This window comes from Banduia mediterranea, from assembly GCF_031846245.1.
Taxonomy (GTDB): Bacteria; Pseudomonadota; Gammaproteobacteria; order Nevskiales; family Nevskiaceae; genus Banduia; species Banduia mediterranea.
Window position 1 is genome coordinate 1 of the sequence record NZ_JAVRIC010000023.1, and the last position, 57,424, is coordinate 57,424.

The window sequence follows — 57,424 nt, forward strand, 5'->3', positions numbered from 1 at the left end:
GGCGTCGTATTCGGCACCCGCATGGCCGAGGGCGAGCAGCTCTTCGAGCATGATCGTGACTTTCTGCCCGTTCGGTGTTGCCATCGAGTAGAGCTGCAGCGGGTGCTTTCCGACCGGCAATGGCTTGTCGTGGGTCGGGCCGGCGACCGGCCGGTTGATGCTGGCGAAGCGGCCACCGCTGGGCTTGTTCCAGGTCCAGACCTTCGGTGGCGTGTATTCGGGGGAATCGCTCATGCTCGGGTCTCCGCTGTGGATGTGTTAACGCGTTGTGGGGATAGTTCGACGGGAACAGAGCGCGACGCGTCTGTTCGTCGAAATCGTTGTTGAATTCATGGTCCTCGCCGACCCGCCGGCCGCGCTCGCCCGAAAGGCGGGTGTATGTTGCTCGCCCTTGCGAGTGTCGACGGGCACGGCTTCGTAAGCCAGCCCGGTTCCCTCCAGCGGCAGCGCGAGCTTGGCGGGATTGGGCGTCGGGTGGAAATAGAAACGAATCATGCAAGTCTTCCTTCGGCTTTGCATTCACGACAGGCCGGTGCGATGAGGTAGGTGCCACCGACGGACGGGGGAGCCGACGCAGCGGGCACTGCTTCGCTACCCGGTTTATCTTATAGAACGGTCGATCTGGCGCTGCTCGACGCGGTGGAAACCTGATGGGAGGGTGCCCATTCGGTCAATGAGTTCCGTCAGCCGCGACGGGCCATGAGCCGGATTCCCGAGACGGGCTTCTGACATTCTTTCGGCGACGTGCTGAATTGTGTGCCGCAACTGCGACGAATTCGGCACGCAAGCGAGAGAGAACTATAATCGTTCGCATTACTGTCTAACGCCGGAATCCGACCATGTTCAAAAAGATGGGCCTCGTGTGCTGGGCCTTGGCCCTGATTTCCCTGTCTGCGCCTGCATTTGCGGCGCTGAGCGACGAAATTCGCACCACCTGGCGTTTGATCGACTATATGGCCGTGGACTACGCCGGGGCGGTTGAAAACGGTGAAGTGGTCAGCGAATTCGAATACGAGGAGATGCTGGAATTCGCGGGCACCATCCGGCAGCGCATTGCCTCGCTGCCGGCGGAGCCCGATCCGACCGAACTGCTGCGGGGCGCCGATGAACTGCTGCGGTTGGTCAATGCCAAGGCCTCCGCGGCGGATGTCCGTGCGGCCGCCCATGGTCTGGGCTCGGCATTGCTCGCCTTGCACCCGGTGCCGACGGCGCCGCAACAGGTTCCGGACATCGCACACGGCGCAGTGCTCTATCAGCAGCAGTGCGCGAGCTGTCATGGCGCTCAGGGACAGGGTGACGGCCCGGCCGGTGCCAACATGGAACCTGCTCCGATCGATTTCACCGACATGGAGCGGGCCCGCCAGCGTTCGGTGTTCGCGCTGTACCAGGTGATCCATCAAGGGCTCGAAGGCACGCCGATGATCAGTTTCGGCCATCTGCCGGAAGCCGATCAGTGGGCGCTCGCGTTCTACGTGTCCGGTCTGGCGTTTCCGGCGGATCGGGCTGCGCAAGGGCGTGCGGCCTGGGAACAGACGGTCGGCCTGCGCGCGCAGATTCCTGATCTGGATGCGCTGGTGCAGACCTCGCCGGCGGCGATCGCCGAGCATAGCGACACCGAGACAGCGGACGCGGTCATGGCGTATCTGCGGCACGAACCAGCCGCGGTACAGGCGGCGGACGCCGGACGACTGGAACTTGCGCGCAGCCAGCTGGCGGCGAGCGTGGAAGCCTATCGCGCCGGCGAGCAGGACGCGGCGAAGCGCCTTGCGCTGTCCGCCTACCTCGACGGCTTCGAACCGATCGAACCGATGCTGGCCAGCAAGGGCGATATTCTCGGACGTGTGGAAGGAGCGATGAATGCTTATCGCGCATCGATCGCCCGCGCCGCGCCGCCGGAAGTCGTGGCCAGCGCGGCGTCCGATATCGAATCCCTGTTCGACGAGGTCGATTCAGTGCTCGATGCTCCCGGCGGGAGCTTCTGGTCGGTGATGATCGGCGCGTTGACCATATTGCTGCGCGAAGGTCTGGAAGCCCTGCTGGTGGTGGTGGCGATGGTGGCGTTCCTGCGCAAGGCGAATCGCCAGGATGTGATGCCGTACATTCACATGGGCTGGATCGGCGCCTTGCTGGCCGGCTTTGCCACCTGGCTCGTGGCGACCCGGCTGATCTCCATCAGCGGAGCCAGTCGCGAACTGACTGAAGGCTTCGGCAGTCTGTTCGCTGCAGTGGTGCTGTTGACGGTCGGACTGTGGATGCACCACAAGAGCCTGGCCGGCCGCTGGCAACAATACATCCGGGAGAAGCTGTCGCACGCGCTGACCAAGCGGTCTGCCTGGGCGCTGGCGGCGCTTGCGTTCGTGGTGGTCTACCGCGAGGTGTTCGAAACCATTCTGTTCTACGCAGCGCTGTGGAGCGAAGGCGGCGGCAGACCGGTGCTGGCGGGGCTGCTGGTCGGCAGCGTGCTGCTGGCGGTACTCGCCTGGGTGATGTTGCGCGCCAGCACGCAGCTGCCGATCGGACGTTTCTTCAGCGCCAGCTCCGCGCTGATCGCGATTCTGGCCTTCGTGCTGGCAGGCAAGGGCGTTGCGGGTCTGCAGGAGGCCGGGCTGATGTCGGTGACGCCGGTGGCCGGCCCGCGGATGGTTTGGCTGGGGCTGTTTCCGACGCTGGAAAGCTATGTTGCCCAGCTGATCGTCGTGATCGTGATCTTCGGGGGCATCGCCTACAACCGGATCGGGGCTCGCGGGATCGAGAGCCCGGCCTGATGGAGGGGCTTGAAGATTTTCGCGGGAGGCTGGCGTAATAACCGCGCGCTGTTCCGGATCAAGCCTTGGACTTGTCCGGAATGAGGTTCGCTCGACAAGCGGCTAGCCGAAGCGTCCCGTAATGTAATCCTCGGTACGCGTCTGGCGCGGTGCCCGGAACATCTGGTCGGTGGTGCCGAACTCGACCAGTTCGCCGAGATACATGAAGGCGGAGTAGTCGGAGGTGCGCGCCGCCTGCTGCATGTTGTGGGTGACGATGGCGATGGTGTAATCGGCCTTGAGCTGGTAGATCAGCTCTTCGATCTTGGCGGTGGAAATGGGGTCCAGCGCCGAGGTGGGTTCGTCGAGCAGCAGTACCTGCGGACGCACCGCGATCGAGCGCGCGATGCACAGGCGCTGCTGCTGGCCGCCGGACAGGCCCAGGCCGGAGTTGTGCAGCTTGTCCTTGACTTCGTCCCACAGCGCGGTGCGGCGCAGCGCGTCTTCGACGCGTTCGTTCATCTGCGCGCGGCCGAGCTTTTCGTAGAGCCGGATGCCGAAGGCGATGTTGTCGTAGATCGACATCGGGAACGGTGTGGGCTTCTGGAACACCATGCCGATGCGCGCGCGCAGCAGGTTGAGATCCTGTCCCGGGCCGATGATGTTGTCGCCGTCGAGCAGCACCTCGCCCTCCGCGCGCTGGCCGCCGTAGAGGTCGTACATGCGGTTGAGCACACGTAGCAGCGTGGACTTGCCGCAGCCCGACGGACCGATGAAGGCGGTGACGCAGCGCTCGTAGAGCGGAAGCGAAATATCCTTCAGCGCATGATGTGTACCGTAGTAGAAATTGAGGTTGCGAACGCTGACCTTTTCCTTCAGCGGCTCCGCGGTCTCGGTATTCGGCGCTTCGGGCATATAAGTCTCGCGGAGGTCTGCGGCGTTGCGGGTCGGAGATTCCATGGTCTTCATGAGCCCTGACTCTTGGACGATGACAGCACGCGCGCCACGATGTTGAGCGCGAGTACCGTGAGTGTAATCAGAAGCGCGCCGGCCCAGGCCAGACGCTGCCAGTCTTCATACGGCGACAGCGCGAACTGGAAAATCACGACGGGCAGGTTGGCCATCGGTTCGTTCATGTTCGTGCTCCAGAACTGATTGTTCAAGGAGGTGAACAGCAGCGGGGCGGTTTCGCCGCTGATGCGGCCGATGGCCAGCAGCACGCCGGTGAGCAGGCCGGCTCGTGCTGCGCGGTAGCAGATCTGGCGAATGACGACGTTGCGTGGCGCGCCCAGCGCAGAGGCGGCCTCGCGCAGGCTGTCCGGCACCAGTCGCAGCATGTCTTCGGTGGTGCGCACCACGATCGGCAAGACCAGGATCGATAACGCGGCGCAGCCGGCCCAGGCCGAGAAGTGGCCCATCGGTTCGACCATGACCACGTACACGAACAGGCCGACAACGATCGAGGGAGCCGACAACAGCACGTCGTTGATGAAGCGCACCACCGCGGCAAGACGGGTTCCGCGACCATATTCGGCCAGGTAGGTGCCGGCGAGAATACCGATCGGCGTGCCGACCACGGTAGCCACGATGGTCTGTACCAGGCTGCCGAAGATGGCGTTGATCAGGCCGCCGGCACTGCCGGGCGGCGGGGTGTTTTCGGTGAAGACCTGCAGCGACAGTCCGCCGGCGCCTTTCATCACCAGCACCACCAGAATCCAGCCAAGCGCAATCAGGCCGAGGCCGGCGGCGCCGCATGAAAAGCTCATCGCGATCAGGTGGCTGCGACGACGCCGACGGAACAGCGCCATCGACGGTCCAGCGGTTTGGGCATCCATCTCAGGCTCCACTGCGGCGTTCCATGCGCAGCAGCATCAGGCGCGCGGCGGCAAGGACGATGAAAGTGATCAGGAACAGAATCAGGCCGAGCGCGATCAGCGACGAGGTGTAGAGATCGCCCACCGCTTCGGTGAACTCATTGGCGATCGTCGCCGAGATCGTGGTGCCCGGTGCCAGCAGCGAACTGCTGATGCGATGCGCATTGCCGATGACGAAGGTCACCGCCATGGTTTCGCCGAGTGCGCGCCCCAGGCCGAGCATGATGCCGCCGACGACCCCGACGCGCGTGTAGGGCAGCACGATGTGGCGCACCACCTCCCAGGTGGTGCAGCCCAGTCCGTAGGCGGACTCCTTGAGCATCGGGGGCACGGTTTCGAACACGTCGCGCGTGATCGAGGTGATGAACGGCAGCACCATGATCGACAGGATCAGGCCGGCCGTCAGCATGCCGATCCCGTACGGGGGACCGGAAAACAGGGACGACATCAGCGGCACGTGCTCGAAGGTGCTGATCAGCGCCGGTTGTACGTAATGCTGCAGCAGCGGGGCCAGCACGAACAGACCCCAGATGCCGTAGATGATGCTGGGAATGCCCGCGAGCAGTTCGATGGCGATGCCGATCGGACGCTTCATGGATTTCGGGCACAGCTCGGTGATGAAAATGGCGATGCCGATACTGATAGGGACGCCGATCACCATCGCGATCAGGGACGAAATCACGGTGCCGTAAATCGGGGCAGCGGCGCCGAAATCTTCCTTGACCGGATTCCAGGATTCGGTGTGCAGGAATGAAAAGCCGAATTGGTCGAGTGCTGGGAGGGAACCGTGGATCAGCGTGATGATGACGCCGCTGAGCATGATCAGTACGCCGATGGCCGCCGTACGGGTAATCGCGTGCAGTACGGTATCTCGCATCCGGTTGCGCGAGAGCGCACTGTCGCTGATCGGATTGTCGATGGTGGCTTCGGCGTTCATTCGATCAGTTGCTTTGAAAAGGAAATTCGTCGGGGCCGTATGGCCCCGACGCAGTTCACAAGCTTGCGAGGCCGTATCAGTTCGTCCAGAGCGCCTTGCCGCTGCTGTCCTTGATGCTCTCGGCCCAGGTTTTCTTGACCATGTTTACGACAGCATCCGGCATCGGCACGTAATGGAGCTCATCGGCCATCTCGTCGCCCGAAGCATAGGCCCAATCGAAGAAGTCCAGAGCGGTCTTGAGCGCGGCCGGATCCTTCGGCTCCTTATACACCAGGATGAAGGTGGCCGCGGTCATCGGCCAGCTGTCGGCGCCCGGTTGATTGGCAAGGATCAGATAGTAGCCCGGAGCCCGGGCCCAGTCCGCATTGGCGGCGGCGGCCTGGAAGTTCTCGGCGTTCGGTTCGACGACCACGCCATCGGCGTTCTTCATCTTGGTGTACGCCATGTCGTTCTGCAGCGCGTAGGCGTATTCCACATAGCCGATCGCGCCATTGGTCTGGGTGACCATGTTGGCGACGCCTTCGTTGCCCTTGGCACCGATGCCGACCGGCCACTGAACGGCCGAATCCGCGCCGATCTCTTCTTCCCAGGCGGGATTGACCGCGGACAGGTAGTACGTGAAGTTGAAGGTGGTGCCCGAACCGTCGGAGCGGTGCACGATGGCGATCGCCGTGTCGGGCAGTTCCACGTCGGGATTCAGTGCCACGATCTCAGGGGCGTTCCACTTCCCCACTTTGCCGCTGAAAATATCGGCCAGTGTGGGGCCGTCCAGCGTCAGATCGCCTCCTTCGATACCGTCGATATGAACCACCGGCACCACACCGCCCATCACCATCGGAAACTGGATCAGTCCGGCTTCGTCGAGTTCTTCGGGTTTGAGCGGCTTGTCGGACGCGCCGAAGGTGACGGTATTGGCCTTGATCTGCTTGATGCCGCCCCCGGAACCGATTGACTGATAGTTCAGGCCGATGTCGGTCTTGGTCTTGTAGGCGTCGGCCCACTTGGCGTAGATCGGGTAGGGGAAGGTTGCGCCCGCACCGGAAATCGCGGATCTGCTGGACGGCGCGCTCGCCATCTCGCCCGGCGAGACGTCGGGGTTCGAATCGGAGCAGGCGACCATGCCGCCTGCGATGACCAGGCTGAGCCAGACCACGGATTTTCGCATGAAAGTCACCACATTCTCCTGAGGATGACGGGAAAGTCGGCGCAGCCTAGCCTCCGCACATGACAATTTCGTTGCGGTCGTGTTGCGGACTATGACAGTACGGCCTGTCAAGCGCTTCAACGCTACATTCATACATTTCCTTGTCCGTGGTGGGCCTGTGCCTGATCAACCGTTCGTCGGCATGGGGATGAATTGACGTGATTGTCATCAAATTGAAATCTAATTGTCACAGAAGTGCCACTTGCGCTTCTCACACTGCGCGCCATCGCTGACCGGTTTCCTTACCCCGACACGAGAACCATGGCCGTGACGCGCCGCTTCCCACTAAAAAAATTGGAGGTTTCGGTGAAGAAGCACTTCGGATATGCAGCCACGATGGCGGTGGTCATGGCTGTTGCGGCGCCGGTCGCCCGTGCCGACACCGCGAGCAGCGGCGGCGGCTTGAAGATCAGTTCCTCCGACGGTGAGTTCGAGGGTACCCTCGGCGGCCGCCTGCACTATGACTACGCGTCGTTCAGCGACGATCAGATCGAAGACGCCTCGACCGATGGCTTCTATCTGCGGCGTGCCTATCTGTCGCTGGCCGGCAAGCTCTACGGCTTCGAATACAAGCTCGAAACCGATCTTTCGTCGGACGACCCGGCCGGTAAGGACATGTGGATTGGCCATGAGCTGTTCGGCGGTTTCGTCAAGCTGGGTCACATGCAGCCGGCCTACGGTATGGAGGAGCGCACCAGCTCCAATGATGTGCTGTTCGCCGAGCGTCCGTTCATTTCCAACAACACCCTGTTCAGCGGCCGCGAATACCAGAACGGAATTTCCTACGAATACGCCGGCGCCGGCTTCACCGCGATGGTGGTGTACTACAACGTCAATACCGACGCCGCCAAGAACGCCTCCAGCGCGGCCGACGGCAACGGGGAATCGGTGCGTCTGAGCTATGCGCCGATCTCGGGCGATCGCAGCACGCTGCACGTCGGGCTGTCGTACGACATCGCCGACTACGACGACATCGAGGTCAATCCCTCGCCGACCGCTTCGGCACGCTATGTCGGCCGTAACGGGCCGCGGCTCGCGCTGGTCGGCGAAGGCTATGACAAGCAGCAGACCAGCACGTTGGAACTCGCCGGCAGCTACGGTTCGTTCTTTGTGCAGGGCGAGTACAGTCTCGCCAGCTATGAGACCGACGGCGCCGCGGATCAGGACCTGACCGCCTACTACGTGCAGGCCAGCTGGTTCGCAACCGGGGAAACCAAGCCGTACAAGCGTGACAAGGGCGTGTTCTCGAATCCGAAGGCGTTCGGCGCGCTGGAATTCAAGCTGCGCTACGACTTCATCAAGAACGATGACGCGGTCGGAGAACCCGAGGCGACCACGGTCTCGGCGGGTGTGAACTACTACTTCAATCCGAAGGTCCGCTTCATGCTCGACTACAACATCGGCAGCGCGGAGGCGGGCGCAGATGTCGACGACGACCCCAGTTCTGTCGTTGCGCGTGCGCAGCTCGTTTTCTGAGTTCTCGCCTTACGGTTTTGCGCGGTCCGGTTGCCACGCCGGGCCGCGCCTTTTCGCGTTTCCGGACCGTGTTGTCGCGGTTCGACACCCCGCAGGTTGAACAGAGGGCAGGCAATGGACAAGTCCGACTACAGGCAGCATATCTCCAGCCAGTTCAACGCCGAACTGGAAGACGTCCGCTCGCGCGTGCTGGAAATGGGCGGGCGTGTCGAAACGCAGATTCTCGACGCCACACGGGCGCTGGTGTCGCTGGACGGCATACTCGCATCGCAGGTGGAGGCCGCCGATCAGGAGATCAACCGTATCGAGCTGCGGATCGACGAGGATTGCAGCCAGATTCTGGTGCGTCGTCAGCCGACCGCCGGAGACCTGCGTCTGGTCTACGCCGTGATCAAGACCATCACCGATCTGGAGCGGATCGGCGACGAGGCCGCCAAGATCGCGCGCATGGCGATCAGCCTGGCGGCCAAGGAGCGGACCCGCGAGCACATGCTGCAGGTCCAGCACCTGTCCAATCAGGTTCGCACCATGGTTCACGATGCGCTCGACGCCTTCGCGCGCATGGACGCCGAGGCGGCGGTGGCGGTCGCGCGGCAGGACATCGTGGTGGATCGCGAGTACGAGTCGCTGATGCGTCAGCTGATGACCTACATGATGGAAGACGTGCGGACCGTCGGCCCGGTCATCGACATCATCTTCTGCATTCGCGCGATGGAGCGCATCGGCGACCACGCCAAGAACATCGCCGAATACGTGGTTTATCTGGTCAAGGGCAAGGACGTGCGCCACATTGGCATCGACGCCATGGAACGTCAGGTGTTGGCTCGCCCGCCGGACCCGGCGGAGTAGGGCTCAGGCGTCGCGCCAGTGCGCGGCGCCGAGGAAGATCAAGCGAATCTGCTGAACGAAATTGTCGATCAGCTCGGATTCGCGCCGTGCCTGCTCGGGCGGCAGGTCCAGAAAATCCACGGCCGCCGTGAGCATCGTCGTCACCACCAGGCTGCAGATCAAGCGCAGGCTGTCGCTGGACAGATCGGCGAACAGCCCGAGCCCGCGCAGGTCCTGCGCGATTTCGTGCGTGAAATGGTCGATCTCGCTGCGAATCGCGGCGCGAATCGCGAGCGAGCCGCCGCTGCGTTCCCCGGCGATGAACAGGAATTGCAGGCGGTGCCCGTCCACATAGTCGCGATAGGTCTCCACCGAGCGGCGAATCATGTCCTTGGCCGGCAGGTCCGCGCGGCGCGCTTCGCGCAACAGCCGCCGCAGGGTCAGACCGCCCTCTTCGACCAGCGCCAGCCCGAGTTCGTCCAGGTCCGTGAAGTGCCGGTAGAACGAAGTCGGCACCACGCCGGCCTCGCGCGTGATCTCGCGCAGCCCGAGGCTGGTAAAGCTGCGTCCCTGCGCCATCAGTCTCAAGGCTGCGTCCAGCAGGGCGGCACGCGTGCGCTGTTTGCGCTCGACACGGCTTCCGCTATCTCCGTGCCGTGTTCTGCGCATGAATGTACTCGCCATGAATTTGAAAGAGATGGAATTATAAGTTCATGAATATATTGAAGTCCATAAGTTAATCCAGGAGAATTTCGCTATGGCGTCTTGACGACCTGAAAAATTTCAGTGAACGTATGTGCACTGAAATGACGGGACCACCCATGCGTCCGCTGCTTCCGGAGATGCTTCCGGCCGAAATCAAGAGAACCCTGCGCAGCCCCTGGCTGCACCCGCTGAACGATCTGCAGGCGGTCGACGAATTGCTCGAACGCGTCAATCCGATGTGGGCGCTGGGACGGATTCGCGCACGGGTGATCGAGGTGCGCAGCGAAACGCCGGATACCAAGACCTTCGTCCTCAAGCCGAATGCCCGCTGGGCCGGGCATGTCGCCGGCCAGCATTGCCTGATCGAGATGGAGACCGAGGGGGTCCGTCAGCGCCGCGCCTTCAGCCTGTCCAGCGCCGACTCCAGGCATTGCAGCTTCACGGTGCGTCGTCAGCCCGGCGACGGCGTCACCGCCCGCATGCATGCGCGGATTCGTGTCGGCAGCGTGCTGACGCTGTCCAGTGCCCGGGGCGGCTTCGTGCTACCGGCGCAACGACCCGAACGCCTGCTGATGCTCGGCATCGGCAGCGGCGTGACGCCGCTGATGGCGATGCTGGAACAACTGCACGCCGAAGGCTATTCCGGAGATATCGTCTTCGTGCACGGCTCGCGGACGGCCGGCGATGCGATCTTCGCGGCGCGCCTGAGCGCACTGGCGGCGCACTGGCCGGCGCTGAAGTGCCTGAGCCACTTCAGCGCGACGCACGGCCATGCCACGTTTGAGTCGATTGCGGCACGGGTGCCCGACTACGCGCAGCGCCACACCCTGATGTGCGGGCCGGGCGGTTTCATGCAGTGCCTGATCGAGGGCTACGCCGAACGGGGTCTGAGCGCGCAATTGCAGTACGAGCGTTTTGGCTTGCCGCCGCGGCGCGCGACAGCGCCGGGAGAGGCGCTGCAAGTTCGTTGCGGCCCGTCCGAGCGGCTGTTCGAGGCCGGGCCTCAGCAGAGTCTGCTCGAAGCCGCCGAGGCCGGCGGGCTGTCGCCCAAGCATGGCTGTCGCATCGGAATCTGCCGCAGCTGCCAGTGCCGCAAGAAGAGCGGCAGCGTCGAAAACCTGCTCAGCGGCGCACGATCCGACGCGCCGGACGAATTGATCCAACTTTGCATCAGCGCGGCCCGCTCCGATCTGGAACTGGACCTCTGAGGCCGCGCAGGAGAAACCGATGACCCCGAAAAGCCGCCCGAAATATCCTGTACTCACACAACGGCAGACCGCCGAACTGCAAGCCGAACTCGACGCGATCCGCGATGAAGTCATGACCGGTCTCGGCGAGGCCGATGCCGAGCACATCCGCCGCATGGTGCGCATTGCACGCCTCAGCGCGATCACCGGCCGCGGCCTGCTGATGTTCGGCTTCACCCCGATCTCCTGGACCCTGGGCGTGGCTGCGCTGTCCACCGCCAAGATCCTGGAAAACATGGAGATCGGCCACAACGTCATGCACGGCCAGTACGACTGGATGAACGACCCGGCCTTCGATTCCCAGACCTATGATTGGGACAACGTCTGCGCTGGCGAGGACTGGCGCCATTCGCACAATGTGATGCACCACAATTACACCAACATCGTCGGCAAGGACGTGGACGTGGGCTACGGCATCCTGCGTGTCACCGATGCGCAGCGCTGGCACCCGAAGTATCTGCTCAACCCGGTCAACAACCTGGCCCTGGCGCTGCTGTTCCAGTGGGGCGTGGGCATTCACGAGATGCAGATGGGCACCAATCTCCGCACGCGGAAAGGTCGCCATTCCATACGCGCAAACAGCGGCCCGTTCCTGAAGAAGATGCGCAAGCAACTGGTCAAGGACTACGTGCTGTTCCCGGCGCTGGCGCTGTGGAACGCGCCACGCGTGCTGCTGGGCAACCTCGCCGCCAACGGCATCCGCAACGTCTGGTCCTACGCGATCATTTTTTGCGGCCACTTTCCGGACGGTACACGGATGTACACCGAAGCCGAGACCGAGAATGAAACGCGCGGCGATTGGTACCTGCGCCAGATGCAGGGTTCGGCCAACATCGAGGGCGGGCGCCTGATGCACATCATGAGCGGCCACCTCAGCCACCAGATCGAGCACCACCTGTTTCCGGACATGCCGGCGCCGCGTTACGCCCAGATTTCGCCGAAGGTGCGGGCGGTCTGCGAGAAGTACGGCCTGCCGTACAACAGCGGCTCCTTCGCGCGGCAGTACGGCAGCGTGTTGCGCACGATCTTCAAGCGCGCCCTGCCGGAGTCCGGACGTACGTCGAAGGCGGTTGCGGCCCGAGTTTAGGTGCGTCTAGGGTAGTAAAGGCGTTTCTCCCTCTCCCTCTGGAAGAGGACCGGGGTGAGGGCGAACGCCGCATGTCGCCTCGGCACACAGATGGGCGCGCGCCCTCATCCCCAAGCCTTCTCCCAAGGGGAGAAGGGAGCCAATACGTTCGCAATACCTTCTTCCGGGCCGTCAACAGCCCCTGGGAAATCCGATGAAAAGACTCGAACGCCTGGAATGGCTCAAGGACACGATCCAGGATGCCATCGACCGTGGTGCGACTTCGGTTGAGCAAGTCCACCAGTACATCGCCGAGCTGCCGTTCGAGGCCCTGGAGAAATCCGGCCTGATGGAGCATGACCGATTTGCGCTGCGTGACCGTCAGCGCCGTACCATCGGCATGGTCTACAACGCGATCCGCACGATCAATGCCCAGGTCGGCGCGCTGATCTCGGATCAGTTCGAGAACCTCGACGAAGCGAAAACGGCCGCGCAACGCATGTCGCGCGACCGTTCCGATACTGCCGAGTAAGCCGTCTCAGGCGGCGCGGTCGAACACCATCGCTTCGTCCCGGTAGTCCACCTTGACCGTGTCTCCGCTGACGAACTGCCCGTCCAGAATCGCGCGCGCCAGCGGGTTCTCAACCAAGGTCTGCGTCGCCCGCTTGAGCGGTCGCGCGCCGTAGACCGGATCGAAGCCGGCGGCGGCGATGTGGTCGAGTGCAGCATCGGCGAACTGCAGGCCGATGCCGCGTTCTCCCAGCCGCTTCTTCAGGCCTTCGGTCTGGATCGCGGCAATCGAACGGATCTGCGCGCTGCCCAGCGCATGGAACACCACCGATTCATCGATGCGGTTGATGAACTCGGGCCGGAAGTGCTGGCGTACCACCGTCATCACCGCCGCCTTCATGTCCTCGTAGTTGGTGTCGCTGCCCAGGTCCTGAATCAGGTTGGAGCCGAGGTTCGAGGTCATCACGATCACGGTGTTGCGGAAATCCACGGTGCGGCCCTGGCCGTCGGTGAGGCGGCCGTCGTCCAGCACCTGCAAGAGGATGTTGAATACCTCCGGGTGCGCCTTTTCGACCTCGTCGAGCAGGATCACCGCATACGGCCGGCGGCGCACGGCCTCGGTGAGATAGCCGCCTTCCTCGTAGCCGACGTAGCCCGGAGGCGCGCCGATCAGGCGCGCCACGCTGTGCCGTTCCATGAACTCGGACATGTCGATGCGCACCATCGCGTCCTCGCTGTCGAACAGGAAGTTCGCCAGCGTCTTGCACAGCTCGGTCTTGCCGACGCCGGTGGGGCCGAGGAACAGGAACGAGCCGATCGGCCGGTTCGGGTCCGACAGGCCGGCACGCGAGCGGCGGATGGCATCGGATACGGCGCTGATCGCCTCATTCTGGCCGACCACGCGGGCGTGCAGGACCTCTTCCATGCGCAGCAGTTTTTCGCGCTCGCCTTCGAGCAGCTTGGACACGGGTACCCCGGTCCAGCGCGACACGACCTCGGCGATTTCGTCGTCGCCGACCTTGTTGCGCAGCAGTTCGAAGTGCTGGGTATCGCTGTCGGCAGTCTGTTGCAGACGCCGTTCCAATTCCGGGATGCGGCCGTATTGCAGCTCGGAGGCGCGCGCCAGATCGCCGGCGCGGCGGGCCGCCTCGGCTTCCTGGCGGGCGCGCTCCAATTCTTCCTTGACGCCGGCAGAACCCTGCACCTGCGCCTTTTCGGCCTTCCACTTCTCGTCGAGGTCTGAGTGCTCGCGTTCGAGCCGGGCGATGTCCTCGTCGAGCTGCGCCAGAGCGCGCTTCGCCGATTCGTCCTCACCCTTCTTCAGCGCCTCGCGTTCGATCTTGAGCTGGATCAGGCGGCGGTCGAGCTTGTCGATGACTTCCGGCTTGGAGTCGATCTCGATCCGAATGCGCGAAGCGGCTTCGTCGACCAGATCGATCGCCTTGTCCGGCAACTGGCGGTTGCTGATGTAGCGGTCCGACAGCCGCGCAGCCGCGATGATCGCGGCGTCCGTGATTTCCACGCGATGGTGGACCTCATAGCGTTCCTTGAGGCCGCGCAGGATGGCGATGGTGTCCTCCACGCTGGGCTCGCCGACGTAGACCTGCTGGAAGCGGCGTTCCAGCGCCGCGTCCTTTTCCACGTACTTGCGGTATTCGTCCAGGGTGGTGGCGCCCACGCAATGCAGCTCGCCGCGCGCCAGCGCCGGCTTGAGCATGTTGCCGGCATCCATCGAGCCTTCGCCCTTGCCGGCGCCGACCATGGTGTGCAGCTCGTCGATGAACAGGATGACCTGGCCTTCCTGCTTGGCGAGATCCTTGAGCACGCCCTTGAGGCGTTCCTCGAACTCGCCGCGGAACTTGGCGCCGGCGATCAGCGCCGCCATGTCCAGCGACAGCACGCGCTTGTCCTTGAGTCCTTCCGGAACCTCGCCATTGACGATGCGCTGCGCCAGGCCCTCGACGATCGCGGTCTTGCCCACGCCGGGTTCGCCGATCAGCACCGGATTGTTCTTGGTGCGGCGCGACAGCACCTGGATCACGCGGCGGATTTCGTCGTCGCGGCCGATCACCGGGTCGAGCTTGCCGCTGCTGGCGCGCTGCGTGAGGTCGATGGTGTACTTTTCCAGAGACTGCCGCTGCTCCTCGGCATTCTGCGAATCGACCTGGGCGCCGCCACGCACCTGATCGATGGTCTGCTCGATCAGCGGTTTGCGGCCGCCGGTTGCGCGCAGGACTTCGCCCAGCGTGCCCTTGTCGTCCACCGCTGCGAGCACAAACAGTTCGCTGGAGATGAACTGGTCCTTGCGCTGCTGGGCCAGTTTGTCGGTGAGGTTCAGAACACGATTCAGCTCCGGCGAGACCGAGATTTCTCCGGTGGCATTCCCCAGCCGCGGCAGCCTCTCCAGCGCCTGCGACAGCCGGTTGCGCAACTGGTCGGTGTTGACGCCGGCCTGCATCAGCAGCGGCTGCATGCCGCCGCCGTCCTGATCGAGCAGGGCCTGCATCACGTGCAGCGGCTCGATTGCCGGGTGATCGCGGCCCAGCGCAAGGGACTGCGCATCGGCCAGCGCCTGTTGGAAACGGGTTGTCAGTTTGTCCATGCGCATGGCGCGCACACTCCTGAAAGTTGACTCTGGTGTCAGATATGTGTGGGCGCCGCGCTCGCATTCAAGCGCGGCGAACCGACATCACAGATTCAGGGGCGCCCGGTCGGTCCAACGGTCCAACGGTCCAAAGGAGTGTACCGCGCAGCTCAGGGCCTCAGCGGCGCTTGCGCGGCTTGTCGTCAAGATCGCCGAAGTCCTCGAACTCATCCTCGATCAGCTTGCGCAGTGCGCGTTCCTCGCGGTAGCGCTCAACGTCGCGCCAGTCCCGCGACGCGCCGCTGGCCGCGGGCGTTTCGTCTTCGGGTTCGACTTCCGCGGCATCGTCCTCCCAGCCTTCGGCGGCGGTGTCGTCGTCTTCGAACTCGGTGTAGTTTGATTGGGTGGATGGCGACTGCTTCTTACCCGCCATGTACGTGACCTCGCTGCAGTAACTCGTGACAAGGAAGACTGCCTTTTGCCTTTGGACTGCTTTTGCGCGCCTATTTAGCAGGCTTTTCGTCGCTGTGGAAGAGGCTGGGCGAGGGTTTTCATCGATGTCGATGATGAATCCGCGAAGGATGACATTTTCATGTACCAACGAAGCCTGAATTTCGAAACTTCCGCACGCGGCTGGCGCGACATCGGTGGTGCCGTGAACGAACTGATCGGCGACAGCGGAATGAGGTACGGGCTGTGCCATGTTTTTCTTCGGCACACCAGCGCCACGCTGCTGATGACCGAGAATGCCGACCCGGATGTGCGGCGTGACCTTGAACGCTGGATGGTTCGCGCGGTACCGGACGGCGATCCGCTGTTTGCCCACGATGCCGAAGGTGACGACGACATGCCGGCGCATGTGCGCAATGCACTGGTGGGCTGCGAGCGTACGATTCCGTTCGCCGATGGCCGCCTGCTGCTCGGAACCTGGCAGGGGCTCTATCTCTGGGAGGCGCGCAGCACGGCGCATCATCGCCGCGTGGTGGTGACGCTCAGCGGCGAATAGCGCCCGCGCTATACTCGGACCATGACCGGACTCGTTCGAGCCATCGCGTTGATCGCCTGTGTACTGGCGCCGGGCGTCCATGCTCAGGCGCAGCCGCCCGCGCATGCCGCGCTGATCGAGATCGACGGTCCGGTCGGCCCGGCCACCAGCGGCTATTTCGACAAAGCCAGTGCACAGGCCATCGAAGACGGTGCCAGCCTGATCCTGCTGCGCATCGACACACCGGGCGGGCTCGACGGTGCGATGCGCGACATCATCAAGAACATTCTGGCCTCGCCGGTGCCGGTGGTCAGCTATGTCGCCCCCGGCGGTGCACGTGCCGCCAGCGCCGGCACCTATATCCTCTACGCCAGCCACGTCGCCGCGATGGCGCCGGCGACCAACCTCGGCGCGGCCACGCCGGTGCCGGCGATGGGCGGCGGTTTTGGAGACGAGGGCGAGCAACCGGCCGGCGCGCCCGCAAAACCGGGTGAGGAATCGCCGCAAACCGACGAACCTGCCGATGCGGACGCGGCGCCGGCCAAACCGAAGTCGGCGATGGAAAAGAAAGTCGTCAACGACGCCGTGGCCTATATCCGCAGCCTGGCCGAGCAGCGCGGGCGCAATGCGGATTGGGCGGAAGAAGCGGTACGCGAAGGCGTGAGCCTGTCGTCCAGCGCGGCGCTGGAGCGCGGCGTGGTCGACCTGATCGCCGACAACATCGACGATCTGCTGGCGAAGATCGACGGCCGCGAAATCGAAACCGCGAGCGGACCGGTTCAGATTCACAGTCGCGAGCTGATCGTGCGCACGTATGCGCCGGACTGGCGTTTCGAATTTCTGGGCGTGCTGACCAATCCCACCGTGGCCTACATCCTGATGATGATCGGCATCTACGGGCTGCTGCTGGAGGGCTACCATCCAGGCGCCATCGTGCCCGGTGTGCTCGGCGCGATCAGCCTGTTGCTGGCCTTGTTCGCCTTTCAGATCCTGCCGGTAAGCTATGCCGGCCTCGGGCTGTTGCTGCTCGGCGTGGTGCTGATGGTGGCCGAGGCGCTGGCGCCGAGTTTCGGCGTGCTCGGTTTCGGCGGTATCGCTGCCTTCGTGATCGGATCGGTGTTTCTCATGGATACGGACGTGCCCGGCTACCAGGTCAATCTCGGCGTGATCATCGCGCTGGCGCTGGCCGCCGCTGGCGTTCTGGTCCTGACCCTGTACCTGCTGTGGCGCGCTCGACGATCCCCAGTGCAGACCGGTGATCCGCTGTTGATCGGTCATACCGTCGAAGTGTTGCAGTTCGACAATGGGCGCGGTTGGGGCCGGGTCAACGGCGAGCGTTGGCAACTGAATTCGGATCGCGGGCTCGTCTGCGGCGCGCAGGCGCGTATTGTGTCCGTGCATGGCCTGACGCTGACGGTCGAACCGCTCGAAACGTCCAGCCCCGGCTGACACCGTCGATCAACGAGGAGCAAGCATGTTTCCAAGCGTCATAACCCTAGTCATCCTGATCGTCGCGATCCTGTTCTCCGCGTTCAAGATCCTCAACGAATACGAACGCGGTGTGGTGCTCACGCTGGGCCGCTACACCGGCACCAAGGGACCGGGCCTGATCATCATCATTCCGCTGGTGCAGAAGATGGTGAAGGTGGATCTGCGCACCATCGTCATGGACGTGCCCAGCCAGGACGTGATTTCGCGCGACAACGTCTCGGTCAAGGTCAATGCGGTGGTCTATTTCCGCGTGGTCGACTCCGCCAACGCCGTACTGCAGGTCGAGCAATTCTACGACGCCACCAGCCAGGTCGCTCAGACCACGCTGCGTTCGGTGCTGGGCCAGCACGATCTCGACGACATGCTGACCGAGCGCGACAAGCTCAACCAGGACATTCAGGCGATTCTCGATCAGGCGACCGATGCCTGGGGCGTCAAGGTCACCAACGTCGAGATCAAGCACGTGGACATTGATGAATCGATGATCCGCGCGATCGCGCGCCAGGCCGAAGCCGAGCGTTCGCGCCGTGCCAAGGTGATTCATGCCGAGGGTGAAATGCAGGCGGCCGAGAAGCTGCGCGAAGCCGCCGCGTTGCTGTCGCAGGAACCCCAGGCGCTGCAGCTGCGCTACATGCAGACCCTGATCGACATCGCTGGCGAGAAGAACAGCACCATCGTATTCCCCTTGCCGATGGACTTGATCACGCCGTTCCTCGATACCGTCAAGCGCGTGGCCGACAAGGGCAACGATCAGCCGAAATAGCCACTGAGCAAGGCTTGCTGGCGAGCGCGCACCCAGTCCGCGCGCGTGTCCACGTCCCAACTGATTCGGGTCTGCACGAGGCTCAGCCCGCCCTGGCGCAGGCGCTGCGCGGTCTGGCGGCCCTCGCGTCCGGAACTCCAGGCGATGCCGTGCAGGCTGGGCAGAGTCCGGCGCGCGCCCAGCAGCACATAGCCGCCGTCCTCGGCTGGCTGCATCACGGTGTCGGTGTGCTCCAGGGCTTCGAACGCGGTGGTGAGATCGCCGCAGCGCAGGTCCGCGCAATCGGTGCCGATCACGACGGCGCGCCGGTACCCCTGAACCAGCGCCTGGTTCAGCGCCGCGCACAGACGGCGCCCCAGATCGCCCTGGGCCTGTCGGCCGAGCCTGATCGGAAACTGTCGGCGGCAGCGCAAAAAGAACCCGTGTGCGGGCGAAGGCGTGCAAGCGAGCACGACCTGGGTTTGAGATACCGCAGTGGCGCAGCGCAGGCTGTGCAATACCAACTGACGATGAACGGACGTGGCTCGCAGGTCGCCGATGTGGCGCGCGAGCCGCGTCTTGCAACGGCCCGGCTGCGGTGCCTTGCTGAGTACGACGATGCAGTTGCGCGCTTGCGGTGCCGCTGTCATCGGCGGCGTCGGCGCCATGCCGTAGCAGCCAGCAGCGGCAGCAGGCTTGCCAAACCGAGGCTGCCGCCATCGTCGCTGTCGGGTTCGATGGCTTCATCCACGCCCGATGTCGCGATCAGATCGGTCGAGATTCGATAGTCCAGCGGCACATCGGTCTGCGCGAAGTTGACCACCACGATGTGGTACGTGCCGACCTGCGGGTTGTCGATCACCACTTTTTCGTTGCCGTCGGCCTCACCGCTGATATAGGTGTCCGGATCGTCGCAATCAGCGGTGCTGCTGCTGGTGCAGAAGAAGCCGGGGTCCTCTTCGGGATTGATGCCCAGGGAAATCAGGTACTGCGGCGGAGCCTCGTACTTCACCAGCAGATCGATGTCCTGCTCTGTGGCGGTACTGATCACCAGCGAGACGGTGCCGCTGGGCACGTCGGTGACATCCACATGCCAAGCATGAAAGTCATCGTAGAGATCGGCGTCTCGTCCGGCGAACGCGGTCTGTATCGTTTCGGATAGGGGCAGTGCGCTGATTTCATTGATAAAGCCGCGTTGAACCGAATAAAGGCCCGCATTCGCCTGTAGCGAGAACTGTCCGCTGACATAACGGTGGCCGGAGACGCCGCTGGGCACGATGACATCGAAACTCACGGTTGCGGTTTCGTTCTGCGCCAGTGTGCCGATGGACTGTGTGCGGCCGAGCACCGTCAGATCGTCGGTGTCGAAGCGCGCCGTGACCGCGACTGCGGTCTGCCAGAGGTTTTCCAGCGTGACATCGATGCGCGCGGTCTCTCCGGGATCAAGCGCGCCGTTGCCCGCACTGTCGATGACCACGGAACGGACCACCAACACCGGTTGCGCGTTGACGTCCAGCGCGGCGGCCGCGTCGATGCGGCCGGCCGAGGTCCGCAGACCGGCGCCGTCACCGGCTTCGCCACTGGCGATCAGGCGCGCCTTGATTTCCGGGTAGCTCGCGGCCGGATATTCGGACTTGATCAGCGTCGCGATGCCGGCCGCATACGGCGAGGAAAACGAAGTGCCGGAAACGCCGCAGTTCCCGCCTGCGTTGCCGCAATTGGCGCCGTCGGCGTAGTCTCCGCCGGGCTGCGTGGTCACGATTTGCAGGCCTGGTGCGGCCACGTCGACGGTGGTGGGGCCGTACTCGCTGAAGCTGGCGATCCCGTCCTGACGGTTGGTCGCCGCCACGGTCAGGATATTGGGCTCGTCGTAGTTCGCCGGAAAATTGATCACGGATCGATCAATGTTAGCGTCGGTATTGCCGGCGGACGTGACAAACAACACCCCGGCGTCGCCGAGTTGCTTCAACAGATTGCGTTCGGCACTGGTCGCGGTCGGGCCGCCATAGCTGGCATTGACGATCTGCGCACCGTGATCCAGGGCGTACTGCATCGCCGTCAGGATCGCCGCGCTGTCGAGTTGCGTTGCCGTTACACCGTCTTCGGTGACCCGCTTTCCCACCTTCAACGGCATCAGGCTCACCGACCAGACCGCACCCGCGACGCCGATGCCATTGTTGCCGATCGCGCCGAGACTGCCGCTGACGTAAGTGCCGTGAAACTGGTCGTCGGCGTCATCGTCCGGGCGCGGATTGCTGTCGTTATTGGCGGCATCGCGGCCGGCGATGAAATTGGCCGCGAGGTCGGGGTGATCGAGGTCGAAGGCGTCGTCGATGATCGCCACGATCACCGAAGGGTCTCCGGTACGGCGGAAACTGCCGTCGCCATCCAGGTCCCAGGCCGCCAGCATGTTGAGGTCGCCATCGACCGTTCCGGGTGGTCCGCCAGAGACGAAATTACCCTGGCCGGTATTGAGGAAGCCCCATTGGCGATCGAACAGCGGATCGTTCGGATTGATGCGGATATAGCGCAGGGCATTGGGTTCCGCAGACACGATGGCGGGATCGTCACGCAGCGTGCGGATCGCCTGGTCGGCGGTCATGAATGTCGGCACGGTGACGACGGCTGCCCGACCGTTCATCAGGCTGCGCGTGGCGCTGAGTCCGAGCCGCTTCAAGGGCGCGGTGGACTGCGCTGGGTCGCGGAACTGAAGGATCAGCTCGCCGGTGCGGCTGCTGGCCAGCGGATGTGCCGGCCTCGCGGCAGATGCGGTGCCGCAGATCGCCAACAGCACAACGCTAAGGCAGCAGAAAGATGTGCGCATCGGAAGGTCCTGTTTCAAAGCCTGATCGTATGCCAGGAACAGCTTGCGTGCGTATGACGCTACAGCTGGAGTTTGACAACGGACGTCGCTACACTACGCGCCCTCGTGTGGGGCGGTAGCTCAGCTGGGAGAGCGTCGCGTTCGCAATGCGAAGGTCGGGAGTTCGATCCTCCTCCGCTCCACCAAGAAATCAAGGGCTTGCAGAGATGCAGGCCCTTTTGTTTGGGTCGGGATAACATCGGGCTAACATTTGGCGGTAGACGCCCGAGACCCGAGGCGGCGCGAGTCAGACGTCGCAGCGGGGGGGGCATTCGAGCGCTTCCGCGCTCAGGCGATATCGGCGGCGTGTCAGCCCGGACGCCGTCCCGGTGCCCGGTTAGGATTAAGATCCTTGATCCACTCCCGGAGCGTCTTCTCGGTGGGCGGCTTGCTTTCGCAGGCGATCCGCTGCATCCAGTCGCTTCGGTACAGATCGGGAACGGTCGCGGTCGGGTCTCTCTCTCCCACAGGATCTGGGCGACCACCCGGCAGCGCTGCTTGCGGCTGTCTCTGGCCTGGCGGGCGCGCGATTGCTGCTCTTCAGGCTGAGGGATCAGTCCCTGCGACTGCTCGAAGACCGCCAGGGCGTCGGTCGACACGAAGGCCGAGTTGCAGAATGCCGCGCTTGCGATCTCCATCAGGTCCTGGCCGACCGTCCTCGTGCTCGCGGCCTCGAACTCGATCAGCCAGTTCGCGGGAGACGCGCGCTCCCGCTCGCACAGTTCGCGGAGCGAATCGGGCATGTCATGTCCGCCGACGACGAATTCGTAAACGCGCTCGACGTGCGTCAGGGGCCAGGTCAACAACCCATTGAGACGCAGGGTGCCGCCGGCCAGGAGGCTGGTGTGCGCGGGTCCGACCGCCGTGAGGGGATGGTGGGCGTGCGCCGGGGCGCCCTGGACGAGGCGGGCCGGCCCCATCAGCAGGAAGGACTGGGGCAGGCGCCGGGTGAGTACGAGCTGCTGGACATCCTGATGGTCCATTCCCCATCGGTCGGCCAGCTGCTCAAATGTCCAGAAGTCCCTGGTCAGGTTCGGCATTCGATGCCTCCCTGCGCCGGTCAAGCGCCACGTGCCACTGGACTGCGCCACGCAAAACCATTGCCAGTGGCGCCGCCGCCGGTCCGGTCGTCCGGATGGACTTTTCGGTCAGGCCTACGCCAGATTCGAGAGCAGAATCGCGATGGCGCCGACGAGCATCTCGTCCTGGACCCCGACGATGGCGAAGCGAATCACCCGCCATCGGCTGGTGGCACCATCGGCCGACACGAAGGTCTCGATCGATTCCACCGGTTCGGTACCTTTCATCGCCGCGGCTTCCGCCTTGTGCGCCTGCAGGGCAGTATGGGTCGGCAGGACCTCGAAGTCCGTCCGCCAAAGCAACTCGTCCGCCGGACGGCCCAGCAGTCCGCAGAGCCGTTCGCTGACGTAGCAGTACTCGCCGGCGGCGTTCTTGATCCAGGCGATGAGCGGGGAGCGGTCGACCAGACCGTTGAGCCGTCGCCAAAGGTTCTCGAAATGATCCGCCGCCGCGCGGAGCTTCTGGTTTTCCGCGCGCAGGCGCTCCAAATCATCCGTCGGAATGACTGGGGAATGCGTCATGGCTCGCCCGCCTGTTCTGCTGACCGTCCATTTCGATCCGCAATCTAAATGCCCGTTTCCTTATGGGCAACTCCGCCCGTCGCTAATCCGCCCGTGGTTGCATGGGTCTGTGCGCCCTAACGTCCGGGGATGCCTCAGAAAATCACCAGGTCCAGGGCGGAGAAGTCCGCGACGAAGCGACGCAAGGACAAGCCGCCGGAACTCAGGCTGATCGGCCAGCGTTTGCGGGAGGTACGGTTTGCCCAGGGCTTCTCGTCACAGGATGCATTCGCCTACAGCTGTGGCATCGACCGCGCCTATTACAGCGCATTGGAGCGTGGCGAGCGCGACGTCGGGATTCTGAAGCTCATCCAGATCGCAAGGGGGCTGGGTGTTGAAGTCGGTGCGCTGATTCCCTCCATCGAGGCACTTTCTGCCCCAGATGCGGGCGCTGATAAACCCGAGGCTGGCAAGTCAGCGATTCGCTGAGCGGCGGGCTTGGTTTGGTCGAGCGTCAGATGTATTTCTTGAAGTGCCCCACGGCCAGCCGAAGGGCGATGGCCGCCACCACGGCGAAGCCGGCAATCGCGATGCGGCCATCCATCGCTACGGGCGGAACCAGATAGGCGAAACACAGGGCCAGCGCTGCCACAGCAATCGCGCGCTTCGCCCGATGGAAGACGAAACCGGACTCCCGTCCGGCGCCGGTCCGGCGCCAGTACCAAGTCACGAGACCATCAGCGGCGGCGCCGATCACGACCAACCCGATGAACGGCGCGCTCAAGGCCAGCACACCGAGCCGCAGGCTGAACAGTTGCAGGCCGGCAGCAGAAGTCCTCAGCAGTGTATCGGCTGCGAGAACGAGTCGCGCCATCAGCGCGCGTGGTCTCCGCGATGTACTGGCGTCGCTGGCGCCTTCGACCAAGTAATCCAATCCGGTCCATTCGAAGAACGCGGCATAGAGCCCGTCATGGATGGCGTAGGCGAGGGGAGGCAGCCGCTCGCCGGCGAAGCCGACGGAAGACTGCCACTCATCGTCGATCATTGCTTCGAATGCTGGGACGCCGCGCGCTTCACCCGGGTACGGCCACATGACGTAGAGACAGTCCGCCACAAGCGTAGCGACCAGCACGATCACAGCCCACTTGACCAGCCAAAGCAGGCCGCCGACGCGATGCCTACGGGCGAACACCGGTGCCGTACCGCTGATGCGCCCAGCGAGCGATCTCGTCCATCGATTGCGGCAGCAAGGGATCGGCCCCTGCAAGCGGCAGCCTCAGCTTGTACAACTTGCCGCCATCGAGCAGTGCGAAGGCCTGGCCTTTTGGCAGCTGCACCAGATCGGCAGGCCGTAGCATCTCCGCCTCCTGTTCGGCCAGCCGGTCCTCGTTCTGGCTGATGAAGTCGGTGGGCGATTCCGGATCGTTGTCGTCGGTCACGCGCGTCGCTGCGATCTTGGTGAACACGCGTACCGGCGGCAGTTGTGAGGTCAGGAATTCCGCCGTTTCCTCGTTCTTGACCCGGAGCATGATCAGGGTGTTGAGGTTGCCGGAGACCTGTCCCGCCTTGGCGCGGTCGCCGATGCCCGCCTCGATGTCGGACGCCGTCTGCGTATACGCCGTCACCTGCACGCCCGCACCGCCGGCCTTGTTCAGCAGGGGGATGAACTCGTCGCCGACCAGTTCGTTGAACTCGTCGGCATGGACTGAGATTCTCGGCCGCACATGGCCCGGCACGGCCGGCAGGCCACGCGTATCCCCGAACTTGTAGAGCGAGCCGGCCACCGAGGTGAAGTCCGCGAACATGCTGTTGCCGACCGCCGAAGCGACTTCGTGATCGGACAGCGCATCCAGCCCCACGTAGACGACGGCGTTCTCGCGCACCACGCGCATCCAGTCGAGGGTCGGGCGCCGGTCAGCCGCATCCCCGTAGTCGGGCGTCAGCAGGCTGCCGCTTGCGCCGCTCGTGAGCTTCTCCAGCAGCGGCAGCAGCGAGGCGGTCAGTTTGTCGAAGTAGGTCTTGTCGTACTCGAAGGCTGAACGCAGCGCGTCCGCCACCGGGTCGAACATCCCGTCCTCCTTGGCATAGCGGATCAGCGCGATCGCGCGCGGATCGCGGCCGCGCAGCGCAGTCGGCAGGTTCTTGTCATTGACGTTCTCCGCGATCGTCCTGACCGACTGTGCCCAGTCCCGTGGCGCCTCGCGCGCCAGCCACTGCTGGTGATACTCGACCAGTAGCGGCTCGATATGCGTCACGTAGCGCGCAATGCTGGTGTAGTCCGGCTTGCGGCCCAGCCCGACCATCGCCCGCGCCACGGCATTGGTGAAACGCCAGGCGAATTCCCGAAAGGCCGCCGAATTGCCTTCGGACGGCAATTGCGAGGCGATCCGTGACGCCACTTCCGTGATGCGTCCGAACTCGCCGACCGGGTTGTAGCGCGCCGAGATTTCCGGAAAGCCGAGGTGAAACAGGTAGAAGTGGTCCAGTCGCCCCGCGCGCCGGCACTCCGCGAACATCCGCCGCAGCAGATCGAGATCGCCCTTGGGATCGAACACGATCACCGTCTCGCCGCGGCGGATGTCCTGTGCGACCAGCAACTCGGCCAGCCGCGTCTTGCCGACGCGCGTTGTGCCGAGCACCAGCGTATGCGCGACCCGGTCGCCGAGGTCGATCCACACGTCGGTTTCGTCTTCGGCGCCGACCCCATGCAGGCAGGGATTGCCGCCGACCGGCGGGTCCGGCCGCAGCGGATTCCACCATCGGTCCGCGGCGGTGAGCCGGGTCAGTGCTTGGGTCAGACGTACATGCTCCCAGCGCGCCTCGAACTGTCGTGCGAGTCGGTACGCGGGTTCCGGCCGTAGCCAGCGCTTGGCGGCGGGCACCTGCGTTTCGATCAGCCGCTGCGAATGACGCGGGTCCCAGGCGAATCCGCGCCCAAGGAACAGTCGCCGGTGCGAGACCGGGATGCGCTCCCCGTCCAGCACATAGCGCGGCAGCCGCCGCAGGCGGGCCCGGTAGCGAACGATCTGCCAGCCCTGCCAGGCCCGAACCAGCCCCAGCGCCGCGAACACGGTTCCGAACGCCTGCGCGGCTCCCGGTTGAATCGGGTAGACCTGCCCTGGCGCCATCCACAAGATGAGCGAAACGCCCCCGAGAATTCCTGCAGGTACCAACTCGAAGGCCCTGCGCAGCCGGTTGTCGAAATACTGGCTCATGACCCGTCCGCCGCCGCTTCCGTGTGGTTGAGCGGTTTCGCAAGGGCCAGATGCGGATTCGGCTCGGGCAGCCTCAGGCCAAAGAGGGCGGAGGCGTTCGGGAACAGCAGACCCTTGAGTTGCGCACTTGACTTGCGCTCGCCGGACACCCGGTAGGTCCAGATGTTGGTGCCCTCCGGGGTCTTCAGATGCCGCTTCAGCTTCTGCAGCTTCTTCTGCGCTGCCGCCCAGCCATCGACGCCGGCGTAGTCGCGGAAGATTCCGGGGCTGACCAGCAGCAGCCCTTCCTCTGTGACGTGTACGCGCGCGTCGACGGTATTGACCTTCAGGCGGCCGCTGCGAACGCCGTCGCTGATCCAGTGGAGGAAGTCGTCCTCCAACGGAGCGGGGCCGCTTGCAATCTCTTGGTCCGGACCGGTGCACACGGATTCGGTCGCTTGGTCGCCGAGTTCGACCTCGGTGGTTTCAGTGAAAGCCGGTGACCGCTTGTCCGTAGCCGACGCCACTTGCACGGGCATGGCTACCGACACGCCGGGTTCGCCTTCCACGGCGATGCCCGTCTCCGGGATTGCCCGTCCTTCGGCGGCCGGTGGACGTGATGCCGGATCGGTCCACAGTCGCGCCAATGGAACGCGCAGCATCGTCAGGCGTTGCCGCCACTCGCCGAGTTCGATCGTTGCAGTCCAGATCGCGCGGTCGCCGTTCGGCGCCACGATGCCGGACTGCTGAAGCTCATCCATCAGCCGTTCATTGCGGGGCAGACCGCCGCCGCCGGACTCGCGCGCCAACTCCTCCCGCAAGGCATCGAGTACGCGCTTGCTGACCAGCCAGAGATCCTCGTCGAACACCCAGCCCGCCGCACCGGGACGATTGAGGGGAAGCGACTGCGCATCGATCAGATGACGCAGCGCAATCCCCAGGCGCTCGCCCAGTGGCCGCGGACCCTGCCGAGTTGCCGGTGCGGCGGATACGCTCGAAGCGAGGTCACCGGAAACGCTCGCGCCGTCCGCCTGCCGCACAATCCGGCCCAATTCGCCGGCCAGCTCGGAGTCGCCCCCGGAGATGGTCGCCAGCCAGGCCTCGAACACGTCCAGGTCGCTGCTGATCCATTCGAGCCCGACGGATGGCACGATGAACTGCACCAGCATCGGTGGCAGGCGAGGGTGCAGGCGATAGCGTCGTCCCCGGATGAACTCGACCGCATAGGTCGCCGGCGCCGGCATCGGCCCAGCCAGCGGATTCCAGCGTCCGAGAGGCCGTCCATCCGCTCCGAACAGGGTGACGGCCTGATCGACGACCGGTTTCCCCAGGTCGTGCAGCAGTGCTGCGGTCGCTGTGGCATAAGTCCAGACGTCCTGCTTCTCGGCGAGTTGCTCGGTTCCGGCGCCAGCGGGCAGCAGCACGCCGCGCCGGATCGTCAGTGCGCGCAGCGTCGTATCCAAGCAGTGTCGGAGCAGGCCACCGGCCTCTCGGTGATGATGAGCCTCGGAGGCTGGCAGCATCTGCACGAACGCGGCGAAGTCGAGCAGCAGCCGCTCGTAGAGCGTCGTCCAGTGGGCGGTCGGTACGCCGACCTGCTGGCGAATCTGGATGAGATGATGGGTGTGCGGCGCCAGCAACGCCTCAGGATCGAGAACCGCGAATGTGGACGGCGACCGTGGCGAAGCGGCCAAGGTCGATTCTCGGCGGCTGAATCCAACCAACTGGAGAACGCCCATCGCAGCTTGCCCATTGCCCTTTCCCAAGAGGCGAGCGTAGGCAGGCGATCCGTGCGATCAGTAGCGAAAATGTCGTCAATCCAGGAAGCCATTTGTCTCTTTGGAACCGCGACCATCAGCGGTTCGGGCCCTTTGGGGTTAGGGCTCCTCCTGTTACGTCGATGCCATTCGCCCCATTTGCGTCACAGCTCTTTACCTATTACCCCTTCCGAAGCGGCTTGCCGCGGCTTCAGATGGAAAATCTGCCCCGATTTCTCGCACAGTCCTGGTGCCGTTCAGACCTGGAATCTAGACCAGCGCCGCCACCTCTCTGTACAGCCTTCGGAGATGCCCGTCAGACATGTCCAGGATCGGTTCATACATGAAAGAGTTCAGGTGAATATTCTCTGGCGTCATGAGGGCCACACGCTGCAGGACCTTGATCGTCTTCAGCTCGGTGCCGAACAGTTCCCGGAACTTCTTCAACAGCTTTGGTGTCTGGTTCGCGTCGATGCCCGCGACGAAGGCCGGATCGTTGATGCGCTCGACCATGAAGCGCTCGGCGGTGAGCCGGATCGACATGGCAAGCACGATCTTGTTCTCGAAGTTGATCCCCTCGGCAGCCTTCAGGCATTCGCCGGCCTCATGGTCAATGAGAGTCGCAACAGGTTTTGTGCCGTCGGTTGAAGCAACGTTTTGGCCGAACAGCCTGTTGAAGATCACATCCAGGTCAGAAATCGTGATCTGATCGGAGTCAGCCTTCCAGTGTAGCAGCGACGTCAGTTTGACGAAATCAGGGTCGGCTGCATCCTTTGTATATTCAATGAGATTGCGCATGAAGGGGATGCAGGAAATCTTTTTCTTCGACTCAGCAGCGAAGTTTGGCTTCCAGTCTTTGACGAAGACGTTCTGAATGCCAGCGGCTCGCTCAAGCACTAAGCCCGCTGCAGTCTTCGACGCCATGAAGCAATCCGGGTACCGGACAAACCGGCTCTGAATAGTCCGATAGAAGTCAAAGTTGTGGGTGAGTATGATCTGCTTGAAATGGGGATCTTCAGCAATGTCCATCAGGTACTGAATGATGGCGTACTTGTTCTTGTAGTCGAACGAATCCGCAATGTCATCGACGATGATGAGCGTCTCCTGCTTCGCCTCCTTCCGTACTTCGATTTCGAAGAGGATGTTCAGCACGTAGAAGGCCCTCTTTTCACCCGTGCTAAGGGCCTGCATAAGTGCGTTGCGGTCAACGGACGCCGTATCACCGCCGTCTTCGAATGTAAAGCCGAGGTTTAGCATCGGGTCCTGACCGAGGATTACGGACAGCCGGTTAGTTGCCTCCAGCTTGAACGGTACGAAGAAGCGGTCGTTGAAGATGTCGATAACCTCTTCCCACTGCGTGCGCTCCTTCGCTGCCTGCTCTTCGATCTCTTTGCGTCTGGCCTGCGCTGCCTGGTACTTGTTCAGCAAGTCCTGAAACGGCTCGAAGCGCGCCTTCAGGTAGGATTTCCAGATGTCCTCTTTGAAGGCCGGTATGTTGCCAAGTCGTACCAGCAGTTCTTCATGGTTCTGCAGGTAGGCTTCGAAATCGCGGACCGTGACGTTCTTCTGGATAAGCTTGTCGAGTTTCGCGAACTTCTTCTTCAGGTCCCTATCATTGGAGATCGCATCCTTCTCTTTTGCGATCAGTTCTTCGAGTTCCTTCTGGCTAGTGACCTCCAGTTTAGTGTCGGCGTTCAGGATGACGGAGTGCTTCGCATCAAAGAAGCCATTGTCTGCCAGCTGTTTTGCGACCGTCGTGGCGTTGTAGTAGTTGAATGTGCCCTTCTTGAAGTAGGTCGATGCGGCCAACAGTTCGTTGTACTTCTTGATGTAGTCCTGGATGGCAGTCTTCGCCTCGTCCGTGGCGAGCAGGGCAAGCACCTTGTCGTCGAAGATCACGTCGTAGGTGACTGTTGCGAGCGAGGAGTCGGACATCGCGGCAACTTCCTCCTTGATGCGGTTCAGCGCAACATAGAATTGGTCGTCACGTGCTGTGAAGATGGACGACAGCTCCTTTTCGAGGTCCTTTTTGGAGCCTGACTGCTCCTTGAGCGCATTCAGTAAGGTATCTTTTGCCGCGTCGATATCGGCATGGAGAGCTTCGTACTCTTTTCGTAGTGCGGGGTTGACCAGCAGGGTTGATGTCTTTGCGGAGTGCCCCAGGACCTCGTCATACGGGCGGACAACAAGTACGCTTTCCTTGGGCAGATCAGCGCCGGCCTCGTCCTTGATTTCTCGTTTGCACGCCCGCGCCGGGAAGATGCGATCCTTGGAAGCGGCGCCGTCTGCAACATCCTGGAAGGTCTGCGCTAGCGAAGACTTCATAGAGCCGTTAGGCGCATAGATGGCACAGGCCTTGGCTTTGGAGAAGTCAAACTGGACCTGCAGCTTCTTGATGCCGTAGCAGCTTTCCAGATCGATGTTCACTGTTTTCACATCCGATTCCTTATATGCAATGTTTTGTCGTGCATTGTTGCATCGGGCTGCGGCGCGCAATTTCTAGCCACGGCAAGCCTGGAACTTGAATGAAGGTGGCAGCGCGACCAAGCACCGCATTTTCCGCGCGACGCTGAGGCCCGCGGAGCGCGCATTCCCAGATCACGAGTACACGCCAGCCGTCGGTCTGCAGCGCTTCGACCGCCTTGCGGTCGCGCGCAGCGTTCGCAGCCAGCTTAGCCCGCCAGAAATCCGGTCGCGTCGCGGGCAGCTTCGACAGCGCACAGCCATGAGCGTGCCAAAAGCAGCCGTGGATGAATACGACGGTGTTGTACTTCGGGAAGACCAGATCAGGCCTGCCGGGAAGCGACCGGTTATGCAGCCGGTAGCGCAGTCCCCGCGCATGCAAGCCGCGACGGATCAGCATCTCGGGCTTCGTGTCTTTGCCCTTGATGCGGCTCATATTGAGCTGCCGCTGTTCGGGCGTGAGCACGTCGGCCATTCACGCACCCGCCCCAGCGTCTGCCACGATGGTGCGCAGGCAGGATCTCAGCTCTTCGCTCAGCATGCCGGGCCGCAGTGTCACCGCGCCGAAGCGGAACTTCTCGCGGTACTCCGGATGAAAGAGCCGGCCCGGTATCGGCGTAGCCTTGAAGTCGGACTGCAGTCCTGCCGGAACATGCGGCGTCAGCAGATAAGCGGCGGTCACGATGCCTTCGGTCCGGCCGCTTGCCACCTCTTGCACCAGCGCATCCCGGTAGGTGTGGATCGAATTCAGGGCGTCATTGAGACCATCGTTGATGCGGTACTTCGCATCGAGCACGATCACGCGCCGCTCCGGTCCGCCCAGGTCCATGCCCGCCAGCACGACATCGGGAACCATCGTCCGGCTGTAGCTCCCCTCGCGGCTGTCCTCGACCCAGTATTCGCGGTACTGTCGCTGGAAGCACAAGACTCGGTTGCTGTCGATTGGGACGGTGATGGCGCCAGTCGCGATTGTCACGCTGCCACCTGCTTCGCCAAGGAACAGGTTGCTCAGGTCCACGCCCCTGGCGTCATATTCCTCGACGGCGGCGCGCAGCAGGCGCAGGAAACACCACAGCTCGTACAACTCATAGGTCCGGGCGAGCGGCATCTGCAGAAAGTCGCCGAATAGCGCGGCGAGCCCCAGATTCATGTCCTGCCAGAGCCGGTAGAAGCGCTGATAGACCGGGTCATTGCGGAACAGCGACGACATGCGCAGTAGTGCCGGTCCTTCGCCGACGTCTGTCATGAAGCTGGCCGCTGAAGCATCATTGAGCCGGCGGGCGATACGACGGGTTCGTCCAGCCCAGCTTCCGGCCGTGGTGATGATCTCGGAGTCCTCGGGGGCGCCCGCTTTGGCCAGCAGCTCGGCGACGCCGCCGAGCCACGCTGCCCACGACCGCAGGCATGCCTTAATCTGACGGTGCTCCGGGATGTCCACGCTGTTCCGGCGTTGTCGCAGCTTGATGTGCGCCGGCAGGTGGCCCTTCAGGGGCGCTGGCAGGCGCGACGGTGTGACGGTCTCGGTTCGGATTACACCTGAGCGAAAGGACTTGATGATCTCCGGGCCGGTAGCGCGTTTGGCGCGGTGCACCGGCACGGTGATGTCCTCGGCACGCAGATAGTGCCGCGGCGCGTGGGCGATCGCTTCGACCGCGGCAACGATGGCGTCTGCCCGCGACCGCAAGAATTCGAGGCGAGCCAGTGGCGGCGGGCGGTTGCCTGGCTGGCGCGCGATCCCCTTGCGAAACGCGCTCAGCGAGAAGAGGGCAAAGGTGTCTTCGAGGATTTCGCGCACCATCGCGTCGAAGTCGTCGCGCGTGAGCTTACACAGGTCGGGATCGGTCGTGACCTCGAAGCGGCGCGTCCCGACGCCCGGCACGCGCAGCTCGGCTTCGACCATGCCGGCATGAAAACCTGGCTGCCAGCGCCAGCGGGCATTGCTGGGCTCACGTGACCGCAGCGCCTCGACCGGCGCATCGTCGATCAGCAGATCGGCGGCAAGCGCGTCGTCGCTGTCGCGCAGCTCAAAGAGATAGGACGCCCCTTCCCGCACGGCGCCGGGCGGCACCGGATCCGGCGTGGGCCAGACCTGCCATGCCGGTCCGCCGCATTCCGCCTGGATGTAGAGCGCCGTCACGGGTCACCGCATCGCCTGGAAGGAGCCGAAGTCGTCGAGATCGCCCAGCAACCTGCGGACGAAGGCCTGCGCGCGGGGCAGGCCCTCGCAGGCCTTGTCGAGGCTCGTCAGCAGCGTGCGCTGTCGCTCGGCGCCGCGCAGTTTCACCAGCACCTTCTGTACGAGCAGCTGGTCGGTGACATCGGCCGCTGCGCTCTTGAGATGCGCCGCATCAAAGGCGTGATAGCGGACGAACTCTTCGATGAGCCGGTAGCCGAAGCCTAGCTCGTACTGCTGCATCAGGCTGTGAATTTCGATCAGCTTTGTTTCGGACGCGGCGCGCGCATCCCTCAGCTCAGGGAATCGGGCTTCGAGCGAGGCCAGGAAGCCCGGCACATCGATCGTGGACATATCGATCACCGATGCGCGGTCGAGGACCTTGTCGCTGACCGGGTTCGTGGTTTCATCGACGTTAATCGTGCCGATGATGAACAGGTTCGCGGGCAACGGCAGCTCGGCCCGGATGCTGGCACCGGTCGTACCTTCGAGTGGTACGCTGTTGGAGTGCAGCTGCAGCGGGCCCGCGGTCTCCATGCGGGACAGCACGTCCGACAGGTAATACTCGACGCGCGCCAGATTCATTTCATCGAGGATCACAAAGACCGGTGACTCGCGGTGCGCGGTCGCGACCAGCACCGCTTCGAGGAAGGTTGGCACGACGTAGCGGTTCGTCAGTACGTCAAAATAGCCGGTCAGCCCGGTCGGGTCGGTCCACTCCGGTCGCACAGGACACTCGAAGATCAGAGGATCGTCTGCCGTGTTCGAGGTCTGGCCGTGCACGGCCCTGGCGTACTTGAGGGCGAGCTGTGTTTTGCCGGTGCCGGACAGGCCGGACAGGATCACGAAGTGCTTGTGCGGCAGGAAATTCAGCGCCGCATGGAAGCGCTTCACCTCTCCATTCGGATAGTGGCCACCCAGGGCTTTCACCGCAGTTTCGATATCCGCAACTGGGATGCTGGCCGGCATGCGGCGCATCTCAGGGCTGAGCGTCGCCGTGTCGGTCCAGACTGACAGCTCGTGAATCTTCTCGCGACCGGCCAGGGTACCAAGCCATCCGATGAACTCGCGCGCCAGCAGACTGCGCCGCGCAGACGCGGTTGGTGGATGAAGGGCGACAACGATCTCATCAGGTTCAACAGCGGGTCCGAAAGGCGCTCGTTCGAAATCCAGACTGTTCCAGAAGCCAGAGTTGCGCATCCACAGCAGCCCGCCTTCAGCCAAGTAGACTGGAACAAGGTTGTTACGGTTACTGTACTTGAAGGGGTTGGTGGCCTCGTTGCCTTCGTCCTCGCCGTCTTCGCCTTCTTCACTGCCGGCCCCCGCCTTTGCGGCAGCGCCGAGCCTCTTCATTTCTGCGAGACGCGCCAAGAACTTGTCCTTGTCCTTACGAACCAGCACGGCGAAGTACACCTCGTCCTCCGGCGGGAACTTCATCACCGTCGCGATGATGAAAGCCTCCGCGTCGTCGTTTGCACTGTTCAGGTTGGCTACGCCGATCTGAACACCACCTTCGACGACCTTGGCGCTGTTGGAGACCCCGAACAGCTTGTTGGTGCGGGTGGCCTTAGTTGCCCGGAAGTGCTTTTGAGCTTCCTTAAGAAACTGCTGCTGTCGCTCGACGAGGTTCATACGCCGTCTCCCTCTCTGCTTGTTTAAGCGTCTTCATCATGTGCGTGGCGATGGCCTTCGCGAGCAGCGGCGGGACGGCATTGCCAATCTGTCGGAAAGCGGGATTCATCGTGCCGCAGAAGACGAAACCATCCGGGAACGAGTGAAGACGCGCGGCCTCACGCACTGAGATCGTGCGAGCCTGCTTGCTGTCGTAGTGAATGTGGCTGTAGCTGTCCTTGCCGAGGTGCGCCATCAGCGTGCGCGCCGGCTGGTCGTGCCACATCTTGCGCCACTTATTCGGGAACTTGCCTACGTCGTAGGGCGGCACGATCGATGCTTTTATCTCTTCGTACTGTTGCGAGCCGGGCATGACCTTCATGCCCTGTTTTGCGAGCAGCGCCAAGTGTTCCTCGAACATTTTCATCGCGTGCTCGTAGGCCTGCGGGTACTGATCACCGGGGTTCATTCGTGCGAATAGCGGATAGTCGCGTGGCAGATAGCGAATGACATGATCGGTCAGCGCCACCGGCGCTTCAAAGCCCTGCCACGTCCGCATCAGCTTGGCGTAGGCCGTGTGCGGTTCCCTCCTATAGGGTATGGGATCGTCGAAGCGCCGCGCGCCGCGACGCAGCGCGCCACTCTTTAGCAGTTGGCGTGCGTCGATGGCCGGCAGATCGCCGAGCGCGTCTCCTGCCGTGATGGCGGGCGGCAGCGAATGGCTTGCTTTAGGCGCATGCTTGTAATGGTGCGCGTTGTTGGCGATTTCGCTGTCGAGGAGCTTGAGCGCCACCGAACGCGTGCCTTGGTAGCCAAGCGGCAGGTCGATGAAATGCGTCGGCTCGGGAAACGTGACCACTTCGGCGATCTCGCGCCGGTACGCAATCAGGATCATCCGTTCGCGCATCTGCGGTACGCCATAGAACGCGGCGTTCATCAGCGTGTAGCCGCAGACGTATCCTTTGCTCTCCAGGGTCTCAGCGATTTCTTCGGCAATGTTCTGGCCGCCATGGTTCAACACGTCGGGCACGTTCTCGACCAGCACAGCGAGCGGCGCGAAGGCTTCGACATAGCGCAGATAGTCGATGTAGAGCTGAGCACGTCGGTCGTGTCTGAACGCCTCGGCGTGTTTGTCCACTTCGCGCAACTTGGGACGGCCGACGCGGGCGAAGGCTTGGCAGGGCGGCCCTCCGACGAGCACGTCGAAGGCTTCTGCAGTAGGTCCAACCTGCAGCTCGGCTGCCAGCTGATCCGGACTGGTTTTCGTTATGTCACGGGCCGAGGAATGAACTGGATCACCGAAATGGAAGTTGCGGCCATGCGACGCCGCGGCTTCCGGGTCGAACTCAACGGAGCCTCTGATAGCGAAGCCCGCGGCTAAGAACCCGAGCGAGATTCCGCCACAGCCGGCGAAGAGATCAAGCACCCGAGGCGTGCCTCCCGCCTGCAGGCGGCTAATCTTCTGCAAGACGGCTTGGAGTTTTGCGCTCACTGAGTCACTTTCCTGTGTGTCGACTGGAGGTAGGTTGTTATCCTCTTTGCGTGCTGCGCGGCCGTATTCACGGCTGGCGGCGGAACAATGGGTACTGCGCCTCTATATATTTCTCCACGGCATCCCGGACGACCCAGGCGACGGACACCTTTTTCCCCTCAGCGATGCGCTCCAGCTCAGCGTAAAGATCGGCCGGAAAAGTCACGGAGGCGCGGGTACCTTCCTTTGTTGGAGAGTGATGTCTCGTTGTGACTGCCATGGTGCGGGTGCCTGACGAGTGATGTGACTTGCATCACTATACACCAGTGTGGTGCAGATTTGGTGGTGGCAATCTGCGGAATGTAGGCTGATGAACTTCGTTGCATCCGATGGGGTAGAGAACCGCTGTGTTCGCCTCCGTCAGGTGGAAGTCCCGCCCCCGGCGGAGATGGCACTGTCGGTGGCGGCTTGTCCGCTTCCGGGGTGGAAGCTGACTGTCGGACGATTTCACTTGAAGGGCAGGTCCGACGGAGCTAGCTTATCTAAGAGCTGGCACACGGGTGCTCAACATGGCGCTTCCAAGACTGACCAGAGTTTGCGATCTGCTCGCCCTCATACTTCTTGTCGTGACAGTGGCTAGCTTCTCTCCGGTGGCCGGGCTTGGCGTTGGTGGTGTGGTGGGGCTGGGCTATGTTTTAAGAACGCACCGGCGTACGCGGCGCGAACCACAAAGGAACGGGTTGGCGCGTTGTCGAAGGACGGAACGCGAAATGATGGCGAATGCGGCCGATCCCTTGAGTCCAGCGCACTGGGGCGATTAGGCATAACAAACCCTCTAATTCAGGGCCTGCGGTCTTTCGGTTTGGAATCAGGAAGCAAGTTGCTGAACCGATCCGTCTTCGGCAGGACTCTGCCCGCGCCATCGAGTGCCTGGCCGAGGAGCGCTGGCGAGTCGGTTTCCCGATCGACCTGTTCGCGACGTTCGTCGCCGTCCTGCCGGACGAGGGTGCCGCCCTGTTCGACACCGGCATTCGCCAGCGCGCGGTCGCTTTCGATTCGTTCCTCCAGGTGGCGCCGTTGGTCTTCGATGGCTTGCTCCGAGACGCCTGCTCCGGCGGCAGTTTCTCCCAGTGCTTCCTGACCCGCTCTGGCGGCACGGGCTGAATTTTCCGTTCGCATGCGCCCGATGGTGGTATCACCGTTGGCTATAGCCACGCTGGCGGATGGTGCCGCTAGCACCTCGGCCAGCCTGGCGGCATGAGTCTCGGCGTAGTCCTGCAGATACAGGCGCAGCGACGCCTGGGCGGCCGGGTCGCCAAGGTTCGCCGAGGTGAGCAAGCCTTCGACGGCATAGCGAGGCATCTGGTATTCGTTCTCGACGTAGTGCAGGAAGTCGTCGTTGAGCCGCATCGAGACTTCGGCGTCGCGGCTTTCGACGCGCTCGATCGCGTTCTGATAGCGCTCGGCCTGTTGGAGTGAGGCGCTGGCTGAGTGTTGGGCCAGGCTCGTGTCGCCGATGGCGGCTCGCAGGCCGGATTGTTCCGCATTGGAGAGTTGGTCGTTGTCGGTTGCGGTGAGGCGCGTACCGGCCTCGACCGCCTGCTGATAGCGCTCGCCGTAGCGCATGTCGCGGGCGTAGTCGACGGCGGCCTTGAAGGTTTCGGCGAATTTGGCACTGCTGTGGCCGTCGATTCGAAGCTGTGCCTGCAGGTCCACGGGGCTGACCAGATCGACGATGCCCGGAGTCGAGGCGCTGAGCCAGGCCGCGCCCAGCACCTTCGACGCCTGCTCCCGGCTCAGTCCGTGGTCCTGTGCGAACCGGTCCGTGATGGCGTTGACCGAATCCAGGCTCTTCTGCAGGCTGGCGGTGTCCGCGTGCTCCTGGTTCTCGCTGTAGCCGCGGGTAGTCTGCATCTGATGGTTGATCGCGTTCATGCGCTCCAGTGTCGCGGAGCTGTTCTCGGCGAAGCTCGCCATCTCAACCTGAGCGCTCTGGATTTCCTTGGCAACCTGCGTGCGCAGCGCGGAGCCGATGCTGGACTGGATGTCGACGCCGATGGCGAGGTTCGAGAGCGGCTGCGTCGAGTAGGTGCCGCCCGGAGTAATCGTCCGCGTCCAGCCGTCAGGCCCGGTTTCCCTGATCGAGCCAAAGGCTTCGGAGGGCGCGCGGTTGTTCTGCCACATCGAGGTGTTGTCGAACGAGACGTTGCCCAGTGCCATATTGCCGCTGGTGGCTTCCGCAGCACCCTTGCCGATGGGCGCTTCGTAGCTGGACATGACGCGCTGTGCGAGCGTGGCCATGACGGCGCCGCTCAGCGACACGAACAGCCAGGCGATCATCGGGATCGACAGCGAGAGGTAACCGGCGAGCGCGGCGTGATCGGCCATCAGCGCGCCGAGCGCGGAAACGTTGCCGAGCGAGTAGGCGATGGTGCCGTCCGGTAGCTGGCCGAGGCTTTCGCCGTAGTAGCGGGAGTAGTACGTCATCGCGCCGTGCAGGATCGAGTACAGCGGCGACCACAGCACGATCCAGATCAGCGCCTTGGCATAGGCGGCGGCCACCTTGGCAGCGACCGGCAGCATCATGGCCAGCATCACGATCGGGAACACCGCGTAGATGAAGGCCTCGAACAGGTTGCGGATGATCGGCAGCACGCGCGCGGCCAGGTCGCCCATGGTCTGGAACGTCGTTCGCCGTTCCGCCTCGGCCTTGGCCAGCGCGTAGTCCTGCATCGCGGCGGAGGCGTCGACCGAGGCGGCCCAGTTGGCCATGCCGCGCCGCAGCGAGTTGGTGAGCGCAGCCTGCCGCACGAGGTTCTGTGCGGTGTCCGAAACGGTCGTCAGCCACTGCACCGAGGTCTCGAACGCCGACGAGAACAGCGCGATTGCACTGGTATCATCGCTGTAGGGGGAGAACGTGCGGCCGTAGAACTGCCGGGCCTGCGTGACCGCTGCGTCCAGGTCCGCATCGAGCGCGCCGCCGCTTTGCGCGGCGGCCTGGCAGACCAGCACGTCCGTGTGGCCGTCCGCGTATCGGTACGAGAACGCCCGCACCGGCGAGGTGTTGGCCTGGATGTAGCCCCACAGGTCCTGCTGCGCGGCCAGGATCCCCATGTCGTACTTGCCGTAGAGGATGTCGTAGAACACGCACTGCCGCCAGAACTCGGACATGTTCATGTTCGTTCGCTCGTCGGTGATTTCGAAGCGGCGAGCGGCTTCCAGCAGACGGTTGCCGAACAGCATGCCGGTGCGCGTGTAGGTCAGGTCGTCGGGCAGCGAATAGAGGCTGTCGAAAGCGCGGGTCAGCCAGTCGCCGACATGGTTCGTCAGGCTTGCGGGAAACGCGATGCCGATCGGCACGTTCTCCACAACCGCCGTCTGCGTTTCGTCGATGCGGTCGACGACGATGACATCGGCCCTGGGCACCAGCATCACAAAGTAGGCCATCAGCGAGATGAAGAACGACGGCCAGTTCAGCAGCGTGCCCTTGAATGCGCTCTGCGTGAGCAGCGCCAGCAGGCCGATCAGCAGTGCGGTCTTGATCGCGCCGATGAAGTCGTCGCTGGCCAGCAATGCCGCGACGCCGTTGAACACCAGCCGCAGGAACTCGCCGCCGCCGTAGGTGTAGATCTCGAAGTCCACGGCGCGCTGCGCCCCTGTGTCAGCGCTGCGGGTTGTACAGCGCGGCCTGCACCACGGTGGGGGACAGGCGCGACACCAGCGCGTGCTCGTAGTTGCGCGTGCGGTTGGTCATGTCCAGCGCGAACTGGAAGTCTTCGCGCACCTTGCCCTGCGCCTGCGAAATCGCGCGTCGCGCCTCGCGGATGTCGGTGAGAAAGCCCGCGACCGTGGACTGGCCGGCGCTGTCCTGCATGCGGGCGGCGCCGGCCTCGACCGCGCGCAGCAGGTCGGTCAGGTAGACGTACAGCAGGTCCTTCGCGATGAGAAACGAATACTGCTTGGCCTCGCTTTCGGCGTTGGTGGGAAAGTACGCGGTGCTGACGGTCAGGTACTTGTAGACCGGCAGCGAGGTGGAGCGGATCAGGCCCAGTTCGTCGTCCGTGGGCGAGCCGCTGTCGTCGCGCAGCTTTTCGACCAGGCCCATCAGCAGCGATTCGACCTTGGGCTGCAGCGCCTGCGACGACGAGATCGTCACGGCTTCCGGGCTCGCGGAGGTCTGCTCGCAGGCGTTCTCGCTGGCGCTCGCGTCGAGGCAGGTATAGATGTCGGCCGAGCCGCCTTCGATCATCGCCGTCAGCAGCGCGGCGTTCTCGGCGGAGCTGCCGCTCGCAACCAGCAGCGAAGGAATGCGGCGGAACTGTGGCGCGGGATCGGCGCTGTCGGTGTCGGCCTCCACGATCAGCGTGCCGGTCAGGTTCATGACGGCCTCGGCGAGATCGAGGTCCGATTGGAAAAACGGAATCTTCATCATCGCGCGCCAGGCGAGGTTGCCGCGCGTGAACAGCAGCCGCGGCGCATCTGCGGCCGCGCCGTCGTCGTTCGGGTTGTTGCGGCACGCGACCTTGGCGGTGGCGTAGTCCTCGCCCAGGTTCTGCGTGCGGTTGAGGATGCAGGCCTGCTCGGTGGCACCCGCCATCTCCAGGGCGCCGCCCAGCATCGACGTGGCGGCCTCGCAGGAATTGATGTCGTTCATCAGGTATTCCTGCGCCCAGGAGTTCAGCTTGGCGATCGACTCGGTGATCTGCGGCGAGACCACCTGCATCGCCAGCATGAAGGCCAGGCCCGTGGCGTTCTCGCCGATGCTGCGCAGCAATTCCACGAACATGTCCGAATCGATGTAGCTGAAGCCACCCAGGTACATGTCGATGCCGCCGCAGCCGGCGCGGAAGCGAGGCATCTGCACGTTGACCAGATCGAACTCGCGCACCGGATTGCGTACGTACAGGCCGCCGCCGGTGAAGTAGCCGGCGCTCTGGCCTTCGTAGACGCCGGGCTGGGTGACGTTGGCATAGTTCATGTCGCCGAAGAACGATTCCAGGTCTTCGCCCAGATCGGCGCGGGCCGGCGCGCAGAGCGCGATCGCCGCGGTGGTGCAGGCTGCGAGCAGCACGATCGTCGTTTTCATGGCATCAGTCTCCCGGCGACATCGAGGCCGCCTTGCGCTTGGTCTTCGAGGGCGGCGATCGCCGCCGACAGCCGCTGCGCCAGCTCGCTGTAGCCGACGGCGCCGAACACCGCCGGTGCCACCTTGCGGGTGGCGGGGTCCAGCAGGTACACGGCCGGGTAGGCGCTGACCTCCAGCCGTGCCGCCGCGTCGAAATTGCTGCGCGGTTGCGGGTATTCCGGCAGCACGCCGCCGTCGAGCGATACGGGAATCACGGTGAACCCGTGGTCGGTCGCGAATCGGCTCAGCACCGGCGCGAACTGGTGGCAGAACGGACAGTCGCCGCGGAAGAAGAACAGCAGGCCGTAGCGGTCCGCGGCGGTCGAAAGCTGCGTCCGCTGTCCGGCGGCCTTCAGGTCTGCCTGCGTCCGCGCTGCGGCACCGGTCGGGCTGACCAGACCATAGTCGAGGCTCGGCGTGGTCCAGACGACCTGTTTCCAGGTTTCGGCGAAGGCCTGGGACTGCGCCATCAGCGCCTGATTGAGCTGCAGGTAGGCGCGCAGGTGTTCGGGCGTCGGCTCGAGCACGGCCAGCGCCATCGCGCGTTCGAGCGCTTTGCGCTGCTGCTGCACCCGCGCCATCGGGTCGAGGTCGATCGGTGGCGCCGCGTCCACGGGCGTGTCCGGTGGCGGCGTTTCTTCGGCGGGCGGGGGCTCGACGTACCAGAACCAGCCTTCGGCGTGCAGGCGAAACCACTGGGGTTTGGCGTCGTCGCCAAGCACTATGGCGGGAAGCACGGCGACTGTGGCTGCCAGCAGCAGACGTCTCATCCGCCACCTCCGTCGCCGTTCGGCGAGCCGGATTCGATCATCTGCTGCAACTCGCTTTCCAGCCGCTGCTCGATTTCTTCGCTGGTCTCCATATCCTGCATCGCCGCGTCGGCATTGGCGCTCGCCGTCGCGTAGAACTCGGAGAAGTCGATGATCGACCAGTCCAGCGCCTCGACTTCCTCCGTGGTCAGCGCACGGCAATTCGGTTCCTTGGCGGAGCCCCAGTCGATGCCGAGCTGTTCGTGTCCGGCCTCGTTGATGATCCGGGACAGCAGGCTGCTGTAGACGCAATAGCTCTTCTTCGTCGTGGTGTTGAACAGGCCGGTGCTGTAGCTGCCCACGTAGTGCGTCATGCCGGCCTGCTTCGCCAGACCCAGCGTCTGTTCGTCGGCGCTGCACTGGGCAAGCCCGATGTCCTGACCCCAGCCGTCGTCGGCGCAGCAGTCGGCATAGCCGAAGTCGTCCTTGCTGCACTTCATGCCTTCGCCCTTGAACAGGCTCAGCGTGTCTGCGTCGAAGTCGTCCGCGGTGGTCTGCGCGGCGGCGAGCATCGTCGCGGCATAGGGCAGGTCTTCGGCGGCCGACTCGACCGCCGGTACGTCGGACACGCAGGCGCCACCGGGGCAATACAGATCGGAGCCGCAGACGGTGACCGCGGTCGTCGCCGGCTCGCCGAGCGGGCAGCGGAAGTCGTAGCGCCACTGCGTGCACAGACCCGTGTCGTCGGTGGCGGTGCAGCTCGCGTCCATCTGTTCGCAGCCATCGGCGCGCAGCGCATCGCAGGCTGCGTCTTCCGGCTCCATCGGGTCGTCGCAGGCGTAGCGTTCCTGCGTGACCCAGCAGTCGCGCGTGACGGGAACCCCATCGACGATGCGGGTTTCGTTCGCGCCCTCGATGCAGACCGTGTTGATGAGCTGGCAGGATTCACGCGACTCGACGTCGTCGCCGCAACTGCGGGTCCAGGTGTCCGCACAGTCGCACCAGCCGGTCAGGCGGAAACGCGCCCAACTCTCCCCCTTGTCGACGACCACCGTGCGCAGGTGGATCGTATTGACGCCGCTGTGCAGCAGCGACCGCAGATCCAGCTTGGGCGTCGCCGATTGCGTACGGCGTTCCGAGCAACCGGCGGAGCCGGTTTCGCTGTACCAGACCCGTCCATCGACGACCTCGAGCCGGTCGCCGCCCATCGGCAGGTTGGACACGACGGTGCCGTTGACCTCGATGAGCTGCCAGTCGTCCCAGTGGGTTTCGGTCAGCACGAATTCCTTGACCTGAGTGGCGCTGTCCAGCGTGAACACAAAGCTGCGATCGAACACCGTGCAGCCGCCGCTCCAGTAATTTCCGCCGACCTGGCCCAGGGTCAGGTCCGGCATCGTGTAGTCGAACGGCATGTCGGACTGGACGCCGTAGAGCGCAACCGCAGCGTCGCACTGCGGATCGCAGGCGCAGCTCAGGGTATCGGTGCAGGTGGGCGCGGGGTCGAGGGTGCCGGCGGCACAGGAAGCCTCGGTGTAGGTGCCCGGTTCGTCGACGCTCAGGACCCGGCAATCCGCATAGGTCTCGGTCAGCGCGTTGGCGGAGGCGTTGGCCTGGTCCTCGTGCTGGAACATCGGCTCGTCGTCGCCGAACGCAAAGCTGGGCCGTTGCACGGCGGATTCCTGCACGTACTGACCCACGGGATCGGTCGCGGCCGCCGCCTGTGCTTCCTGCTCGATCGCGGCGCCGTCGTCGTAGTAGCCGGTCTCCGGCACGTCCGTGCCCTGGTACCAGGGGTACTGGCTGGTGTCCGGTTCCGTCGCCGCGTCGGCGGCGGCGGCGTTGCCTTGTGCGCCGAGTTCGCGGGCCTGCTGCTCCGAGGGCGTCAGGGGCTGGTCGCCGCGCGCGGCGAAGCATGCGCACAGTGCCAGCGCGATGACGACGTGCAACCCGAAGCGCCTGTTCATGGCGCCGCGTCCAGTCGGACGGTGAGCGGATCGACGATCGCGCGCACCTCGGGGCCGGCGCCACGCCCCATGGTTTCGAGCACATGCCGGAGCCCGGATTCGCCGGACAGTCGCAGATGTTTCGGCACCGCACATTCGCTGCTCGTGCAGGTCCGCAGCGGCTCCAGCAGCAGCACGTAGGTCGGCACGGACTGCACGGCGAAGCGCGTGAACAGCGTCGGATCGATCGAGACGCCGGACATGTCCGATGCCTCGCCCGCGAGCGACCGGATTGCGGCCAGCGTCTCCGGGAACGAGTCCTTGACCAGACCGCGCAACACCAGCGGCGCGCCGATGCGCCGGGCCTCGTGCGCGAGCGAACGCAGAGCGGTATCCGGCATCGAGAACGACACCATGACCAATAGTCGGGGTTCGCGCTCTGCGTTCCAAGGGCGCGGTTCGGATTGAAGTGACAACGATCCCGTCAGGTCTTCGATGGAACTCGGCAGGCGCAGCGAGGGCTTCGCATTGGGTGGTGATGCTCGTGTGACGCGCTGAATCTCGTCGGCATCCGGCTGGTTGCCCAGCGCCTGCCGCACGGCCTCTCGCGCCCGTTGCGCGGCTTGGTCCAGTTCGGCCGAATCCGGCGCCGGCGCGGACTGGCTCCACGCCGTCGACGCGAAGGCGCCGAAGCCCAGAGTCATCGACAGCATCAGAACGCGCAGCACAGCCGCTTCCTCCAGACCAGGTGCGTCTGGTCCTCGCCCTCGTAGGGGAACTCGTGCCCGGCCGCCCAGATCGCGCTGGGTCGCCCGAACGGAATGCCGTGCTGCGTCTGCGCGATCGGGTAGAGCTGCTGGGTCTTGTACTGCCCCTTGCGCAGGATCGGCTGGGCGATCGGTCCGCACATGGCGCCCGTCGTCGACGTATCCAGCGCAACGAGCTGGCGGTGCAGTTTGGCCGCCATGCGGTGCGTCAGCAGCAGGCTGGTATCGGTGGCGCCGACGTGATGCGCGTTGGTGCCTGCCAGCGGGTAGACCGAACCCTGCGAGCCGGAGCACCAGAACAGCTCGTCGATGCCGAATCCAACCGTCGCCGCGGCGGTATCGGCGATGCAGGCCGCCTGCGCAGCAGCGTTGCCGAACAGGATCGCCTCCGGGTTGATCAGAAAGGCCAGCTCATCGTCGTCCCACAGCGGGTCCAGTTCGGTGACGTAGACGAGGTCGAAGCTGTCCTCGCTCGCGCACATTGCCGAGGTCATCGCGGCGCCGATCCAGGACAGCACCGGAAACGTGTACCAGTGCACGTGGTAGAACGCGGCTTGATGCTGGCCGTGGCCGCCGTCGCCGTGGGTGCCGCGCGTCGCGGGCATGTCGGACAGGGTTTCACCGCCGAGCGTCGGCGAGCAGTACGGTGTGCGCACGACTTCGGCGACCCGCGCCGGCTCCCAGAAGCCGACGCCGATGCCGAAGCGCGCGAACACCGGCGGCGGTTCCGGGCATGAGCAGACCAGTGGTGCCGTGTCGCCGCTTTCGGGCTCACCGAGGCTGACGGACGCCGGACCGATCGAGATCGGGAAGACGCAGGTCCAGCAGATGTCGTTGATCAGATCCGGAAACTCGCCGCCGCAGGGACCGGTAGCGCCGACCGTCGCGCGCGTGCAGATCGCACCGCACAGCAGGCACAGGGCGACGGCCAGCCGAACGCGCACGCTCATGGCGCTTCCTCCGGATCGAAGCTGCGCAGGCGTAGATGGCGGTCTTCCTGCTCCACGGTGGTCGGCACCTCGTGGATGCCGAGTGCGCGCACCAGCTCGCCGTTCTGGTCGAAATACACCGTCCGGCCCTGGAGGTGCTTCGCGGTGTCGCCCGGCGAGCCGCCGGTCAGGATCAGCTTGGCCGGCTGTGCCGAAGACAGCGTGCGTTCCAGCCAGTGCAACTGCGCAGGATCACCGGCGTCGATGAATATCAGCGCACGCGACAGCGGCCGCACATCGAGCGGATTGACCCGCGTGCCGGCGCGGACCAGCAGCTTGCCGTCCGCATCGAGCAGGTCGTCGGGCAGGGTGACGGAGGGGTCGAGCGTCCAGCTTTTGTCGTCCGTCGCACGAGGCAGGCCGAGCGCGGGCGGGGCGCTGACGTAGCGCTCGGAACGTTCACGCAGTTCGGTTTCGAGCTGGGCGCTGCCACCGTCGGCGAGCCTGGCCGCGGCCTTGCGCTGCATCGAAACGAGCAGGTCGGGTTCGGCGATCGGCCAGACGGGGCCGATGCGGCCGAGATCGGCAGCCTTGGCCGAAGCCGTGCGTTCAGAACAGACGCACAGCACGGCCCAGCACACGATCGCGCGGGATATAGCCGATGTCCGCATAGCGGGAGTCCAGCGAAAGCGGGTGCGGGGTCCACACCCAGTAGTGATCCGGCGGCACGACGCCGACCGGGCCGGGCAGCAGGTCGCCGCGTGAGCTGGTGGTTTGCAACTCGCCGACGTATTGGCCGTTGACGAAGACCCGGCGGTCGTCCGCATCGCGGGAAATCGCGTCGCCGGGCAGGCCGCGCGCAATCTTCGTGAACTTCAGTTCCCTCGGATAGAAGCGGTTCGGCGGCGGGATGAAGGCGATGGTGTCGTTGCGGCGCGCCGGCAGCGTGCCGAGTTCCACCCAATAGACGAGGCCCGGCAGGCTGTCGCTGACGAGGTTGAACCACGGCCGGTAGGGCGTCAGTGCGTAGACCAGCTGCTGCACCGCCAGGCCGGTCAGCATCGAGGCCGCCAGAACGAGCATCTTCCACCGCGCTCGGCGGAGGCGCGGCGACGTGCGTGCATGGTGCCACCATGCGGCAACGTGGGCGGTCACGGCGCCGCCTCGCGAGAGGATTCGGCCGAAAGCCGCTGCTGCAAGGCGATGCGCAGTTCCGGCGTGCGGTCCGGCGCACCGCTGAGCACGGCCGGCGCGTTGAGCAGCACGATGCGTCCCTCGTCCGAAAGCTCGGTGAGGGAGGCTTCCAGTGCGCTGGCGAAGCGCTGCACTTCCGCCTGCTGCCGCGCTTGGTTCCAGTCGCGCTGCGACACGGTCGCGACGTGCTCGGCCAGCACGCGGTCGATCTGCACGACCGCCATGGCAGGCGGCGGCGAGAGCCAGCGCAAGGTCAGAACCGTCAGCAGCGCGCTGCTCAGGCCGATCGCGCAGGCCAGTGCCAGCGTCGACGCCATCGGCGCAGGGGAGGGCGCTTCGCTCATGTCTGCGCCTTGCGCTGCGACGAACGACGCACCAACTCGTCCACCGCCTCGACCAGCGACAGACCGCGGGCCTGCGCGTCCTGCACGAACTGGAACTCGGCGCTCTGCGTCGAGTACAGCTTTTCCGAGAACGGATCGACGATCAGCCGCCCGACCGACACGCCTTCCGGCCCCTTGATCGCGAGTTCCGAATACATGCCGTCCTGCTTGTCCAGCGACAGCAGCAGTTCCTGCAGGCCGTCGTCCATCGCGATCTGCTGCTCGGCGCGCGCCTTGTGCACCGTCTCGGCCTTCTGCCGCAGCAGACAAAGAAAGTCGCTGTTCTCCAGCGCCGCGCGCGACAGCGCGGACTTGTAGTAGTCGTTGATGCTCTGCGTGATGGTCATGAATGCGCCGCCATACTTGCGGGCGGTGCGGTAGCCGCGCTCGATGAACTTGCCGGCCTGGCCCTGGCCCATCAGCTGCCAGGCCTCGTCGATGATCGCTAGCTTGCGCACGGAGCGTTCGTGCCGGTACATCTCTTCGGTGATCGACAGCATCAGCGACAGCAGCACCACGGACTGCAGGTCCGTCATGTTGACGAGGTCGTCCAGCTCCAACACCACCAGCGGGTTGTGCAGGGCGATCGTCGAGGCGCCGTTGAAATAGCGACCGTAGCTGCCGTCGCGCGTGTACGGGAACAGCATCGTCGCCAGATCGCGCGCGGCCTCGTCATGAGCGCCCATCACCGTAAGCTCGGCGGCGACCGCAGTCGGTTCGGCATCCGCGCCGTACTTCTTCCAGCTCGCGACGATGGCCTGCTCCAGCACTGCGAGCTGCAGCGGCGACAGCGGGGCGTCCGGCGAGGCCATCTGCGCATGCAACTGCTTGAGCAGCGGCAGCTCTTCCTCCTGGAATTCGTCTGCATTGACCGTCGAAAACGGATTCAGGCACGGCCGTTCGGCGCGGGAGAAGCTCACGTACTGACCGTCGAGCAGGCGGCAGATGTTCAGATAGCTCTTGCCGGCATCGATGATGCTGACGCGCCCGCCGGTGGAGCGCGTGGCCACCACCATCTCGTTGGTGAAGAACGACTTGCCGGCGCCGCTGGTCGCCGCGACCGCGACGTTGTAGTTGCCCTTGCGGTTGTCGAAGAAATCGACGAACTGCACCTGGCCGCGCCGGCCGAAGGTCATCAGCAGCGGGGTTCCCGTGCCTTTCCATTCGGCCGTCAGCGGCGCTGTATTGACCGCATTCCAGGTCAGGCGCGAGCGCAGCAGCCCGAGCCGCTTCAATTCGTCGGCGAGCATGGGGCCTGCGGTCATCGGCAACGCACAGCGCAGCGCCGTCAGCGCCGTGAAGCGATCCTGCGACAGCTGCCAGCCCTGCGATTCGAACACCGAACGCAGCCGCTGCAGGCAGAACTCCTCCTCGCCGGCCCGCGCGAAGGCGACGATCTGCCAGTGCGAGCGCAGCAGCCTGTGGCCGTCCTCCATGTTGCCGACCACGTAGTCCCAGTCGGCCTTGCGCTCCTTCCAGGCCGGCACGAAGCGCCCGACCGGCGAATCCATCATCTGCGTCGCCCGCGCCGCCTTGAGCCGCGCGCTGCCCAGCGCCGCAACCTGATCGGTCACATGGATGGTCTGCGTGTACAGCACCGGGCAGGGCAGGCGCTGCACATTGGAAAACAGCGCGCCGATCAATTCGCCCGACTGCCAGCCCGCCCAGTTCAGCGGGAACTGCCGCACGGACAGGGGCAACACGGACACATTGAATCCCCGATGGATCAGGGACAGGCAGTCGCGCCCGACCAGCAGCAGCGTGTCGCGGTCGATCACCTGTTCCGCCAGCGGCACCTCCGGGTCCCAGCGCCACCTCGTCCGCGGCTCGGGCGAGGGATTCAGCATGCCGTCCAGCGTGCCGATGAAGCGCTCCGCGTCCACGCGCAGATGGCCCATGTCGGCGCTCGCGAGAATGCCCTCGATCGCCGCGCGCACGCGCATCAGGTAGTCGAGCTCGGAAGCGTCCGGCTGCCGCGGATCGATCGGCCGCGTCACGCTGAACAGCACCCGCCAGTCGCGCAGCAGGAACACCTGCGAATCGAACAGAGACGCCCAGCAGCCGCCCCGAAGGTACGACGCCCGACGGTCGGCCAGCACCGAGAACAGGCTGCCGTCCCGAGGCCGCGCCTCGCGCCACCGGTCCAGCAGGCCATGGACGTCCGGATCGGCCCACAGCGTGATCTGGACGCAGGTGCCTGCCTTCAGCCCCTGCGAGAACAACCCGGCCAGCACCTTGATCCGTTTCAGGTCCATGCCCACGGCTGGCGTGGCCTCGAGGACGAAGCCGGCGGCGTCCCCGTTGAAGAACAGTTGTTTGTCGGGGTCGTAGCTCTCGTACGGCAACAGCCCGGACACGCGCCGTGCCGATGCGATCCGTTGCATCTCCGCAACCGTCGGCGGCGGCAGCCCCCGGTCGAACAACGCGCCGGGCGGCTCCTCCGCGAACCACCGCTTCAGTTCGGCGCCGACGCGGCCGCGCAGGCGGTCAAGGCTCGATGGGGCGAGGGATTGTTCGCGGATGTCCATTCCAGGGTTCGGCAGGCAAGCGATGAAGGTGCTTGCTCGAAGCCTGGGGGAAGGCGTTCACGGCGCGGAACCGGAAACTTCGCTGGTCGGTGAGGCGATTTCTTTCGCGATTCGAGGTCCGCTCTGTGCCATAAGCGGACGCTTATTTGATCGCTCTCGCCTCCACGACAGCTCGTTTCAGAGATGTGACGGCGTCTTGAAATCCTCGAAGGCCGTCCACCGTCGCGAAAAGTCAGATTTATGACGCAATCTGCGTTTTTTGGGGAAATCTTGGGCGGATCGGGGCCCGATATCAGGATTTTCGTGGCAAGCTAGATCCGTCTCATTGACGTAACCCACCGCTAGGTTGCACTTGGCCTCCTGATGTCCGACCCGAACCCAATCCGCACGTCCAGCTCCAATGAGCCCTCCATCAGCCCGATCACCGAAATACTTCATGCTGGCCGGCAGCGTCTCGCTGTCGGCCAGGTCCGAAAACGTGAAACGCGCACATGAGTTTGTGCGAGCGTTCGTAGCGGCAGTGCTAGAGGCGGGCGACGGGTTCGTCGTCTACGTGGCCGCCGAAGCGTTCAACGAGGCGGGTGAACCGGTGCTTTTCGACTGGTCCGTTTTGCGGCAGATCGATGCTCTGCTGCCCGGCGAGGCGGAAGTGCCACGTGCCGTAGTGGTCTTGTCGGAAAAAGGCCGTATCGAAAAGATGAGCCCTGAGCAGCGTGGCCTTATTGGGTCCATGGCTGGCCGACGCCTCATCGAGATTTCGACCATTCCGGACGATGTCGTCACGGGTGGCAATATCGTTGAAGCCCAGATCGATCGCGCTGCGGGGATGATTGCATTGGGCGGTGGCAAGGGCGTATCGGACCGCGCCTACAAGATGATGAAGCTGGGCCGTCCGGTTTATCCTCTCGACCTCAAGATCGGCGCCCTCGGCGAGGATGGTCACGGTGCGGCAGCCCTGCATCGGGCGTTCATGAACGGTCCTTTGTCGTACTTCAGCCACACTGGCGAGGCGGCGCGCACCAGCAGCTTGGCGCTCTCCCTGGAGGAGCCGGGCCAGCCGATTCCCGACATCGCAGCAAAGATCGCGAAGTTGATTAGGGCCGAGATCCAGGCACAAGAACTCGCGGCACCCACCGATGTGCTGATCTTGACTGCGCTACCAATCGAACTGAGTGCAAGCTTGGATGCGTTCGAGATCGACGACGAGACACCTGCGGCCAAGACGGAGATCGGCCAGAACTACTTCCGAGCCCGGGTCGTCAGCGCCACGGGAAAGTCCGTGATCTGCACGATCGCCAGCTTTGGAACCGCCGGCAACGTCGATGCTGCCGCGGCAACGGCAAGCTTGCTCGCGGAGTTCAAGCCGAAAAGCGTGGTAATGCTCGGCATTGCAGCCGGAATGCGCGACAAGTGTGCTTTGGGGGACGTCGTGATCTCAGACCGGATCGTTGCCTATGAAGGCGCTGCCTTGCTCGCCGGCGGCGACGTTGCCTCGCGGCCTGAGACGTTCCGGCTTGGGCTGCCGATCCAGCAGGACGTGACCCTGTACCTAGCGCGTGGTGATGCCCTAAAGCGGCGCCTCGATCAAGCGTGGGCCCGGCAAGGGCTGGCGCTTCCAGCGTCGTCGCAAGCCGGCGTGGTGTCCAACGACATTCGACCCAAGCCGGCCACGATTGCCAGCGGCGAGAAACTCTTGCGGGACCCAGACAAGTTCCGTCAGCTCCGCGAGATTCAGGGCAAGATCGAAGTCGCGGAGATGGAGGCTGTGGGGGTGTTTACCGCCTGTCAGCAGCACGGGACACCCGCGTTGATCATCCGCGGGATCAGCGACTACGGCGACGAAACGAAAGACAACACCTTTCACGAGCTCGCGGCGAAGGCGGCGGCCGTGGCAACGGCCGATTTCGTCGCGAACGGTCTGACGACGTAACCCGATAATATTAAACAGTAACAAGTGCCTTTGAGCATCAAAGGAGAACCAATGGCTTTATCCAATGCACAACTGCTTTGGTACGACAGCAACGTCCTGCGCCTGCCCCAGGACAAGCGCACCGAATACCACGCCCAGGTCGACCGGCTCATCTCCGAGCTCCGCAAACACATGGCTGATTTCGATGAGCTGACCATCAAGAAGGTCATGAAGGCAGGGTCTTTCGCGAAATTCACGATTCTCCGGAAGACCAACGAAGACCCGGTCGATGTCGACGTGATGTTCTATCTCACCGGCGATAACGTCAGCCACAAAACCTTCAAAGACCTGAGCGATGTGATCTACGCGAAGCTGGCGAAGATCTACCCTACCAAGAAGGTAGAGGATTTCGAGCTGCAGCGTCGGGCTGCCACGGTGCAGTTCGTCGGCTCGGGCCTCGCGGTCGATATCGTCCCGGTCCTTCAAGACCCCAAGCGGCCCGACTATGGCTGGCAGTTCGATATCCAGGACGGTTCGAAGAACGAAACCTGCGCCCCGTGCCAGATCCAGTTCGTCGTCGACCGCAAGAAGCAGGATGCGCACTTCCGGACCCTGGTCCGCCTGGCCAAGCGGTGGAAAAACTACACGACGCCCTCGGGCCTCAAGTCCTTCCACATCGAGCTGATCATGGCGCATCTGCTCGAAGTCGATGGATCAGGCGGAAGCATCGAAAAGCGATTTCGCGACTTCCTGCTTTACGTCGCGCAATCCGAACTCAAGGAGCGGGTCGACTTCGTTGAGAACCGCAAGTCACCGGCGTTTTCGTTTGCTGATCCGGTAGTGGTGATCGATCCCGTGAATAACAGCAACAACGTGACGTCGCGAATCTCCGAGACGGAACGCAAGGAGATTTGCCAAACCGCCCAAAACTCGTGGGAGGTCGCCTGCCGCGCCTCGGAAGACGATGATCTCGACGCCTGGAAGGAGGTCTTTGGGCCCCGGTTCAAGGTAAAGGAGGAGGAATGAGCACTACCCAGACCAAGACGACGACCTTCACCAGCGAAGATATATCGAAGGTAATCCGCAGCTTCACCACCGAGCTCAAAATGATCGCGTCGAGCACGCGGGGCATGACGGAAGCCGAAGCCGCGAAATATGGCCATGACATCGAGTATCTCGCGCAGCATAGCTACCTGAGTCTGGTCGATGTCACCTTGTACAGCAATGGCAAGGAGGAGAATGCCGTCCAGTACACGGTTCGCGATGGGACCAAGGACCTGACGCCATCTAAGCCCGGCGGCGTTATGTGGCGCAGGCTGGAGAACCCGAAACTTCACGTCACTGTGCGTTTGACGATCGCCTACACCCCCCAGGTCGAGCAGGCGGTCAAGGCGAAGCTTTATATCAACTGGCAGACCACCAACTTCGATCTCAGCCATCCGAACCTCAAGAAGAAGGATGGCCGCGACTTCACCAGCAACGGCTATGGCATTAGCAGGACGGATTTCGAATGAGCAGCACGGTTTTCGAGAGCCGGACGGTTCTCCCGAATGAACTCATCACTGATCGGGCCAAGACCCTACTGGGCTTCGGGTCGCTCTACGACCGGGTGAGCAAGCAGCTGCAACTGATCCTGCATGCGGACAGGGTAGAGGCCTGGAGCCGCCAGAAGCACCACAAGTCACTTGCGATCGTCGGACTGCTTCGCGGCCAGTATCCCTTTGCCATCTTCTACGGTGACGTGGGTACTGGCAAAACGGCCATGGCCGAAGCCGTTGGCAACAAGATCGCGATCGACTCCGGAACCGAGGACTCGGAGCTTTTTAAGCTCAGCAACCGCGTCCGTGGTAGCGGGAACGTGGGCGAGATGGGGACGCTGATCACCGAGGCTTTTGCGGAGATCAAGAAGGCGATCGGCAAGAATCGGCGTGCCATCCTGGTCATCGATGAGGGCGACTCTCTGGCCGCGTCACGTAGCCAGCAGCAGAGCCACCACGAGGACAAGGTCGCCGTGAACACGGTGATCCAGGCGATCGATGAATTGCGATCGGCCCGCGGCCGGATCTTTACGATCCTATGTACCAACCGGATGTCTGCACTTGATCCGGCTATTATCCGTCGCGCCTCGATCATCGAGCACTTCCAGCGGCCCACCGACGACCAGCGCGCCGACCTGTTCGAGATGGACTTGGGCGATCTTGAGCTGACGCCCAAGCAGGTGAAGGCGTTGGTCGCCGCAACGGGAGCCAGGGACAAGCAGCCAGCTTGGACCTACTCCGATATCCGCACCCGCCTATATCCGGCCGCAATCGCACTGGCATATCCGGACGCTGCGCTGACTTTCTCGCATTTCGAGTCCGCGCTTGCAACACTGGAACCGTCCCCGGCGCTCGCCGACTAGCTACTGAAAGCAACCTTGTTTCCATCAAGATCCAATAATGAGTAAAAAGTACGAGGTCTTCATCTCGGTGGACATCGAGGCTGCAGGACCGATCCCAGGCGAGTACAGCATGCTCACCGTGGGCGCCTGCCTCGTGGAAGATCCAGCCAGGATGTTTTCCTGTGCCATCAAACCGGTCAATGACCGCTTCGTGCCGCAGGCTCTGGAAGTCACCGGCTTGTCGATGGCCAAGTTGGCAGAAGAGGGCCTCGATCCGGAGATGGCAATGCGGCAGTTCGAGGCTTGGATCGCTTCGACCCTTGATGGTCAGGGCTCGCCCGTATTCGTGGGTCTCAATGCCCCTTTCGACTGGTCTTTCGTCAACTACTACTTTCACCGGTTCCTAGGGAGGAATCCGTTCGGTTTCACAGCACTCGACATCAAGGCTGTTTACATGGGCGCAACCGGATGCTCATGGCATGACACGCGATCGAGCGAAATCGCACGGCGTGTTCATCCGAACTCCAAAGGTGACCACAACGCCCTTCGTGACGCGCTTTACCAGGCTGAGCTTTTTCGTCTGGTGCGCAGCATGAAGCTTTCCTGATTTGAGTTGAAGGTGCGCGAAATCACGTTGGTATTATCCGATTTCCTGAATGTGCATTGTCTTCCTGCCGTGCGATTAGCGGGCGAAGACTAAGGCGAGACCAAGGCGGCAATTGGGTCGTCGCAGCCCCCTTAAAGCTAGGTTTGCACGTCCAATTGTCAGGCAACGACTGTCCGCTTTGGGCTGATTTCAGCCCATCAGCGCAAATTCTCAACCATCCACTCGCTGTTCCCGATTCGGACGTAGACAGACGCTGCGTCGTGAAAGTCGCCTTCTCCGTCCACGTACGGAAGGACGTTGATGCGCAGAACCCGCGGTGCCGAAAGCGAGGGTTCGCCGTGTCCCGACGTGGTCGGTTGTGTCGTGCCGGCGATGTCAGGCGCCTGCAGTGGCTCCGCTTGGCCGGTCGCTGCCGCATGTATCCGGCTCACGGATCGGCAGCCTCCCGAACTGATGGGGGCGCCGCACGAATACTTCGGCGTCGTCGAGCATCCGAGCAGGGTGGCGCTGGCGACGAGTATGGCAAAGAGGATCTTCATGGTGATGCTCCTCAGCGGTGATTCGGCGCGATGACGCTACCTGGGGTTGACTCGGCGGCAGAGGCATCCTGCGTTCCGCGGCGCATCACACGTTCGAACGCCTCCGGCAGGCGTACGCCTTCGTTGAACACCACGTCGGTGTGCCGCCCGCCTTCGATCTCGATGATCGGATACAGCTCGTTGGCGCGGTCGATGTAGTAGTCGGCGATGCGTTCCAGGGCGTTCGCCGTGCCCTGGGCGATGCCGTGTTCGGCGATGTCGGATGGCGGGATGGTCGAGACGGTGCCCAGAGCACTGGTTGCGGTCTGCGTGTAGGACTGTGCGATGGCGGAACCGACGCCACCGGCGATGCCCGCGAACAGCGCCCGCGCGATCATGGCGCCTTGCTTGCTGACGAGCCGGCCGCGCAGGCCGACCTTGCCGTCTTCGCCGGACACGTAGCCTTTGACCGGCAGTTCCATGACCTCGCGCGATTGCAGCACGCAGGACAGCAGCTCCAGCCGGATGTAGGCGCGCTCCGAGCTGAGGTCGCCGTAGCCGGCGCCGGTGACGAAGCATTCGCGGACCTGCTGGCGGTCGCGGTTCGGCAACCAGGCGTTGTCGGCCAGGCGCAGCAGCACCGGGTGCGGATTGGTCTGCGCGAGGCCGCCGGTCGGTGCGTCCAGGCCGGAAAGCAGGGTGGCGGAGACGAAGCTCACGGGCAGGAAGTTGTCCAGCGTGGGTTCGCCGCCGGAGGCGGCCTGTCCGCCGGATCGGCTGCTGACGGAAATGCTCATGATGCTGCCCGGTGAACTCGGTGCGACCGGCGCTGTTCCCGACGTTGGAATCGGGGGTGGCCGGGGTGGCGCTGAGGATGCCCTCGTGGCCGTGCTGGCGCCGGGCAATGGCGGTAGCGGCGGGCGCTGGGCGTCGGTCCCGTTCCTGCGGTCAGTGCCCGCATCGTCTCGCTGATCGTCCACTCGCTTACGGTCGATGCTGCGCGGAACTTTCGATTCGTCCTTGCGATCGAGTTGGTCGCGCAGCGCCCCGAGGTCCTTGCGCAGTTGATCGTTGTCCCGCCGCAGGGCCTTCAGTTCGGCTTCCGATCGGCTGATCCAGATGTCCATCGGGTCGATCGAGCCGGAGGGTTTGCCGAAGTCGGCGGAGTAGTCGGTCGACGGATCGACGCGATGCGCTCCGCCCGCCTTGCGCCGCGGATCGGACAGCCACAGCCCGAAGACGACGATGGCGATGACGGCCGCGAACGCGCCGATCGTGATCGCCGTCTGGCGCTTGCGGATCGTCTCGCTCGTCGGCAGCTTCGGCAGCGGCATCAGCGCCCCCTTGCGAGATAGACCTCGGTGCTGCCGCCGGGTGGCACGGTCGGGGTGCCGATCGCCACGGCGCAGAGGTCGTCGTAAATGTGAGAGAAGCGGGACTCATCCAGGTGCAGTTCGGCCTTGGAGGTGTTGCGGAGGGTCCAGACCTCGCCGCGGAGTGAGGCTCCGTTCCAGCGCTCCACCAGCCGCAGCTGCGTGCCATCCCAGCCGCGCAGCTTCTGGTCCAGGTGCTCGGCGGCGTATTCCGGTGGAATAGCACGCGGCGAGCTGGCCATGCCGCGGATCAGCGTCTTGATGCGCTGCAGGTGGTCATCGGCCAGGGTGCCGCTCGGCGTGGCGACCGGCGCCGGTCGCGGCGTGGGCTTCAGGTGGATCGTCTGCGACGGCACGTCGGCGACGCGCGCCGCCAGCGTGTAGGTGGCGCCGAATTCGTCGCGCACGAAGAAGCTGAACACCTGTCCCGGCGCCTTGCCCAGCGGGCGGATGTAGATTTCGCCGGCTTCTGCATCCGGCTGTGCCTGCATGGCGCCTTCGACGGCCCAGACCTTGGCGATGTGGCGGCCGTCGCTCATCGTCAGGCGCGTCAGCTCCTGCGCCGAGACGGTCACCTCGACCGCACCGCCGTCGCCGACCGCGACGTCAGCCGCCCGGCCGCAGGGCGTCGCCAGCATTAACGCCAACGTCAGCATGAGCGTCAGGGCCGGGCGGGCGAGGCCGGTCCGCGAAAGGATCGCGTTCATCGGTTTCTCCAAATTCCGAGACGAACAGCCGCGCGTCCCGGTAGGTGAATTGCAGGCGGTAGGTCACGCGCTGCGAGGGCAGCAGTTGCTCGCCGACCATCGGCGCCCGGTTGCCGGTAATGGCGACCTGCCGATCGGCCTCGCGCACGCGCACGGACAGCGGGTGGAAGACCTGGGCCAGACTGTTGCGTTCGATGCGCTCGGCTTCCAGGCGCAGCGTCGCGGCGAGCCGTGCATGTGCTCGCGGGTCGACGTGCTCCAGGAACAGCGCGGACCGGCCGGGGAAGTTGTCCTTCTGATAGGTCAGCACCAGATCGCTGAAGAACAGGCCCATCTGCTCCAGGTACTCGCGCGAGACCTGCTCGCCGTGCACCCAGAACGCCTGACCGATGGTTGCCGGCGTCACGATGATCCGCTCGCTGGTGCTGGCCGTGAGCAGCCTGCCGGTCAGCAGCAGATTGGACACGCCGAGCATCAGCGCGAGCGTCATCCACAGGTTTCGGCGCCGAATCGCCTCGGCGAGCGCGCTGGCATAGCGCCGGTACTCCACCGTCAGCCCCCGATGTACTCGCGCACATGGCTCGGCGCCGGAGAGCGGAACCACCAGTCCGACGGGCTGTACCAGTACAGCGCGCGAATCACGAAGCCCTTGCCGCCCGCCTGCTTGAGCCGGGCATAGGCGCGGGCCGCCGCCAGCCCGGATGCGCAGCCCACCAGGAACATCAGCGCACTGCCCATCAGGCTGAACAGGATGACGCCGCAGAGGAACACCGCGGCGTCATCCAGCGCCCACATGAAGAACAGCGG

Annotated in this window: 49 protein-coding genes, 1 tRNA gene and 2 pseudogenes (1 of these 52 cut by a window edge); 16 read left to right on the forward strand and 36 right to left on the reverse strand. The window is 64.0% G+C overall.

Translation table 11 applies throughout. The annotated features are described in order from the left end of the window. Together RM530_RS14380 and RM530_RS18775 are read right to left on the reverse strand one after the other, a co-directional pair. A pseudogene (locus RM530_RS14380) lies at positions 1–234 on the reverse strand (glutathione-dependent disulfide-bond oxidoreductase); the annotation flags it as partial. Between the two features lie 119 nt (positions 235–353). After that, a pseudogene (locus RM530_RS18775) lies at positions 354–495 on the reverse strand (thioredoxin domain-containing protein); the annotation flags it as partial. A gap of 344 nt (positions 496–839) precedes the next feature. On the opposite strand from RM530_RS18775, the gene RM530_RS14390 reads away from it, so the two are divergent. Next, a complete protein-coding gene (locus RM530_RS14390) occupies positions 840–2,765 on the forward strand; it encodes an FTR1 family protein (RefSeq protein WP_311365950.1) in 1,926 nt (641 codons plus the stop codon). A gap of 102 nt (positions 2,766–2,867) precedes the next feature. On the opposite strand, the gene pstB is transcribed toward RM530_RS14390, so the two are convergent. The 4 genes from pstB to pstS all read right to left on the reverse strand — a co-directional run bounded on the left by pstB (position 2,868) and on the right by pstS (position 6,720). After that, positions 2,868–3,659: a phosphate ABC transporter ATP-binding protein PstB gene (pstB, locus tag RM530_RS14395; protein WP_349256253.1), complete on the reverse strand. Its 792-nt coding sequence runs from the start codon at positions 3,657–3,659 to the stop codon at positions 2,868–2,870. 50 nt (positions 3,660–3,709) lie between these two features. Then, the gene (gene pstA / locus RM530_RS14400; RefSeq protein ID WP_432276105.1) at positions 3,710–4,552 is read right to left on the reverse strand and encodes a phosphate ABC transporter permease PstA; all 843 of its coding nucleotides are present in this window, start codon (positions 4,550–4,552) and stop codon (positions 3,710–3,712) included. Positions 4,553–4,580: 28 nt separating this feature from the next. Beyond that, complete coding sequence (gene pstC, locus RM530_RS14405) at positions 4,581–5,555, reverse strand: phosphate ABC transporter permease subunit PstC (RefSeq protein ID WP_311365953.1); 975 nt, start codon at positions 5,553–5,555, stop codon at positions 4,581–4,583. Between the two features lie 76 nt (positions 5,556–5,631). Beyond that, entirely contained in the window at positions 5,632–6,720 is a 1,089-nt protein-coding gene (gene pstS / locus RM530_RS14410) for a phosphate ABC transporter substrate-binding protein PstS (RefSeq protein ID WP_311366023.1), read from the reverse strand. A gap of 345 nt (positions 6,721–7,065) precedes the next feature. Here pstS and RM530_RS14415 point away from each other — a divergent pair, with 345 nt between their 5' ends. Beyond that, positions 7,066–8,235, forward strand: a complete 1,170-nt coding sequence (locus RM530_RS14415; RefSeq protein ID WP_311365954.1) for an OprO/OprP family phosphate-selective porin — start codon at positions 7,066–7,068, stop codon at positions 8,233–8,235. A gap of 114 nt (positions 8,236–8,349) precedes the next feature. Further along, entirely contained in the window at positions 8,350–9,084 is a 735-nt protein-coding gene (phoU, locus tag RM530_RS14420) for a phosphate signaling complex protein PhoU (RefSeq protein ID WP_311365955.1), read from the forward strand. A 3-nt stretch (positions 9,085–9,087) separates the two neighbouring features. Here the strand turns inward: phoU and fabR are convergent, their stop codons facing one another. Continuing rightward, positions 9,088–9,732 carry an HTH-type transcriptional repressor FabR gene (fabR, locus tag RM530_RS14425; RefSeq protein ID WP_311365956.1) on the reverse strand — a complete coding sequence of 215 codons (645 nt, stop codon included), beginning with the start codon at positions 9,730–9,732 and terminating at the stop codon, positions 9,088–9,090. A gap of 152 nt (positions 9,733–9,884) precedes the next feature. Between fabR and RM530_RS14430 the strand changes: the two genes are divergently transcribed. From RM530_RS14430 to RM530_RS14440, 3 genes are all read left to right on the forward strand, one after another. Further along, entirely contained in the window at positions 9,885–10,976 is a 1,092-nt protein-coding gene (locus RM530_RS14430; RefSeq protein ID WP_311365957.1) for a ferredoxin reductase, read from the forward strand. A 19-nt stretch (positions 10,977–10,995) separates the two neighbouring features. Beyond that, positions 10,996–12,102: a fatty acid desaturase family protein gene (locus RM530_RS14435; protein ID WP_311365958.1), complete on the forward strand. Its 1,107-nt coding sequence runs from the start codon at positions 10,996–10,998 to the stop codon at positions 12,100–12,102. A 193-nt stretch (positions 12,103–12,295) separates the two neighbouring features. Next, on the forward strand, positions 12,296–12,613 hold the full coding sequence (locus tag RM530_RS14440) for a hypothetical protein (protein ID WP_311365959.1): 318 nt from the start codon (positions 12,296–12,298) through the stop codon (positions 12,611–12,613). 6 nt (positions 12,614–12,619) lie between these two features. Here the strand turns inward: RM530_RS14440 and clpB are convergent, their stop codons facing one another. Continuing rightward, positions 12,620–15,199, reverse strand: a complete 2,580-nt coding sequence (clpB, locus tag RM530_RS14445) for an ATP-dependent chaperone ClpB (protein WP_349256251.1) — start codon at positions 15,197–15,199, stop codon at positions 12,620–12,622. Positions 15,200–15,353: 154 nt separating this feature from the next. Next, positions 15,354–15,878 (reverse strand): hypothetical protein, encoded by a 525-nt coding sequence (locus RM530_RS14450; protein WP_311366025.1) that lies wholly within the window; start codon positions 15,876–15,878, stop codon positions 15,354–15,356. Between RM530_RS14450 and RM530_RS14455 the strand changes: the two genes are divergently transcribed. The 3 genes from RM530_RS14455 to RM530_RS14465 are packed head-to-tail and all read left to right on the forward strand — an operon-like array spanning position 15,768 to position 18,414. Beyond that, entirely contained in the window at positions 15,768–16,181 is a 414-nt protein-coding gene (locus RM530_RS14455; protein WP_489752852.1) for a secondary thiamine-phosphate synthase enzyme YjbQ, read from the forward strand. The genes RM530_RS14450 and RM530_RS14455 overlap by 111 nt on opposite strands. A gap of 21 nt (positions 16,182–16,202) precedes the next feature. Next, positions 16,203–17,609 (forward strand): NfeD family protein, encoded by a 1,407-nt coding sequence (locus tag RM530_RS14460; protein ID WP_311365961.1) that lies wholly within the window; start codon positions 16,203–16,205, stop codon positions 17,607–17,609. A 25-nt stretch (positions 17,610–17,634) separates the two neighbouring features. Continuing rightward, positions 17,635–18,414, forward strand: coding sequence for a slipin family protein (locus tag RM530_RS14465; protein WP_311365962.1), 780 nt, complete (start codon positions 17,635–17,637; stop codon positions 18,412–18,414). Here RM530_RS14465 and RM530_RS14470 read toward each other — a convergent pair. Both RM530_RS14470 and RM530_RS14475 read right to left on the reverse strand, forming a co-directional pair. Next, positions 18,402–19,043, reverse strand: coding sequence for a TIGR04282 family arsenosugar biosynthesis glycosyltransferase (locus RM530_RS14470; RefSeq protein WP_311365963.1), 642 nt, complete (start codon positions 19,041–19,043; stop codon positions 18,402–18,404). The two genes, RM530_RS14465 and RM530_RS14470, sit on opposite strands and share 13 nt — an antisense overlap. After that, on the reverse strand, positions 19,040–21,217 hold the full coding sequence (locus RM530_RS14475; protein WP_311365964.1) for a S8 family serine peptidase: 2,178 nt from the start codon (positions 21,215–21,217) through the stop codon (positions 19,040–19,042). The genes RM530_RS14470 and RM530_RS14475 overlap by 4 nt, the downstream gene beginning before the upstream one ends. 109 nt (positions 21,218–21,326) lie before the next feature. On the opposite strand from RM530_RS14475, the gene RM530_RS14480 reads away from it, so the two are divergent. Next, positions 21,327–21,402: transfer RNA gene (locus RM530_RS14480), tRNA-Ala, on the forward strand. Positions 21,403–22,410: 1,008 nt separating this feature from the next. Here the strand turns inward: RM530_RS14480 and RM530_RS14485 are convergent. Then, positions 22,411–22,857 carry a PAS domain-containing protein gene (locus RM530_RS14485; RefSeq protein ID WP_311365965.1) on the reverse strand — a complete coding sequence of 149 codons (447 nt, stop codon included), beginning with the start codon at positions 22,855–22,857 and terminating at the stop codon, positions 22,411–22,413. Positions 22,858–22,986: 129 nt separating this feature from the next. Here RM530_RS14485 and RM530_RS14490 point away from each other — a divergent pair, with 129 nt between their 5' ends. Beyond that, positions 22,987–23,325, forward strand: coding sequence for a helix-turn-helix domain-containing protein (locus tag RM530_RS14490; protein ID WP_311365966.1), 339 nt, complete (start codon positions 22,987–22,989; stop codon positions 23,323–23,325). A 25-nt stretch (positions 23,326–23,350) separates the two neighbouring features. On the opposite strand, the gene RM530_RS14495 is transcribed toward RM530_RS14490, so the two are convergent. The 19 genes from RM530_RS14495 to traC all read right to left on the reverse strand — a co-directional run bounded on the left by RM530_RS14495 (position 23,351) and on the right by traC (position 49,123). Continuing rightward, on the reverse strand, positions 23,351–23,881 hold the full coding sequence (locus tag RM530_RS14495) for an IncC plasmid conjugative DNA transfer DtrJ family protein (RefSeq protein ID WP_311365967.1): 531 nt from the start codon (positions 23,879–23,881) through the stop codon (positions 23,351–23,353). A 133-nt stretch (positions 23,882–24,014) separates the two neighbouring features. After that, positions 24,015–26,051 carry a type IV conjugative transfer system coupling protein TraD gene (gene traD, locus RM530_RS14500; protein ID WP_311365968.1) on the reverse strand — a complete coding sequence of 679 codons (2,037 nt, stop codon included), beginning with the start codon at positions 26,049–26,051 and terminating at the stop codon, positions 24,015–24,017. Continuing rightward, the gene (gene mobH, locus RM530_RS14505; protein ID WP_311365969.1) at positions 26,048–27,724 is read right to left on the reverse strand and encodes a MobH family relaxase; all 1,677 of its coding nucleotides are present in this window, start codon (positions 27,722–27,724) and stop codon (positions 26,048–26,050) included. Before mobH ends, traD begins: the two co-directional genes overlap by 4 nt. A gap of 333 nt (positions 27,725–28,057) precedes the next feature. Then, positions 28,058–30,214 carry a hypothetical protein gene (locus RM530_RS14510; RefSeq protein WP_311365970.1) on the reverse strand — a complete coding sequence of 719 codons (2,157 nt, stop codon included), beginning with the start codon at positions 30,212–30,214 and terminating at the stop codon, positions 28,058–28,060. A 19-nt stretch (positions 30,215–30,233) separates the two neighbouring features. Then, positions 30,234–30,725 carry a very short patch repair endonuclease gene (locus tag RM530_RS14515; RefSeq protein WP_311365971.1) on the reverse strand — a complete coding sequence of 164 codons (492 nt, stop codon included), beginning with the start codon at positions 30,723–30,725 and terminating at the stop codon, positions 30,234–30,236. Further along, positions 30,726–32,387 (reverse strand): DUF2357 domain-containing protein, encoded by a 1,662-nt coding sequence (locus RM530_RS14520; RefSeq protein ID WP_311365972.1) that lies wholly within the window; start codon positions 32,385–32,387, stop codon positions 30,726–30,728. Between the two features lie 3 nt (positions 32,388–32,390). Continuing rightward, positions 32,391–34,055 (reverse strand): McrB family protein, encoded by a 1,665-nt coding sequence (locus RM530_RS14525; protein ID WP_311365973.1) that lies wholly within the window; start codon positions 34,053–34,055, stop codon positions 32,391–32,393. Further along, entirely contained in the window at positions 34,021–35,526 is a 1,506-nt protein-coding gene (locus tag RM530_RS14530) for a DNA cytosine methyltransferase (protein ID WP_311365974.1), read from the reverse strand. The genes RM530_RS14525 and RM530_RS14530 overlap by 35 nt, the downstream gene beginning before the upstream one ends. A gap of 67 nt (positions 35,527–35,593) precedes the next feature. Further along, positions 35,594–35,785, reverse strand: a complete 192-nt coding sequence (locus tag RM530_RS14535; protein WP_311365975.1) for a ribbon-helix-helix domain-containing protein — start codon at positions 35,783–35,785, stop codon at positions 35,594–35,596. Positions 35,786–36,345: 560 nt separating this feature from the next. Next, on the reverse strand, positions 36,346–39,147 hold the full coding sequence (locus RM530_RS14540) for a conjugal transfer protein TraG N-terminal domain-containing protein (RefSeq protein ID WP_311365976.1): 2,802 nt from the start codon (positions 39,145–39,147) through the stop codon (positions 36,346–36,348). Positions 39,148–39,166: 19 nt separating this feature from the next. Then, a complete protein-coding gene (locus RM530_RS14545; RefSeq protein WP_311365977.1) occupies positions 39,167–40,591 on the reverse strand; it encodes a conjugal transfer protein TraH in 1,425 nt (474 codons plus the stop codon). After that, entirely contained in the window at positions 40,588–41,400 is an 813-nt protein-coding gene (locus tag RM530_RS14550; RefSeq protein ID WP_311365978.1) for a conjugal transfer protein TraF, read from the reverse strand. Before RM530_RS14550 ends, RM530_RS14545 begins: the two co-directional genes overlap by 4 nt. Next, the gene (locus RM530_RS14555; protein WP_311365979.1) at positions 41,397–43,343 is read right to left on the reverse strand and encodes a conjugal transfer protein TraN; all 1,947 of its coding nucleotides are present in this window, start codon (positions 43,341–43,343) and stop codon (positions 41,397–41,399) included. The genes RM530_RS14550 and RM530_RS14555 overlap by 4 nt, the downstream gene beginning before the upstream one ends. After that, positions 43,340–44,050, reverse strand: coding sequence for a type-F conjugative transfer system pilin assembly protein TrbC (trbC, locus tag RM530_RS14560; RefSeq protein WP_311365980.1), 711 nt, complete (start codon positions 44,048–44,050; stop codon positions 43,340–43,342). The genes RM530_RS14555 and trbC overlap by 4 nt, the downstream gene beginning before the upstream one ends. Then, positions 44,035–45,039, reverse strand: a complete 1,005-nt coding sequence (locus tag RM530_RS14565) for a TraU family protein (protein ID WP_311365981.1) — start codon at positions 45,037–45,039, stop codon at positions 44,035–44,037. The genes trbC and RM530_RS14565 overlap by 16 nt, the downstream gene beginning before the upstream one ends. Continuing rightward, the gene (gene traW / locus RM530_RS14570) at positions 45,036–45,689 is read right to left on the reverse strand and encodes a type-F conjugative transfer system protein TraW (RefSeq protein WP_311365982.1); all 654 of its coding nucleotides are present in this window, start codon (positions 45,687–45,689) and stop codon (positions 45,036–45,038) included. The genes RM530_RS14565 and traW overlap by 4 nt, the downstream gene beginning before the upstream one ends. Then, positions 45,628–46,080 carry a S26 family signal peptidase gene (locus tag RM530_RS14575; protein WP_311365983.1) on the reverse strand — a complete coding sequence of 151 codons (453 nt, stop codon included), beginning with the start codon at positions 46,078–46,080 and terminating at the stop codon, positions 45,628–45,630. The genes traW and RM530_RS14575 overlap by 62 nt, the downstream gene beginning before the upstream one ends. Positions 46,081–46,169: 89 nt before the next feature. Next, positions 46,170–46,556 (reverse strand): TrbI F-type domain-containing protein, encoded by a 387-nt coding sequence (locus RM530_RS14580; protein ID WP_311365984.1) that lies wholly within the window; start codon positions 46,554–46,556, stop codon positions 46,170–46,172. After that, positions 46,553–49,123, reverse strand: a complete 2,571-nt coding sequence (gene traC, locus RM530_RS14585) for a type IV secretion system protein TraC (RefSeq protein ID WP_311365985.1) — start codon at positions 49,121–49,123, stop codon at positions 46,553–46,555. Before traC ends, RM530_RS14580 begins: the two co-directional genes overlap by 4 nt. A gap of 436 nt (positions 49,124–49,559) precedes the next feature. Here traC and RM530_RS14590 point away from each other — a divergent pair, with 436 nt between their 5' ends. Genes RM530_RS14590 through RM530_RS14610 form a run of 5 tightly spaced genes read left to right on the forward strand, consistent with a single transcriptional unit; the run spans position 49,560 to position 54,019 of the window. Then, the gene (locus RM530_RS14590) at positions 49,560–51,053 is read left to right on the forward strand and encodes a phosphorylase family protein (protein ID WP_311365986.1); all 1,494 of its coding nucleotides are present in this window, start codon (positions 49,560–49,562) and stop codon (positions 51,051–51,053) included. A 51-nt stretch (positions 51,054–51,104) separates the two neighbouring features. Continuing rightward, entirely contained in the window at positions 51,105–52,058 is a 954-nt protein-coding gene (locus RM530_RS14595; RefSeq protein WP_311365987.1) for a CBASS oligonucleotide cyclase, read from the forward strand. After that, positions 52,055–52,546, forward strand: coding sequence for an HORMA-1 domain-containing protein (locus tag RM530_RS14600; RefSeq protein WP_311365988.1), 492 nt, complete (start codon positions 52,055–52,057; stop codon positions 52,544–52,546). Before RM530_RS14595 ends, RM530_RS14600 begins: the two co-directional genes overlap by 4 nt. Next, the gene (locus RM530_RS14605; RefSeq protein WP_311365989.1) at positions 52,543–53,433 is read left to right on the forward strand and encodes an AAA family ATPase; all 891 of its coding nucleotides are present in this window, start codon (positions 52,543–52,545) and stop codon (positions 53,431–53,433) included. Before RM530_RS14600 ends, RM530_RS14605 begins: the two co-directional genes overlap by 4 nt. A 37-nt stretch (positions 53,434–53,470) precedes the next feature. Then, positions 53,471–54,019, forward strand: a complete 549-nt coding sequence (locus RM530_RS14610; RefSeq protein WP_311365990.1) for a 3'-5' exonuclease — start codon at positions 53,471–53,473, stop codon at positions 54,017–54,019. A 197-nt stretch (positions 54,020–54,216) separates the two neighbouring features. On the opposite strand, the gene RM530_RS19045 is transcribed toward RM530_RS14610, so the two are convergent. The 5 genes in view from RM530_RS19045 to traL are tightly spaced (at most 11 nt apart) and all read right to left on the reverse strand, a layout consistent with a single transcriptional unit that may run on beyond the window. After that, positions 54,217–54,558 (reverse strand): TraV family lipoprotein, encoded by a 342-nt coding sequence (locus RM530_RS19045; protein WP_432276104.1) that lies wholly within the window; start codon positions 54,556–54,558, stop codon positions 54,217–54,219. Positions 54,559–54,569: 11 nt separating this feature from the next. Continuing rightward, positions 54,570–55,871, reverse strand: a complete 1,302-nt coding sequence (locus RM530_RS14615; RefSeq protein ID WP_311365991.1) for a TraB/TrbI/VirB10 family type IV secretion system protein — start codon at positions 55,869–55,871, stop codon at positions 54,570–54,572. After that, complete coding sequence (locus tag RM530_RS14620) at positions 55,871–56,617, reverse strand: TraK domain-containing protein (protein WP_311365992.1); 747 nt, start codon at positions 56,615–56,617, stop codon at positions 55,871–55,873. Before RM530_RS14620 ends, RM530_RS14615 begins: the two co-directional genes overlap by 1 nt. Then, entirely contained in the window at positions 56,517–57,167 is a 651-nt protein-coding gene (traE, locus tag RM530_RS14625) for a type IV conjugative transfer system protein TraE (protein ID WP_311365993.1), read from the reverse strand. The genes RM530_RS14620 and traE overlap by 101 nt, the downstream gene beginning before the upstream one ends. 2 nt (positions 57,168–57,169) lie before the next feature. Further along, positions 57,170–57,424: the 3' portion of a type IV conjugative transfer system protein TraL gene (traL, locus tag RM530_RS14630; RefSeq protein ID WP_311365994.1), read on the reverse strand. Its footprint extends 42 nt past the window's final position; the window shows 255 of its 297 coding nt (coding positions 43–297); the start codon falls outside the window, past its right edge — the gene reads right to left on this strand; it ends in the stop codon at positions 57,170–57,172.

Bases quoted from the DNA above. Each gene is read 5' to 3' on its own strand.
- RM530_RS14615 (WP_311365991.1), bottom strand. From the start codon at position 55,871: ATGCCGCTGCCGAAGCTGCCGACGAGCGAGACGATCCGCAAGCGCCAG.
- RM530_RS14595 (WP_311365987.1), top strand. From the start codon at position 51,105: ATGGCTTTATCCAATGCACAACTGCTTTGGTACGACAGCAACGTCCTG.
- pstC (WP_311365953.1), bottom strand. From the start codon at position 5,555: ATGAACGCCGAAGCCACCATCGACAATCCGATCAGCGACAGTGCGCTC.
- pstS (WP_311366023.1), bottom strand. From the start codon at position 6,720: ATGCGAAAATCCGTGGTCTGGCTCAGCCTGGTCATCGCAGGCGGCATG.
- RM530_RS14495 (WP_311365967.1), bottom strand. From the start codon at position 23,881: ATGATCGACGATGAGTGGCAGTCTTCCGTCGGCTTCGCCGGCGAGCGG.
- RM530_RS14525 (WP_311365973.1), bottom strand. From the start codon at position 34,055: ATGAACCTCGTCGAGCGACAGCAGCAGTTTCTTAAGGAAGCTCAAAAG.
- RM530_RS14580 (WP_311365984.1), bottom strand. From the start codon at position 46,556: ATGAGCGAAGCGCCCTCCCCTGCGCCGATGGCGTCGACGCTGGCACTG.
- RM530_RS14435 (WP_311365958.1), top strand. From the start codon at position 10,996: ATGACCCCGAAAAGCCGCCCGAAATATCCTGTACTCACACAACGGCAG.
- RM530_RS19045 (WP_432276104.1), bottom strand. From the start codon at position 54,558: ATGAAGATCCTCTTTGCCATACTCGTCGCCAGCGCCACCCTGCTCGGA.
- RM530_RS14545 (WP_311365977.1), bottom strand. From the start codon at position 40,591: ATGAAAACGACGATCGTGCTGCTCGCAGCCTGCACCACCGCGGCGATC.
- RM530_RS14390 (WP_311365950.1), top strand. From the start codon at position 840: ATGTTCAAAAAGATGGGCCTCGTGTGCTGGGCCTTGGCCCTGATTTCC.
- RM530_RS14600 (WP_311365988.1), top strand. From the start codon at position 52,055: ATGAGCACTACCCAGACCAAGACGACGACCTTCACCAGCGAAGATATA.
- RM530_RS14565 (WP_311365981.1), bottom strand. From the start codon at position 45,039: ATGAGCGTGCGCGTTCGGCTGGCCGTCGCCCTGTGCCTGCTGTGCGGT.
- RM530_RS14550 (WP_311365978.1), bottom strand. From the start codon at position 41,400: ATGAGACGTCTGCTGCTGGCAGCCACAGTCGCCGTGCTTCCCGCCATA.
- traC (WP_311365985.1), bottom strand. From the start codon at position 49,123: ATGGACATCCGCGAACAATCCCTCGCCCCATCGAGCCTTGACCGCCTG.
- phoU (WP_311365955.1), top strand. From the start codon at position 8,350: ATGGACAAGTCCGACTACAGGCAGCATATCTCCAGCCAGTTCAACGCC.
- RM530_RS14460 (WP_311365961.1), top strand. From the start codon at position 16,203: ATGACCGGACTCGTTCGAGCCATCGCGTTGATCGCCTGTGTACTGGCG.
- RM530_RS14590 (WP_311365986.1), top strand. From the start codon at position 49,560: ATGCTGGCCGGCAGCGTCTCGCTGTCGGCCAGGTCCGAAAACGTGAAA.
- RM530_RS14465 (WP_311365962.1), top strand. From the start codon at position 17,635: ATGTTTCCAAGCGTCATAACCCTAGTCATCCTGATCGTCGCGATCCTG.
- RM530_RS14440 (WP_311365959.1), top strand. From the start codon at position 12,296: ATGAAAAGACTCGAACGCCTGGAATGGCTCAAGGACACGATCCAGGAT.
- RM530_RS14575 (WP_311365983.1), bottom strand. From the start codon at position 46,080: ATGCTGACCGGCCTGGCGGTGCAGCAGCTGGTCTACGCACTGACGCCC.
- RM530_RS14515 (WP_311365971.1), bottom strand. From the start codon at position 30,725: ATGGCCGACGTGCTCACGCCCGAACAGCGGCAGCTCAATATGAGCCGC.
- traD (WP_311365968.1), bottom strand. From the start codon at position 26,051: ATGAGCCAGTATTTCGACAACCGGCTGCGCAGGGCCTTCGAGTTGGTA.
- RM530_RS14485 (WP_311365965.1), bottom strand. From the start codon at position 22,857: ATGACGCATTCCCCAGTCATTCCGACGGATGATTTGGAGCGCCTGCGC.
- RM530_RS14535 (WP_311365975.1), bottom strand. From the start codon at position 35,785: ATGGCAGTCACAACGAGACATCACTCTCCAACAAAGGAAGGTACCCGC.
- pstB (WP_349256253.1), bottom strand. From the start codon at position 3,659: ATGCCCGAAGCGCCGAATACCGAGACCGCGGAGCCGCTGAAGGAAAAG.
- RM530_RS14455 (WP_489752852.1), top strand. From the start codon at position 15,768: ATGTACCAACGAAGCCTGAATTTCGAAACTTCCGCACGCGGCTGGCGC.
- RM530_RS14605 (WP_311365989.1), top strand. From the start codon at position 52,543: ATGAGCAGCACGGTTTTCGAGAGCCGGACGGTTCTCCCGAATGAACTC.
- RM530_RS14430 (WP_311365957.1), top strand. From the start codon at position 9,885: ATGCGTCCGCTGCTTCCGGAGATGCTTCCGGCCGAAATCAAGAGAACC.
- RM530_RS14470 (WP_311365963.1), bottom strand. From the start codon at position 19,043: ATGACAGCGGCACCGCAAGCGCGCAACTGCATCGTCGTACTCAGCAAG.
- RM530_RS14490 (WP_311365966.1), top strand. From the start codon at position 22,987: ATGCCTCAGAAAATCACCAGGTCCAGGGCGGAGAAGTCCGCGACGAAG.
- RM530_RS14620 (WP_311365992.1), bottom strand. From the start codon at position 56,617: ATGAACGCGATCCTTTCGCGGACCGGCCTCGCCCGCCCGGCCCTGACG.
- fabR (WP_311365956.1), bottom strand. From the start codon at position 9,732: ATGCGCAGAACACGGCACGGAGATAGCGGAAGCCGTGTCGAGCGCAAA.
- RM530_RS14450 (WP_311366025.1), bottom strand. From the start codon at position 15,878: ATGGCACAGCCCGTACCTCATTCCGCTGTCGCCGATCAGTTCGTTCAC.
- pstA (WP_432276105.1), bottom strand. From the start codon at position 4,552: ATGGCGCTGTTCCGTCGGCGTCGTCGCAGCCACCTGATCGCGATGAGC.
- RM530_RS14555 (WP_311365979.1), bottom strand. From the start codon at position 43,343: ATGAACAGGCGCTTCGGGTTGCACGTCGTCATCGCGCTGGCACTGTGC.
- RM530_RS14475 (WP_311365964.1), bottom strand. From the start codon at position 21,217: ATGCGCACATCTTTCTGCTGCCTTAGCGTTGTGCTGTTGGCGATCTGC.
- traW (WP_311365982.1), bottom strand. From the start codon at position 45,689: ATGCGGACATCGGCTATATCCCGCGCGATCGTGTGCTGGGCCGTGCTG.
- clpB (WP_349256251.1), bottom strand. From the start codon at position 15,199: ATGCGCATGGACAAACTGACAACCCGTTTCCAACAGGCGCTGGCCGAT.
- RM530_RS14610 (WP_311365990.1), top strand. From the start codon at position 53,471: ATGAGTAAAAAGTACGAGGTCTTCATCTCGGTGGACATCGAGGCTGCA.